Raw genomic sequence first — 56807 nt, 5'->3', positions numbered from 1 at the left:
TGCAAAAGCAGCGCGGCATCACCTACCTGTTCATCGCCCACGACCTTTCGGTGATGCGCTATATTTCCGACCGCATTGCCGTCATCCGCAAGGGCAATATCCTGGAGCTTGCGGACGCCGAGGAGCTGGTCACCCACCCGCTGCACCCCTACACCCGCAGCCTGCTTTCTGCCATCCCCATGCCGGACCCGCGCCGGGAGCGGGAGAAGCAGCTGCTGGTGTACGACCCCGCCATGCACGATTACACCGCAGCGCCGCCCGCGTGGCGCCAGCTGCGCCCGCAGCACTGGGTGCTGTGCAATGACGCAGAAGCGGCGCAGTGGCTCGCTGGAAGCGGGACGAACTGACAAAACAAAACCGGGCAGCCCGCGGGCTGTCCGGTTTTTGCATTTGTTTAACTTACTCTTCCGCTCTCTACCGAGAAACTGACATCTGCCGCAGCCATGGTGGACTTGCGGTGGGATACTAGCAGCACCGTGCGGTCCTTGCACTCGGCGCGGACGGCGCGCAGGATGATGCCCTCGTTCAGGCTGTCAAGGTTGGAGGTAGGCTCGTCCAGCAGCAGGAAAGGCGCATCGTGCAAAAATGCCCGCGCCACGCCGATGCGCTGCCGCTCGCCACCGGAAAGGGTGCCGCCCAGCTCGCCCACAGGGGTGTCGTAGCCCTTGGGCAGGCTGCGGATAAAGTCATCCAGCGCGGCCTTTTTGCAGGCGGCCTCCACCTCTTCCTGCGCAGCATCGCGCTTTGCGATGCGGATGTTGTTGCCGATGGTATCCGCAAACAGCTCGGTCTCCTGCGTCACAAGGCTTTCCTGTGCGCGCAGGGCGGCGGTGTTCACCCGCCGGATGTCCTCTGCGCCGAACCGGATGCTGCCGGTCTGCACGTCCCAGAAGCGCATCAACAGCCGCAGCAGGGTGCTTTTGCCGCTGCCGGAGCGTCCGGTGATGCCCACGATCTTTTTTTCCGGGATGGTCAGGCTGATCTCCCGCAGCACCTGCTCCCCCCCATAGCCAAAGCTGACGCCGCGCACCTCGGCACCCGCAAAGGGAGTGTTTTCGCCGTCGGTCACCTCGGGGGTCACCGGTGCTTCGTCCAGCAGCGCCAGCACACGGTCTGCGCTGGCAAATACCTGCGTCAGCCCTGCGCCAAGGTTCGCCAGCGCCACCACCGGCCCGAAGGAGCTCAGGGCGGTCAGGGTGCACACCAGCACCCCCTGCGCCGCCAGTTCACCGCGCTGGTACAGCCACAGGCTCACGCCCAGCACCGCCAGCGTGGTAAACAGGATCAGGGTGTTGGTCACGGCAACAATAAGCCCCTCGCGGTACTTCAGCGCCGTCTGCTTTGCGCCCAGCGTCTCGCTGTGGGCGGTGATGCCCACCGCCCGGGCGGCGGTGTCCTGATACTGCAGGGTATCCCGCAGGCCGCGCAGGCTTTCCAGCACATAGCTGTTGGTATCGGCCAGCGCCTGCCGGTATTCCCGGGCAACGGCCTGTCCGCGCTTTGCGCTCCACACCGGCAGCGCCGCGCCCACCAGCAGATAACCCGCCAGCAGCGCCAGCGCGGGCAGGATGTGCCAGTGCGCGGTAAAGGCGGCCATGCCCGCCGCCCAGAGCACGGCGATGCACACCGGCGAGATGGTGTGGGCGTAGAACACTTCCAGCGCTTCGATGTCGGCGGTGATCAGGGAGATCAGGTCGCCCCGGTCGCGGCCTTCCAGCTTTGCGGGGGTCAGGCGGCGCAGTGCGCCGAACACCTTATCCCGGATGAGCGCCAGCAGCCGGAAGGCGATATAGTGGTTGGACGCCTGCTCCGCATAGCGCAGCACGCCGCGCAGCAGGGCAAACACCAGAATGCACCCGAAGGCTGTGCCCACGGCGGGCAGCGGACTTTGCAGCCCGGCAGCGGTCAGGATGGCAAAGCCGCCGAAAATGGTGATGAAGGTAGCGCAGAAGTGCCCCGCCACGCCCATAACGATGGCTGCCACCATGATGGGCAGCATGGGCTTTACCAGCACGATCAGCCGCGCCACGATGGCGGCGGGGGTGCGGTGGTTCGTTGTTTTATGCATCAGGCATCCTCCTTTGCAAGGGTCTCCAGCTGCTTCTGGGCGGTGTACAGGCGGCAGTAAGCGCCCCCCTGCGCCAGCAGCTGCGGGTGGGTGCCGTGCTCGGCAATGCCGCCGTTTTCCAGCACATAGATGCAGTCGCTGTCCACCACGTTTGCCAGCCGGTGGGAGATCAGGATCACCGTCTTTTTCCCCGCCAGACCCCGGATGGCCGCCATGATGTCGTTCTCGCTCTCGGCGTCCACATTGGAGGTAGCTTCATCGAAGAGGTAGATGGGGGTATCGTGCAGCAAAGCGCGCGCCATGGCAAGGCGCTGCCGCTGCCCGCCGGAAAGGTTGCTGCCGCCCTCGTGCACGGCGGTCTGCAAGCCGTTCTGGCTGCGGCAGAAGTCCGCAAGGTTCACCTCTTCCAGCGCCGCCCAGAGCTCGCTCTCCGTCGCCTGCGGCTTTGCCATGCGCAGGTTGTTTTCCACCGTGCCCTTAAAGATGGTGGAATCATGGGGCACAACGGTCAGCGCGCGCTGCCGCGCAGCCCGCTGCAGCTGCTGTACCGGCACGCCGCCTATGGTCACCTGCCCGGTATACCCGGTGCAGCGCCCCGCCAGCAGGGCGGCGATGGTACTTTTGCCGCTGCCGGAAGCACCCACCAGCGAGACAAAGCTGCCCTGCGGCACGGTAAAGGATACGTCTTTCAGCACGGTGCGGCCGGTCTCGTAGCCAAAGGTCACTTTTTCCAGCGTCAGCGTGGTATCCGCCGGGGCGTTCTGTGCGCCGTCCTGCGGCTCCTCGGCTGCCAGCAGACGGAAAATTTTCTCCGCTGAAGCTGCGCCGTTCATGGCAATGTGGAAGTAGCTGCCCAGCAGCCGCAGCGGCAGGAAAAAGTCTGCCGCCAGCAGCAAAATGGTCAAGGTGGCGGTCAGTTCCAGCTGCCCAGCAGCAAAGGCTGCCACGGCGCTGATGATGCCCAGCCCTGCGCCGCCGTAGGCCATCAGGTCCATCAGGGTGACAGAGTTCAGCTGCATGGTCAGCACCCGCATGGTGATTTTGCGGAAGCGCTCGGCTTCGGCGTTCATCTGTTCGTGCTTCCAGCCGTCGGCCTGATAAATTTTCAGGGTGGTCAGTCCCTGAATATTCTCCAGAAAGCTGTCGCCCAGCGTGGTGTACTCGCTCCAGTAGCTTGCCAGCAGCTTTTTGGCAAACTTCTGCACCGCCACGATGGACATGGGGATCAGCGGCACACAGCACAGCAGAATGACCGCTGACCGCGCGTGCACCCCCACCAGCAGCGCAAACAGGGTGACGGGTGCCAGCAGGCTGTAAAACAGCTGCGGCAGATATTTTGCAAAGTAAGTGTCGATCTGCTCCACGCCCTCGCTGGCCAGCATGACCACCTCGCTGGTAGCCACCGTGCCGGTATAGCCGGGGCCAAGGCGGGTAAGTTTTTCATAAATTTTGCTGCGCAGGGTGCGCTTGACATCCCGCGAGGCCTGATCGCTCATGCCGGAGGCCAGCATGGTAAAGGCAAAGCGCAGCGGCACCGTGCCAAGGCAGAGCAAGATATTCTGCCGCAGTGCGGCAGCGGTCAGGCTGCCCGCAAAGGCTGCACCCACCAGCCGGGCAACCGCTCGGACAAAGATGATATTACACACCAGCCCCAGCCACTGGAACGCCACGTTTGCTCCCACATAGCGCAGCGCCGCCCGGTCGAAGGACAGCAGTTTTTTGTTTATCATGGGTGTTTCTCCTCTTCCCCTTCCACCATCCGCTCATAGTCGGCGGTAAAAAGGCGCTGGGGCAAAGCGCTGGTCATGGCAAGGGCGGCGTTCCACTTTTCCTCGCCTGTCAGCTCCCCGCTTACCGGCGGAAAGTGCGCCAGAATGGCGTCCAGCTCCTGCTGCACCCGCTTTGCCACCCAGATGCCGCGGTCGGTCAGGTAAATTTTACCGTAGTATTCCTTTACGATCATGCCCTGCTCCATGAGCAGGTTCAGAATGCGCACCACCGAGGGTTTTGTCACCCCCAGCTTTTCCGCAATGCTGCGGGAGCTGATGTCCAGATGGGTGCGGCTTACCTCGTAGATGGCCAGCAGATAGCGCAGATGCGCTGCGGTCAGCTGCATACCGGTCACTCTCCTTTTTACGCGCCGGGGCTTGCCCGGTGTTATCATAAGCTAACTTTATTTTACTTAAAAAAGGAGCGCGAGCCGAGAGTTTCAGCCCGCGCTCCTAAGGTGTATCTGAAAACAAAGAAAATGACGAATATTTCGCAAGCACAAGCGGGATTTAAGGCAAATAGCCGCAGGAATCCTTTGTGGATTTCAAGGCTGTTTAACGCAAAAGCCAGCTGTGCTTGTAGAAATAGACTAAATTTTCGACTTTTCAGATGCACCCTGGTTCAGTGCTCAGTGGCAGCCCTTGCAGTGGCTGCAATCGCCACCGCAGCTGCAGCCGCCGCCGTGCTTATGGGTGTGCCATACGACCCAGCCCAGCGCGCCGAATACCAGCGCTGCCACGATGATGGTGGGCAGATTAAAGTTTGTTGCAATAAATTCCATCATACAGCATACACCCTTTCGTTTCTATCAGATGCGGGAAGTATCCAGCTTTACTTCGTTGTTGTTTGCGTACTTGTTGGGGCGCACCATCAGGTAGATAAACGCTGCCAGCACCACAACAGCCACCACGGTGAACAGGCCAAAGTGCACCTCGCCGGTGATAAGGCCGCCCAGCTGATACACCACCAGCGCAGAGCAGTAGGCCAGAGCACACATGTAACCAATGGCGATGGCCGTCCACTTGCCGTTATTCATCTCGCGCTTGATGGCGCCCATAGCAGCGAAGCAGGGAGCGCACAGCAGGTTGAAGATCATGAAGGCGTAAGCGGACAGGGCGGTGTAGTCCTTCGCAACAGCAGCCCAGATCTCGTCGCCGTTCTCAGACAGCTCGCCGCCGAAGTGATACAGAACACCGAAGGTACCAACCACGTTCTCCTTTGCAATCAGGCCGGAGACGGAAGCGACGGTTGCACGCCAGTTGCCGAAGCCCAGAGGTGCAAAGATCCATGCGACCTTGGTAGCGATAGCAGCCAGCACGGAGTTGTCCTGATCCTCGACCATACCGAAGGCACCGTTCTCGAAGCCGAAGCCCTGCATAAACCACAGCACAACGGTAGCGAGCAAAATCACAGAGCCTGCGCGCTTGATGAAGGACCAGCCGCGCTCCCAGGTTGCCCGCAGCACGTTGCCCCATGCGGGCACATGGTAGGCGGGCAGCTCCATGACGAAGGGAGCGGGATCACCTGCGAAGAGCTTGGTCTTTTTCAGCATGATGCCGGAGCAGATGATGGCTGCCATGCCGATGAAGTAGGCAGACACTGCCACCAGCGAGGAGCCGCCGAACATTGCACCGGCGATCAGGCCGATGATGGGCATCTTTGCGCCGCAGGGGATAAAGCAGGTGGTCATGATGGTCATGCGGCGGTCACGCTCGTTCTCGATGGTACGGCTTGCCATAACGCCCGGCACGCCGCAGCCGGTGCCCACCAGCACCGGGATGAAGCTCTTGCCGGAAAGGCCGAACTTGCGGAAGATACGGTCCATGATAAAGGCCACGCGGGACATATAGCCCACGTCCTCCAGGATAGACAGCAGGAAGAACAGCACCAGCATCTGGGGCACAAAGCCCAGCACCGCGCCCACACCGGCCACGATGCCGTCCATGATCAGGCCGTACAGCCAGCCCGCCACGCCGATGCCTTCCAAAAAGCCGCCCAGCGCATTGGGAACGATCTCACCGAAGAGCACATCGTTGGTCCAGTCGGTGGCAAAGGTACCGATGGCCCAGCCGCCGTCCGCAATGGAGGTGCCCATGGACAGGGAGTACATCAGGTACATCACCACTGCAAAGATGGGCAGTGCCAGCACACGGTTGGTAACGATCCGGTCGATCTTATCGGAAACGGTCAGGTGCTCCACGCGGGCCTTCTTCTTGACAGCCTTGCCCACCACGGTGTTGATGTATGCATAGCGCTGGTTGGTGATGATGCTCTCGGCGTCATCGTCCATCTCTTTTTCGCAGTCCTGAATGTGCTCGTCGATGTGATCCATCAGGGTCTTGTCCAGCTTCAGCTCATCCTGCACCTTGTCGTCGCGCTCGAACAGCTTGACGGCGTACCAGCGCAGGAAGCGGTCATCCACCTTGCCCTGAATGGACTCTTCGATGTGGGCAATGGCGTGCTCCACGCTGCCGGTGAACACATGGGGCAGCTCGCCGGTCTTGGCGGCCTTGGCGGCGGCTACCGCAGCCTTTGCGGCTGCCTCGGTGCCCTCGCCCTTCAGGGCGCTGATCTCCACTGCCTGACAGCCCAGCTCTGCGCTCAGCTTCTTCAGGTCGATCTTATCGCCGTTCTTGCGCACCAGATCGATCATGTTCACAGCCATCACCACCGGGATGCCCAGCTCGATCAGCTGGGTGGTCAGGTAGAGGTTGCGCTCGATGTTGGTGCCGTCGATGATGTTCAGGATGGCGTCGGGCTTCTCCTTTACAAGGTAAGTACGGGAGACAACTTCCTCCAGCGTGTAGGGGGACAGCGAGTAGATGCCGGGCAGATCCTGAATGATTACGTCCTTATCGCCCTTGAGTTTGCCTTCCTTTTTTTCCACAGTAACGCCGGGCCAGTTGCCCACATACTGGTTGGAGCCGGTCAGGTTGTTGAACAGGGTCGTTTTGCCGCAGTTCGGGTTGCCGGCCAGTGCAATTTTAATGCTCATTGCGGATACCTTTCCTCCCTTTGGTCTTATCAGACCACTTCGATCATCTCAGCGTCGGCCTTGCGCACGCTCAGCTCGTAGTTGCGCACGGTCAGCTCCATGGGGTCGCCCAGCGGTGCCACCTTGCGCACATAGATCTGCACCCCCTTGGTGATGCCCATATCCATGATGCGGCGCTTCACCGGGCCTTCGCCGTGCAGCCGTGCCACGGTGGCGGTTTCGCCCACCTTTACGTCTTTCAGTGTTTTCATCGTACTCGTTCCTCCCTTGCAGTATTTCATGCAGCACCGGGAAGGCGCTGCTCAGGACACCATGATGCGGCTTGCCATGGTCTTATCCAGTGCCAGACGGCTCTGCTTGACCTGCACGATCAGGTTGCCCGCGATCTCGTTGACCACGGTCACCTCGCTGCCAACCACGAACCCCAGCTCGGCCAGATGCAGCCGCACCTCGTCCTTACCGCTGATCCTGCGGATGGTGACGGTCTCGCCTGCTTTTGTCATCGTCAAAGGCATCATCGCTGTGCTCCCCTTCCCTTGAAAAATATGTGATGCTGCGGTGGTTAGTCAGCCGTAACTATCAGCGTAGATAGTTTACCGCTGCTAACCAAGCTTGTCAATAGATTTTTCATATCTCATAGTTAGTTTATATGAACAAACAAATTTTATGCCGGCATCGCTCTGCATTTTTATCAAAATCATCAATGACTAACTTTATTTTTTGAAATAAAGTTAGCTAATGTTTACATTTTTAGGGAGTGTTTTGCAGTTTTATAGGGCAGGGTGACGGAGAAAACCCTCTCAGGCGCTAACGCGCTAAACTCCCCCAGTCACGGCTATCGCCGTGCCAGCCCCCTCTGGGATGGGGCCCTTGGCATAGCGGTACACTTCCCGGCTCAAGCGCAAAGTGTGCGGGCGTGCTCGCTCCCCCTTGGGGGAGCTGTCGCGCAGCGACTGAGGGGCTTTTAATGGAGAAGCGAAAAAAGCGTTAAAGCGATAGCGCCGACTGGCGCAGCGCTAGCTTTTTTGTGCTTCGACTTCTTCTTTAGGTTTGTCAAGGGCGAGCAGCCCTTGACCCGTTGCGGGGTGGGTGGAGTCCAGAGGTAGGGAGGGGGGAGTCGGAACACCCCTCCCTGCCTCTGGCCCAGCGGAGCGTCCCTGCACGCTGAAGGCAGGCAGAAACTTCCCCCGCGGAGCGCAGCGCATTCCCAATCGTCCCACCCCGCGCGGGAGCGCATTCCCCCAAACGCACGACTGCCCGGCGCAGGGGTCAAAACTGCACCGGGCGGTCATGTGTAAAAAGGAGGATCGCTCTCTCCTGTGTCGGAAGCATAGGAGAGTTGCCAGGATAAAAGAGAGTATTTGAAAAGAGAATATCAATTTTTCAGGCGGCGACTGCCAGCTTTAAAATGGGCGTGCCGCTGTGGAACAGCCGCAGATACACCGCTGTGCACTTGGCCAGCTGGTCAAAGTGCTGCTGGGCGGCGGCGGGGTCGCCGTAGGATTTCCAGCATCCGCAGCAGGTAAAGCACTTGCCCCGGTGCCGGATAAAGCCCACGACGTCCTCCAGCGGATAGCCCAGAAATACCCCGATCTCGTGGGGGAAATCCGCCGCCTCTGCCGCACAGCACAGACGCAGGCTGAGCTGGTCGAGCAAGGCACCGCAGTCCGCGGCATCTTCCGGCAGACGGTAGCCCTCCCGGGCTAAAAAGCCGCGCACGGCGGCATCTGCCAGCACCGTTTGCAGCTTGGCGGCGCGGTAGACGTACACCAGATACTGCCGGGTAGCGATGCACCCCCGCAGCACCCGCACCTGCAAGCCCTTAGGGTTCAGCTGGGCGTTCCAGCCCGCCACCCGCCGGGCAAGGTCGGCACGGTCGCGCGTTTCGTAGCGGAACAGCCCCGCAGGCTTCAGCCCCGCCAGTACCGGGGCACATTGTTCGATCATTACGGTCTCAAAATCACGCTCCATGGCGGTTCTCCTTTGGCGGCGGTGTCAGGGTCAGTGTGCCCCGGATGCCGGGCTGTTATGAGTAAGACATAGCTAACCAGCACTTCAAAAAAGAAGCAGCACGCTCGGGCTGCGGGCACTGCCGGTGGGGTCTTATGTGGTTAGTTATTTCTAACGTCAGTAGTGTACCACAGCACCACCGGCTGTGTCAAGCCTTTATGACAAAAAAGTTATTTATAACAAACCACACCCGCTCTACCCTTCCGGTGGCAGTCGTGGTATAATGGGGATATTCTCGGGTCTGCCCCTTGGGGCGCACCCTGCCAAGGAGGTTCACCCCCATGCCCACACCCATCACCGCGTCCACCCTGTCTGCGCTGCTGAGCGCCGCGCTGGCGCAAAAGCCCACCCGCCCGCTGGTGCTGGCGCTGGACGGCCGCTGCGGCAGCGGCAAGACCACCCTTGCCAACGGGCTGGCGGCGCAGCTGCCCGGCTGCACCCTGCTGCGCACGGATGATTTCTATCTGCCGCCCGCGCAGCGCATCCCGGACTGGGCGCACACCCCCTGCGCCAACATGGATCTTACCCGTCTGCGGGACGAAGCGCTGCGCCTGGCCTACGCGGGGCAGACGGTGGCCTACCGGGCGTACAGCTGCCGGGAGGGGGCTTATCTACCCCCGGTGCAGCTGCCCGCGCAGCCGCTGGTGATTTTAGAGGGCAGTTACAGCCACCACCCGCTGCTGCGCCCCTACGAGACGCTGCGGGTATTCGTGACCTGCGCAAAGCCCGAGCAGACCCGGCGCTTACAAGCGCGGGAGGGCGCACGCTACGCGGATTTTGCCGCCCGGTGGGTGCCGCTGGAGGAGGGTTATTTTGCGCAGTATGGCGTTGCCGAAAGCGCGGATTTTGTGGTGGACACCACCGCAGGCGGGACGATTTGAAATGCGCTCCGCTCCGCAGGGAAAGCAAGCGCTGTACTTGAACCAAAAACTCCCCCTGCACCGTGAGATGCAGGGGGAGTTTAAATTTACAGTCTGTTACTTATTCTTGTACATATCCTGATAGTAGTTCTGGTAGTCGCCGCTGGTGACGTGGTTCATCCACTCCTCGTGGTTCAGGTACCAGTCAATGGTCAGCACGATGCCCTTCTCAAAGGGAGTTTCGGGGTACCAGCCCAGATCGTTCTTAATCTTGGTGGGGTCGATGCCGTAGCGGCGGTCGTGACCCAGACGGTCGGCAACGTGCTTGATCAGCTCCTCGCTGATGCCCTCGTCCTGCAGACGGTCGTGGAGCTGAGCGATGATGGTCTTGACGATGAAGATGTTGGGGCGCTCGTTGTGGCCGCCCACGTTGTACACCTCGCCGATCTTGCCGCCGTTGGCCACCATATCAATGGCCTTGCAGTGATCCTCCACATACAGCCAGTCGCGGATCTGCATACCATCACCGTAGACAGGCAGCTGCTTGTGGTGCTTGACGTTGTTGATCATCAGGGGGATCAGCTTCTCCGGGAACTGGTAGGGGCCGTAGTTGTTGGAGCAGCGGGTGATGTTCACCGGCATCCCGTAGGTGTCGTGGAAGGCCATGACGAACATATCGGCGCTGGCCTTGGAGGAGGAGTAGGGGCTGTGGGGGCACAGGGGCGTGGTCTCCATAAAGAAGCCGTCTGCGCCCAGAGCGCCGTACACCTCATCGGTGGAGACCTGCAGGTACTTCTTGCCCTCTTTCCAAGTCTTGGCATCGGCGTCGTACCATGCCTCCTTGGCGCGCTGCAGCAGGTTGACGGTGCCCATCACGTTGCTCTGCACAAAGATCTCGGGGTTCTTGATGGAGCGGTCCACATGGCTCTCGGCGGCAAAGTTGATGACGTAGTCGAAATCGTACTTTGCAAACAGGCTCTCCACCAGCTCCTTATCGCAGATATCGCCCTGCACGAACACATGGCGGGGGTCGCCCTCCACGTCCTTCAGGTTTTCCAGATTGCCTGCGTAGGTCAGCTTATCCAGATTGACCAGCAGGATCTCCGGGTATTTTTTGAGCATATAGTGCACAAAGTTGGAACCGATAAAACCGGCGCAGCCGGTGATCAGATAGGTTTTCATAGGTCAGTATTCCCCTTTATTTATTTGTTGTTGTTCCCGGACTGCGGGCGGGCTGCGGCGCGGGCGCGTTCCTCCTCGGCGCAGCAGTACTTTGCCACAAGGTAGAGGTTCTTGTTCATGCTGTTCATGGTCTTGCCCATGGCCTTGGCGTATGCTTCCAGCCCTTTGTTCATGCTGTGGATTTCCTCATAGGTGGCTTGGGTGTACCGTGCCAGACCCTCGCTCATGTTGCTGAGCTCCTTGTGAGTCTCTTTGGTGTACTCCACCAGCTCCGCAAAGGCATACAGTGCCCATGCAAGGAACATCTGCAGCACCCACAGCACCACAGCGGCCACCAGCCCCACCACGATGGCTGAAAACTGGCTGAAGGGCTTCAGTGCTTCATGGATCGAACCGCACAGCATGGCCGCAAGCACAAAGGACAGCACACACTGCACCTTTGCAAAGATCTTTAATATCTTGACAGATCTGCTAAAAATCGCATCAAACATGATACATCCTCAGTTCTTCCGCAGGGGGTGTTGTTTTAAAAGCTGTTTTCGTAAGCGGTGCGCTTATGAAAACGGCTTCTTTACTTCATGCCGTTTTCGCCGTCCCAGTTGGCGAAGAAGCAGGCCAGTGCGTCCTTCCAGTCGCGGACATCGTTGCCCACAGTGCAGCGCAGCATCCGGTTGTCCAGTGCGCTCCACTTGGGGCGGTCGGCGCTGTCCGGGTGTTTTGCCTTGTACTCCTCGCTGGTGCAGGGGGCTACGGTAGCATCTACGCCGGAAAGGCGGATGATCTCGGCAGCAAAATCGTACCACGAGCAGATGCCCTCGCCGGTGCAGTGGTACAAGCCGTACTCGTGGGTCACGCACAGCTGCAGGATCTCGTGGGCAAGGTCGACTGCGTTGGTGGGGTTGCCGCACTGGTCGTTGACCACCTCCAGCTTACCGAACTTTTTGCCGGCATTCACGATGGTCTTGACAAAGTTTTTGCCGTAGTAGCTGTACAGCCATGCGGTACGCACGATGAAGTGGCGGTGGCAGAACTGCTCCACATACTTTTCACCCATGAGCTTGGTAGAGCCGTAGGCGCTGATGGGCCCGGGCAGGGTGGCTTCATCCTGCGGAATGCCGCCGTTTTCCCGGCCGGAAAACACATAGTCGGTGGAAACGTGCACCAACCGTGCGCCGGTCTTTTCGGCAGCCTGCGCCAGATTGCGGGGGCCAAGGGCGTTTGCCTTAAAGGCATCGTCGTGGTGCACTTCGCACCCGTCCACGTTGGTGTAGGCGGCGCAGTTGATGATGATATCCGGGCGGTTGCGCCGCACGAACTCGTCCACCATCTTGTAGTTGGAGATATCCAGCTCCGGCAGATCCACCGGGATCACCGTAGCGTTGAGCAGCTTTTCGGGGATGGGGCCCAGCTCGCTGCGGCCCTCCTGCAGCTGCTTGAGCAGCTCCGTGCCCAGCTGCCCTTTGCAGCCTGTGACAATGATTTTCATACCAATGTGCCTTTCCTTATGCTTAGTAGCGCAGCTTGCCTTCGGCCACGTTTTTCAGGTGCTGGCCGTAGGGGCTCTTGCCATAGCGCTGGGCGCTTTCCAGCAGGGTGTCGCGGTCGATCCAGCCGTACTTAAAGGCGATCTCCTCCGGTGCGCTGATCTTGATGCCCTGACGCTTTTCGATCATGTGCACAAAGTCGGCAGCCTCCACAAGGCTTTCCATCGTGCCGGTATCCAGCCATGCAAAGCCGCGGCCCAGCAGCTGCACATCCAGCTCGTCCTTCTTCAGGTACATATCGTTCAGGGTGGTGATCTCCAGCTCGCCGCGGGCAGAGGGCTTTACCTGCTTTGCCATCTCCACCACTTCCTTGTTGTAGAAGTACAGACCGGTGATGGCATAGTTGGACTTGGGATGCTGGGGCTTTTCCTCCACGCTGAGCACCTTGCCGTCCTTGTCGAACTCCACGATGCCAAAGCGCTCGGGATCCTGCACATAGTAGCCGAACACGGTGCAGCGACCCTTGTTCTCTGCATTGGCCGCAGCGCTCTTGAGCAGCTTGGAGAAGCCGTTGCCGTAGAAAATGTTATCGCCCAGGATCATGGCGCAGCAGTCATCGCCAATGAACTCTTCGCCCAGAATAAAGGCCTGTGCCAGACCGTCCGGGGAGGGCTGCACCTTATACTGCAGATGGATGCCGTACTGGCTGCCATCGCCCAGCAGCGCCTCAAAGCGGGGCGTATCGGTAGGGGTAGAGATGATCAGGATATCCTGAATGCCCGCCAGCATAAGGGTGGACAGCGGATAGTAGATCATCGGCTTGTCGTAGACCGGCAGCAGCTGTTTGCTGGTGACCATGGTCAAAGGATAGAGCCGTGTGCCGGCACCGCCGGCGAGAATAATGCCTTTCATACTTGTGCACTCCTTTTTTCTTATAAAAAGATGTGCAGCTTAATTCAAAGCGGAGCTGCGTCCGCTGTAAACAATTTTGGGTCTGCCGCGTCCGTATTTTTGCAAAAGACGATAGCAGTACACTTTATTTTACTATGAAAGCACGCAAAATGCAAGAGGGTGAAACGTCAGAAAGCGGCGTGCCGATGGCACGCCGCTTTCTGCGGATCAAAAACAATATTTTTCGTCCCCGCTCACCACGCAAAACCCCATTTGGAAAAGTAGCGCAGCAGGCTGCGCAGCTGCCACAGAAAAGGCTTCAGGCTGCGGTGCGCCGCGCGGTGCCATGCGTGGATGGCGGTGTACTGGGGCACCAGATATGCCTTGCCCTGCGTGCGCATTTTTTGGGTAAGATCGGCGTCCTCCACATACATAAAGTACCCCTCGTCAAAGCCGCCCACGGCCTTGAAGGCGGCAGTGTCCACCGCCGAAAAGCTGCCGGTGCAGAACTCGATCTCGGTAGGCTTTGTCAGATCCTTGTCTGCCATCAGGTAGCGGTCGTTGTACTTTGCCCAAAAGCGCAGACAGGGCAGCTGACGGTAGACCATAGCGCGCACATTGCACCGGCGCAGCGGCAGCTGCTGGGGTCTGCCGTCCGGGAAGGTCAGCCCAGGGCGGGTCATCACCACGCCGGGGTGCGCCGCCATCCAGTCGGCAAGGTCGCTCAGGGTATCTGCGGTCAGCTGGATATCCGGGTTCAGGATAAAGTGCACCCGGCTGTGCAGCAGCGAGAGCACCGTGTTGTGCCCGGTGCCGAAGCCGCCGTTCTCCAGCCGGCAGAGCACCTGCACGGTCTGCCCGGGGGCGGTGCGCAGAGTGCCGTCCTTTGCGGCAGCGGTCAGCCGCTTGCCGCTGTCGTCCGGGCTGGCGTTATCCACCAGATACAGCGTAAGCGGGTAGCGGCGGGTGCAGTCCAGCACGGTCTGCGCGGCCTTGATGGCTTCCTGTGCGCCGTTATACACCACGATGCAGGCCGAAAGCTCCATCTGCGTTTCCCCTTTCGTTTCAATTTGGGTCAAAGGCTCACTCCAGCGGCTTGATGTCAAAGCTGAAGTCCTCCTTCATCAGATCAAAGTTGGGGTTCATGCAGGGGTCGCCCGCAGCCAGCTGCTTTGCCCACCGCTTCTGGAAGCGCTCCACCTCGGAGACAAAGCGCTTGCGCTTGACCGGGCTCTCGTCCAAGCCGCGGCTCTTGCTCTCGTAGTGGTACAGCTGCGCAAAGGGGGTGAACACATTGGTGTAGCCTGCCTCCCGCACACGGACGCAGAAGTCCACGTCGTTGAAGGCCACGGCAAAGCTCTCGTCCAGCCCGCCCACCTGCTCGTACACATCCTTGCGCACCATCAGGCAGGCGGCGGTCACCGCGTACACGTCCTGCGCGTAGGAAAGCCGTCCCATATAGCCGGGGTGTCCCACAGGGAAGTTCTTGTGCATATGCGCCGCCAGCGTCCGGAAACCAAAGCCGATGCCTGCGTGCTGGATGGTGTTGTCCGGGTAGAGCAGCTTTGCGCCTACGCAGCCCACGCGATCCTGCTGGGCGTACATGACCATCTCTTCCATCCAGCGGGGAGAGATGACCTCGGTGTCGTTGTTGAGCAGCAGCAGATACTCGCCGGTGGCAGCCTTTGCGCCAAAGTTGTTCAGGGCGCTGTAATTGAAGCCGGTGCCCTGCCATGTGAGCAGATGCAGAGTGTCCTGGTACTCCTTTTGCAGCTGCTCGTAGCAGCGGAAGGTGGCAGGCTCCTTGCTGTTGTTCTCGATGATGATCACTTCAAAATCCGGGTAGGTGGTCTTGCGGTAGATGGACTCCACGCACACCCGCAGGTCGCCCGAATGGTCGCAGCTGGGGATCAGCACGCTGACCCGCCCGGGCTTTGTGATGGTGTAATCGGTCTTATAAAAGCCCGGGGTGTTGGGCACCATGGTCACTGCGTCCACCGGCACGCCCATGCGGTCGTAGTGGGCGCGCAGCGCCTTCATAGCTGCTTCCAGACAGTAGGTCTTGGCGGAGATGTTGCTGGCCACGCTTGCGGGGCTGGAACGCCAGTAGTACAGCAGATGCGGGATGTGCACGATCTTCTCTGCCTGCTCGGTCAGGCGCAGGTAGAGGTCGTAATCCTGACTGCCGTTGAACTCTGCCCGCTCGTCGCCGCCCACCTTTGCCAGCAGCGCCGCGCTGAACACGCTCAGGTGGCAGATATAGTTGTTGGAGCGCAGGTTATCCAGCATATAATCCGGCTTGAAGTGGTAGACCGTCAGGTGGTCGATGTCCCCTTCAAAGGTCACTTCGTCGGTGTACACAAAGTCCGCGCCCTGCTTGGCAATGGCTTCCGCCACATACCACAGTGCACAGGGGTGCAGGATGTCGTCATGGTCCAGCAGAGCGATATATTCACCCGTGGCAAGGGCAAAGCCCTGATTGGTGTTGCCCGCAATGCCCTCGTTGCTGTCCAGTTTCCGGTAGCGGATGCGGCTGTCGGTGCGGGCACGCTCCTGCACAAGGACACCCACGTCCGCGTCCTGTCCGGCATCCACCATGCACAGCTCCCAGTTGCGGTAGGTCTGGTTCTGCACCGAGTCCAGCAGCTCCACCAGAAAATCGTGGGGGGTGTTGTACAGCGGCACCACGATGCTGATGCACGGTGCAGCGGGCTGGTCTGCGGCCTGCTTTACCAGCAGTTCCACGTCCGCAAAGCGGTCGGCGGGCATGGCCTTGCCCGGGAACAGCTTTTTATACTCCCGCTTGGCCTTGGCCTGTGCCATTACGCCCGCAAAGCCCACCCGGCGCAGGGTGGCAAAAAAGACGAAGAGCGGGAAGCTGCGCCACAGTTGGCGGCACTTGCTTACCAGATACCGCAGCGGCCAGCTGGCCCTCCAGAAGGTGGAGTTGACCACACTGTTCAGGGTCTTTTCCAAGTCCTGCTCGTGGCTGCGGCTCAGGGAAAGGTCGCTGCGCAGCCGCTCCAGCTGGGCAGCCTGTTCGGCGGCGGTGCGCTCGGCCTGCGCAGTACGCTCCCGCAAAACGTCCAGCTGCTGCTCATAGCCCGTCTCCAGCTCCGGCAGCTCCGGGGCAGCCATGCGGCAGAACAGCGCCGTCAGCTGCTCCTTGCCGCTGTCCTTCCATGCAAACTCCCGGCAAAAGCCCTGTGCGGCAAGCTGCTTTGCGCAGTCTGCCATACCGGTGTACTCATCGCACACCAGCATCACCTTTTCGGCCTGCACGGCGGGCAGGGTGACCCACTGAGGGTCTGCCACCACCAGCAGCTCCGGGCTGCTTTGCACCACCGTGGTATTCATTTTGCCAAAAGCCTCTTCCAGCAGGCCGCTGTTCTCCAGCACCTGCACACTGCGGGGTGCCAGTTCCCGCACGATGCGCTGTGCCAGTGCACGGCAGCGCTCGGCGGCCTCCTGATTCTGCTTTTCCTGATCCAACTCCATGCTGATACTCCAATCCGTGCGTTTTTCTGCGCAGTTATGTTTCCCGTTCATTTTTCACAAACGGATATAGTATACCAAATCCTACGGCGTTTGAGAAGGTTTTTCCAAAATTTCAGTCAAATAGCCGCTCAGCGGAACAACCCCGTAAGCCAGCCGAACAGCCCGCCGCTGCGGGTAGTGCGGGTACGGATCTGCGCCCCGGTGTAGTAGTGCTGTAAGATCTGCTTGTAGTTCATGCCTTCCTCGGCGGCGTAGCCCACTGCGCCGCACTGGCTCATGCCCACGCCGTGACCATAGCCGTAATAGGTCATGCAGGGGGTGCCGCCGGCATCGGTGCCGAAATCGAAGCAGTAGCGGGAGGAAACGAACTGGTTGATGTACCGGTAGCTGCGCCCGTTGGACACCAGTGTGTTGTACTGTACAAAGCCGCCCAGATCCTTGTGGGTGGTGTCGGCGCTCTGGTAGGGCTCGCCGGTGCGGCTGTCGTTGTATTCTATATAGGTGTAGTCCTTGCCGATCACCCGGCGCAGCAGGTTGTGGTACTGCTCCTCGTAGGGGCTTTCCACGCTTTGCAGGTAGGGCACGTCCGTGCCCCATGCGTCCAGACTGGCGCAGGTGCCGTACACGCCGGTCTGGGTGTTGTAGCCCGCACTGGCCGACCATACCGCATCGCACACGCTGCCGTTGTACACCAGCACCTCATCCCTGACCGCCTGCACCGCCTTGCGGATGGCGCTGCGGGTGGAGGACGGGATCTGGCTGACCGGGGTGTAGATCAGCGCATTGGCGGACGAGCCGTACTGTTTGTGGTATTCCAGATAAGAGTGGATGGCCACCGCCTGCGCCTTCCACGCCTGCTGCGCAGCGCTGGCGCTGACATAGCTGCCAATGGAGCCAAGCTCGGTGTAGGTGATGCCCACCAGACAATCCACCAGATCCAGTGTGACATTGCGCTTGAGCCCCTGCCCCTTGATGTTCAGGTAGGGCATGGTGATCTTATCCTTGGAGCCAAACAGCCAGCTGAGACAGTTTTCGTCCTCTGCGGGGATCAGGGTGGTATCGGCCCCGCCGATGGTGGTGGCAGCCGAAGCCGCTGCCGCCGGGATGCAGACGCACAGCACCGCCGCCAGCAGAAAAGCCGCCGCACGGCGGGCAAAAGAATGCAGATGTTTCAAAGTCCGGTTCCCTCCTTGTGGGCATATTCTTGCAGTTTGATATGACCTTAGTGTAACACAGCCAGCGCCGCCGGGCAAGAACCGGAGTTATGTATTTTACAGTACCGTTTTGGGCAAGCGCTGCCGCACCCGCAAAAAAGCCGCCGCACGGTCAGGTGCAGCGGCTTTTTTCTTCACTTACCTTCTATGGAAAAACGCTTTTTACAGGGCAGCCACGGCAGCCTTCAGGGCATCCACGCGGTCGGTGTTCTCCCACTTCACGCCCAGATCCTCGCGGCCCATGTGGCCGTAGGCGGCCAGCTGGCGGTAGATGGGCTTGCGCAGATCCAGCTCGCGGATGATGGCGGCGGGGGTCAGGTCAAACACCTTCTCCACAGCCTGCTCGATCTTCTCGTCTGCCACAGTGCCGGTGCCGAAGGTATCCACCATGATGGACACGGGCTTTGCCACACCGATGGCGTAGGCCACCTGCACCTCGCACTGCTTTGCCAGACCCGCAGCCACGATGTTCTTTGCCACCCAGCGGGTAGCGTAGGCTGCGCTGCGGTCCACCTTGCTGGGGTCCTTGCCGGAGAAAGCGCCGCCGCCGTGGCGTGCATAGCCGCCGTAGGTGTCCACGATGATCTTACGGCCGGTCAGGCCGGTATCGCCCTGCGGGCCGCCCACAACAAAGCGGCCGGTGGGGTTGATGTAGTACTTGGTGTTCTCGTCCAGCAGCTCGGCGGGGATGGTGGCCTTGATGACCTTTTCCATCACGTCTGCCCGCAGCTGCTCCATGCTCACGCTCTCGCTGTGCTGGCTGGAGATGACCACGGCATCCACGCGCACGGGCTTGTTGTTCTCGTCGTACTCCACGGTCACCTGGCTCTTGCCGTCCGGGCGCAGGTAGTCCATCTCGCCGCTCTTGCGCACCTCAGTCAGGCGCTTTGCCAGCTTGTGGGCAAGGCTGATGGGCATGGGCATCAGCTCGGGGGTCTCGTCGCAGGCATAACCGAACATCATGCCCTGATCGCCTGCACCGCCCACCTGATCGTTGGTGCCCAGTGCAATATCGGGGCTCTGGCCGTCAATGTTGGAGATGACGGCGCAGGTGTCGGCGTCAAAGCCGAACTTTGCGCGGGTGTAGCCGATATCTGCCACCACCTCGCGGACGACCTTCTGGAAGTCCACATAGCAGCTGGTGGTGATCTCGCCCATGATGTGCACAAGGCCGGTGGATGCGCAGGTCTCGCAGGCCACGCGGGCATCAGGGTCGTGGGTCAGGATCTCGTCAAGGATCGCATCAGAGATCTGGTCGCAGATCTTGTCAGGATGTCCCTCGGTAACGGACTCCGAAGTAAACAGGTGTCTAGCCATTTTTTGCCTCCTAAATGTTGCAGTTGCTTGTATTTACCATTCCATCAAGTTTGTTCTGAAAAATAAAAGCGCCCAGAGCCGAAAGCTCTGAGCGTTGCACTCTTATCTTCCGGTTTCCCGCAGGATTTGGCACCTTACGCTCTCGCGCAGGTTGTCGGGCTTCACAGGGCCTGTCCCCTCAGCCGCTCTTGATAAGTCGGTATTCAATTGGTACGCTCCATATTCTATCATTGCAGCGTCAGATTGTCAAGATAAGTCTCACTTATTTTAGACATTCCTTTTAAATTGATGGAGCATTTCCCTGCTCCGGTGCTGCATGGCTATCCCGGGCGGCGTGGAAAGCGCGCTTTTCCGCGTACATCCGCTGATCCAGCTCCACCAGAAACTTCTCCACGCTGCCGCCCTCGTACTTTGCCACGCCGGTAGAGAAGGACAGCTGAAAGCTGCCCGCCGGAGCGGTTTCGTTATAGTGCTGCACCCGCCGCTCGATGGCGGCGCAGGTCTTATCCAAAAGCTCCTCCGAGCCATGACGGATCAGCACCATGAACTCGTCGCCGCTCATGCGGATGGCTACCGAGTTTGCTGCCAGCGCCCCGGACAGGATGTGCCCGATCTCCTGAATGGCGCGGTCGCCCTCGGCGTGACCGTAGGTATCATTGATCTCCTTGAAGCAGTTCACGTCCATCATGATGCCGTAAACGTCCTTCTCCTGCGTGGCGTGGATGCGGTCCAGACAGTAGTTCATGTACTTGCGCCCAAACAGGCCGGACAGTTCATCGGTATAGCCGCGCAGGCTGCGGGTCTGACTGTCCACAAGCACAAAAGCGATGGCTACTGACAGCCAGCCAAAGGCCATGCCGTAGAATGCGCCCTGCAGCAGCGTGCCCACCGCACAGGTAACCACGAAGTAGTACACCGGGAAAAACTCCACCGTAACGCCATCGCGCTTGGCCTTATGCACCTGCCACACGCTCTCGGCGTAATAGCTGAACAGCAGCAGATACAGCAAAATGTTCAGCGGGCCCCGATGGTAAGCGTTGTCCGCCGAGATGGCAAAGATCCACCCCGTGCCAAAAAGGTTTGCCACCAGCAGCACCAAAAGCGCCAGCAGCGGCGCGCCCAGCAGAAAGTGTCTTCTGCGCAGGCGTCCAATGCTGCGGTAAACCCGGAAGTCCACATACAAACACCACGCATAGCCCACGCTCACGGTAGCGCCGGTGCAGACGGTGTTGGTCAGGTACAGCCAGAACCGGCTTGCCGCGCCGGGCACGCCGTCCAACAGAAAGCTGATCGTCTCTGTTGCCTGTGCCAGCAGCGTCACCACCAGAATCCGGCAGAACAGCTCTGTTCCCACGCTGTTTTTGCTCTCGCCGCGCACCCGCAGCAAAAGCAGAAAGCTTACCAGCACCGCCCCTGTGCCATTGGCCACAAGGATCTCGGGTATATTCATTGCGTTTCCTCCTCTGCCCGCCTTACCCCATAAAGCGGGCAGCCTCCTGTTTTATACAGTATCTATTTTATTATACACCCTGCTGCACCCTGCTTGCAAGGCTTGGACGCAAAAAGGCCGCTGCACAGCAATTTGTGCAGCAGCCCTTGGGGGGATCATCCTTTGCAGTTCAGCCAAGCCCAGAGGCTTTGCCGAAATACATTTTTTTGCAGAAAACTTAATAGCCCTTTGCCTGCTCGCCGTTCAGGATCTTGACAGCGCGGGAGGTGCCCAGACGGTCAGCGCCCAGTGCAAGGAAGGTCTCCATATCCTCCACGGTGGAAATGCCGCCGGCAGCCTTGACCTTGCAGCGGCCACGCACGCCCTTGACCATCAGCTCTACATCATGGAAGTTGGCACCGGCGGTGGAGAAGCCGGTGCTGGTCTTGATATAGTCGGCACCGGCCTCGCAAACGATGTCGCACATCTTTTCCTTCTCTTCCTCGGTCAGCAGACAGGTCTCAATGATGACCTTCAAAATCTTATCGCCCACAGCCTGCTTCACGGCACGGATGTCCTCGCGGACAGCATCGTACTCCTTGTTCTTCAGGCGGCCGATGTTGATGACCATATCCACCTCGGCTGCGCCGTTCTCAATGGCAGTCTTGGCTTCAAAGGCCTTGCTGGCGGTATCCATAGCACCCAGAGGGAAGCCCACCACGCAGCACACGGGGATGCGGCCTGCCATATACTCCACAGCCTGCTTGACGTAGCAGGTGTTGATGCAGACAGATGCAGTGTGGTTTGCAATGGCTTCGTCACACAGCTGCTGGATCTGGGGCCAGGTAGCCTCCGGCTTCAGCAGGGTATGATCGACATGGGACAGGATCTCTTCGCGGTTCATGCTCGTTCCTCCGTTATTTTACTTGCTGGCACGGCGCACCTTTGCCATGCCCACAGCACTCAGTGCGATCGCAGTCACCGATGCCGTTGCACCAATGATGCCCAGCACCAGACCGGAAACCAGGAATGCGAACCCTTTCAGACCACGTTTCATAATACCGTACCTCCTGAAAATTATTGTTTCTTTTTAAAGATAATGAGCTTGCTGAACACATAGTTCAGCAAGATCACCAGTACATTGGAAAAGACCTTCACGGCAAGGCCCCACATTGCCTGAGCATCGTAGGCGCTGGTGACGAAGATGGCTGTGGGGCCGTCCGCCCCGCCGATGACGGCAATGGCAGCGGAGCCATCTGCCACGGCGGCATGGCTCCCGGCAAAGCTGTTTGCCATGTAGAGGGTAGTATCCGGACCCAGCCAGCCCGCCACGGCGCCCAGCAGACCCTGCATGGCGGTGTCCACCAGCGCCGCGCCCTGCGCGGCCAGCAAGTTGCCGCCCACGATCATGATGACGGCATCCAGCACCATAGTGCCCAGACGGCAGGTGACAAAGGTGCCGAACTCTTTCGCCATCGCTTTGCCGGTGGTCTTGCTGCGGAACACGAACGCCCGGTTGGTGCAGTAGGCAAACAGGATGCATAAAGCGTTATCCAGCACATTGCCCCAGCTGTTGGCGGCAGTATAGCCGAACAGCCGGCTGAACAGCGCGTACAGCAGGATGTTCAGCAGGGTGGTCAGCACGCCAAAGATCAGGTAACTGAGCACTTCCCAGTGCTTTTTTAAAAATTTCATCATGGCTTTGTTAACAAAAACAGCCCCGCCGCCGTTTTCCCGGCAACGGGGCTGCAGATCGCATTGTGTCAGAAGCTATGCTTTTGCACGATGGGCTGATTACTCAGCGTCGTCGTTCAGCAGAGCCTTCATGGACAGGCTGATGCGCTTCTTGTCGAAGTCAACATCCAGCAGCTTCACATCGACCATATCGCCGACCTTCAGTGCGTCGGAGACCTTCTCAACGCGGTCATTGCTGATCTCGCTGATGTGGACCAGACCGTCAACACCCGGCAGGATGCGGACGAATGCACCAAACTTGGTCAGAGAAACGACCGGAGCGTGGAAGGTGCTGCCGATGGGGTAGTTGTTCTTCAGCTGCTCCCAGGGGTTGTCCTCGGACTTCTTGTAGCCCAGAGAAACCTTGTGGTTCTCGGTGTCGATGTCCTTGACATACACTTCGATGGTGTCACCAACGGAGACGACCTCGGAGGGGTGCTTGATGCGGTTCCAGCTCAGCTCGCTGATGTGGCACAGGCCGTCAACACCACCGATGTCAACGAATGCACCATAAGAGGTCAGGCTCTTGACAACGCCGGTGTAGGTCTTGCCCACCTCAACGTTTGCCCAGAACTCCTCGCGCTTAGCCTTGTTCTGCTCAGCGGTCACCTTGTTGATGCTGCCCACGATCTTGCGGCCAGAGCACTCGGTGACGACCAGCTGAACGTGCTGGCCGACCAGAGCAGTGTAGTCCTCGTCGCGGCGCATAGTGGCCTGAGAACGGGGAACGAACACCTTGACGCCCTTGACGTTGACGACAACGCCGCCCTTATTGAACTCGGTAACATCGCCCTCGACGACTTCACCGGATTCTGCTGCCTTGGCGATCTCTTCCATGCCCTTGCGAGATGCGAGCTTCTTGCGGGAGAGCTGGATGACGCCATCCTGATCCATAACCTTCTCGACGATGAGGTCCAGCTCATCGCCAACCTTCACCAGGTCTTCGACCTTGGCGGAGGAATCATCGGTCAGCTCGCTCAGCTTGACAAAGCCGGTCTGCTTCGCACCGATATCCACCTGGATCTCGTTGGCAGAGATGCTGGTCACGATTCCTTTCACAATACTGCCTGCATGAACCCGCTTTTCTTCGGATGCGTTCAGCATCTCCTCAAAGCTCATGCTGTCATTGATTTCTGCGCTCATACTGTTAAGTACCTCCTCAATAATAGACGATGGCGTTGAAGCCCCGGCTGTCACGCCCGCCACTTTAACATCTGCAAACCATTCCGGCCGAAGTTCGCTCGCTGTCTCGACCGTTACGGCACGCGTGTGTTTTGCGGCGACCTGTACCAGCTTTTGGGTATTGGAAGAATGATGACCGCCAATGACAACAACAATGTCGCATTTTTGGCTGAGGTCTTCCGCTTCCTGTTGCCTCGCCCACGTCGCATTACATATTGTATCAAAAATTCGGGCGTTTGTATAGGCTTTTTTGAGAAACTCCGAACTTTCTTTCCATTTTGTTACCTGAAATGTGGTCTGTGCAACTGCAAAAAGGGGTTTTTGGGGGTCAGAAGGGCCGTTCCACGCCTCCAATTCGGCTAAATCGGCAAAAACGAACACCTCGCCCCGGGTGTGTCCCACGATGCCCTGCACCTCCGGGTGGGTCTTATCACCCGCCACCAGCAGCACTGCGCCCTCTTTTTCGGCCTGTGCGGCAATGCGCTGGATCTTCTGCACAAAGGGACAGGTGGCGTCGTGGTAAGGGATGCCGCGCGACTCCAGCTCGTCGTAGATGCTGCGGGGCACCCCGTGGCTGCGGATGACCACCTCGCACCCGGCAGGCACATCCTGCACGGTGTTTACCACCTGTGCACCCTTGCGCCGCATATCCTCCACCGCCTGTGGGTTGTGGATCAGCGGGCCCAGCGTTGCTACCCTGTGCCCCTCGTCCAGCAGCTTATAGGTCAGTTCCACGGCACGGTTCACGCCGAAGCAGAATCCCGCCGTTTTAGCCAAACGGATCTCCATTTTTTACGCTCCCATCTTTTCCCATGCTTCCAGCAATGCCTGCTTGTTGGCACGGAGTTTTTTGGTGTCCCGGCGGCTTTCCATGGCAAACTGTGCTGCGGGCATCGGCTCGCCGTAGATCACCCGCACCCTGCAGAACAGGTGCATTTTTCCGTCCGGGGTGTCGTAGAAGATGCGGCAGGGCACAACGTCCACCCCGGCTTCGGCGGCAATGACAAAAAGACCGCTCTTGGGGGGCAGCAGTTTGCCCTCCCTTTCGCGGGTGCCCTCCGGGAAGATGAGCAGTGTTCTGCCCTGCTTGCAGGCCTCCACCGTCTGGGAGATGACCGCCATCTCGTCCTTGGTGCCGCGGACGCACACGCCGCCGCAGCAGCGGAAGAACCATGTCAGAAAGGCGTTGATCTCGAACAGCTCCTTTTTGGCGAATACCACCATCCGCCTGCCCCACCGGGTGACAACGATGAACACCGGGTCGATAGCAGATACATGGGTGGGCGCAAGGATATAGCCCTTCGTCTGCACTTTTTTCAGGTTTTCGCGCCCCTCCACCCGGATGCGAAAGCCGATGTGCCACACAAGCCACGCAAGGGGCACCAGAATATAATATAGTACCATTTTCTATTCCTGTCCTGTTTGTTTTATCAGCCGATCTTCTTGGCAATGATCTGCTTCATGGCGTCAAGGCTCTGCTCAAAGTCCAGTTCCGAGGTATCCAGCAGCACGGCGTCCTCCGCCTGCTTCAGCGGGGCGGCGGCGCGGTGGGTGTCCTGATAGTCCCGCTGCTTCACGTCTGCCAGCACTTCCTCGTAGGGAGTGTCGATGCCCTTGGCCTGATACTCCTTCCAGCGGCGGGTGGCGCGTGCCTCCGGGCTGGCAGTCAGGAAGATCTTCACCGTAGCGTCCGGCAGCACCACCGTGCCGATGTCCCGGCCATCCATCAGCACATCCTGCTTTTTGGCCATGCTGCGCTGCAAGTCCAGCAGAAATGCCCGCACGGCGGGGTTTGCACCCACGGCAGAGGCTGCCATACCCGCCTGCTCGGTGCGGATGGCGGTGCTCACGTCCTCGTCCTTCAAGTAGATGTGCTGCTCGCCCGCAATGGAGGCCAGCCGCAGCTCAATTTCCGGCAGCAGAGCGTCCACCGCTGCGTTGTCCTTGGGGTCCTTGCCCGCGCGCAGGGCGTACAGGCCGATGGCGCGGTACATTGCACCGGTGTCCACATAGATATAGCCCAGCTCTGCCGCCAGACGGCGTGCCAGAGTGGATTTGCCCGCACCCGCAGGCCCATCAATTGCAACAGATACCATGATATGTTCTCCTTATTTATATATAGTACACAGCAGAATGGATGGTGCTGTTTTTTACAGGTTATTCGCAAAGCTTTGTGCGGTGCAGAAAGCAATTTGCAGATTGTAGCCGCCGGTGTAGGCGTCCACGTCCAGCACCTCGCCCGCAAAGTACAGCCCCAGTGCCTTTTTGCTCTGCATGGTTTTGGGGTCTACCTCCCGCACCGATACGCCGCCGCTGGTGATGACTGCGTGGGCAAGGTCGCCCCGGGCGTCAATGGACACCTGCCAGTGCTTGACCAGCTGCACCAGTTCCCGCTTCTGCTCCCGGGTGATCTGGTTTGCCTTGGTGGCGGGGTCGATGCCCCAGCGCGCCACCATCACCGGCTGCATACTGGAGGGCAGCAGCTTGACCAGCGCCCCCTGCGCTGCGTGGTTTGCCAGCAGGGCAAAGTCCCGGGTGATGCGGTCGTACAGCTGCTCCTCGCTCAGGGCGGGCTTCAGGTCGATCTCCGCGATGTACCTGTGCTTTTTCATGTCCCCCAGATGGCTGGACGCGCTCAGGGTCAGCGGCCCGCTGATGCCAAAGTGGGTAAACAGCATCTCGCCCTGCTCGTCAAAGATGGCCTTGCCGTCCTCCAGCAGGGTCAGGGTGACGTTTTTCAGTGCCAGACCCATCATCTTTTTGCAGTCCGGGTCCCGGCTGACAAGGCTGACCAGACTGGGCACCGGCTCCACAAGGGTGTGTCCTGCCTGCTGCGCCAGCTTATAGCCGTCACCGGTAGAGCCGGTGGTAGGGTAGCTCACGCCGCCGGTGGCCACCAGCACCGCGTCCGCCCGGTATTCCCTGCCGGAAGTGCCCCGCACGCCCACGCAGCGCAGCGCCGGGCCCGCCTTTTTCTTTTTGGGGTGACGCGGGTTTTCCGCTGCCGCCGGGGCGGGCTCTGCCTCGGGCACGATGTCCTCCAGCAGCAGCTTTTTTGCGCCGTCGTAGACGATGTCCGCATCCTGCGCATAGCGCAGCAGCGCCTGCCGGATCTCCTCGGCCTTATCTGATACCGGGAACACCCGGCGTCCGCGCTCCACCTTCAGCTCCACGCCCAAAGCTTCGAACAGCTCCATGGTCTTTGCCGGGGGAAACGCCCCCAGCGAGGAGTACAAAAAGCGCGGGTTCGTGCGCACATGGCGTAAAAACTCTTCTGCCGGGCAGTCGTTGGTCACGTTGCAGCGCCCCTTGCCTGTGACAAGGATCTTCTGCCCGGGCTTATCGGTATGCTCCAGCACCGTTACCTGATGTCCCTGCCGCACGGCGGCACCCGCCGCCATCAGTCCGGCTGCCCCGGCTCCCACGATCAAAACCCTTGCCATCTGTCATCCTCCCAAAATCGCCTGTTAATTCTATTGTATCATACCAGAAACCCCGCACAAAAGCAATGCAGCGCCGCAGGAAATGAATGGATTTTCGGTTCCATGCCCTCTTGACAAAGCCGCCGGGCTGCGGTATTCTTTTTACAGACCGTTAGTTTGTAAAAAAGGAGCATCTGCCATGCCGCGCAACAAATACCCGGAACAGACTGTGGAAAAGATCTTAGACGCCGCTGCCCTGCTCTTCACCCAGAAGGGCTACCAGAATACCACCCTGCAGGACATCATTGATGCCACAAAGCTTTCCAAAGGGGCAGTGTACCATCACTTCCGCTCCAAGGAGGAGATCGCGCAGCGCGTCGGTGACCGTTTGGGCGACCAGATGTGGGAGCCGCTGCGCCATATCCGGGACGACCCGTCCCTGACCGGGCTGCAAAAGCTGCAGGCGGTGTTTGCAGCATCCTTTGCCGGGCAGCGGCAGCAGCAGATCGCGCAGACCTTGCCGCACCTGTGCAGCAACCCGCAGTTCCTTGCCATGGAGCTGACCAACATTGAAGCGCATCTGGCCCCGGAATGTATTGCACCCATGATCCGGCAGGGCATGGCGGACGGCTCCATCCACACCGCCGATGCCAATGCGCTGGCGGAAGCGCTGTTCGTGCTGGCAGACATCTGGCTTTCCCCCCAGACGCGCCCCACCACGCCGGCCCAGCAGCGGGCGCGGAATCTCGTGTTTCAGCAAATGACCCATGCGCTTGGGCTGGATCTTTTGACGGATGCACAGGCTGCACAGCTGGTGCAGCTGTGCACACCGATCAAAGGCTGAATTTTCCGGGCGGAACGCTCCGCCCTTTTTTATACGCAGATACAGACCAACGGTTTGTAAACAAAAAAACAGGAGGTTCCCATGAACACATTTTTCCTCATCGTCCTCGGGCAGATCATCTCCCTGTTCGGCAATGCCGCCCTGCGGTTTGCGCTGCCGCTGTATCTGCTGCGGCAGACCGGTTCCGCTGCGCTGTACGGCGGCATCACCGCGCTGGCTATGCTGCCTGCTCTGGCCGGAATGCTGACCGGCGGCGCGCTGGCAGACCGTTGCCGTAAAGCCCGCCTGATGGCGCTGCTGGATCTGGTAACCGCCGGTATTTCGGCGGCAGCCGCTGCCGGGTTGCCGCATCTGCCCCTGCTTCCGCTGATCCTGACCGTGCTGGGCAGTCTGTACGCCATTCAGGGGCTTTACCAGCCTGTAGTACGCGCCTGTCTGCCCCTGCTGCTGAACGGCACCCAGCTGCTGCGCGGCAACGCGGTCATCCAGCTGATGGATACCGTGGACGAACTTCTCGGCCCCTTGCTGGGTGCTGTTCTGCTGGAGCACTTCGGCATCCGGGGTCTGCTGGCGCTCTGCGGCGGCTGCTTTGCATTTTCCGCCGGGATGGAGCTCTGCCTGCGCATCCCACAGGATGTCCCATCGGACACAAGGCTCTCCGTCCGTTCTCTGTGTACCGACCTGCGGGAAAGTGCGCGGTTCCTCACCGGGCAGGCTGCGGTGCTGCAATTAGCCGCCGCCATGGCGGCTGTAAACCTGCTGGAAGTCCCCGCCCTCACCGTGGGGGTTCCGGTGCTGGTGGTGCAGACTTTGCAGAAAAGTGATGCCTCCCTTGGTCTTGTGCAGGCGGTGCTGAGCGCAGGCGGCATTTTAGGCGGCGTGCTGGCGGGAACCGTCTTTGTCCGGCATCCCATCCGCAGCGGCACAGGTCTTTTGCTGGCGCTCAGCGGCGTGTGCGCCGCGCTGGGTCTTGCCCTCCGGGTGCCCACGCTCCAGTTCGGCAGCATTCTGGTGCTGGGAGCCGTGTTTATGGCCGTGGCGGCACTGTTCAACGTGTGGTTCTTTGCGCAGCTGCAAATGCTAGTACCGCAGGCACAGCTGGGCAAGACGACCGCGTGCATCTCCGTGCTGGCCTGCCTGACCCAGCCCATCGGGCAGGCAGCCTATGGCAGTGCCTTCCAGCACTGGGCTGCGCACCCGGCAGATGTACTGCTGGCAGCCGGGGTGCTTTCGGCGCTGGTTCTCTGGCTGCTGCAAACGCGCCGTACCGCCTGACGCAGCAAAAAAGGAGCCGCTATTGCAGCCCCTTTTATGGTTTGCTTACTCCGGCAGCTTTGCCGGGTCGAGGTAGCTTTCGCCCTGCTTTACCTCTACATGGATGTGGCTTTCCTCGGCGCACTCGCAGCCGACAGTGCCCACCGTGCCCAGCTTCTGCCCGGCGGTCACGGTCTCCCCGGCCTTTACGGCAGGGTCTGCCACGCCGCACAGCCGCCAAAGGCGACCAGCGGTATCCTCCAGCACCACCACGGTGCCCCAGTTTCCCTCTGCCCCGGCAGAGACCACCTTGCCCGCCACGGGTGCCGCTACCGCAGCGCCCTGCGTGCAGGCGTAGTCCACGCCGTTGTGGGTGCGCCAGTCCCCAAGTGTCTTGTTATACACCAGCTCATCGCCGCTGAAGGCGTTGAGCACGCGCCCCGGCACAGAGGGCGCGGCGGCAGGCTGCGCCGAACTGCTGGCAGGCGAGGATGCGCCTTGCAGTGCCGAGGGTTCGCGCAGCGAACCAGAGCCAGACTGCGCACCAGAGGACGCCCCAGAGGGCGTCTGCTGCGGCACATCTGCCTTGCTGTTTGCAACGTCGGTCACGGGCTGCTGCCATGTGGTGTCCTCCTGTGCGTCCCAGTCCGGTTCTGTTTCCGGGGTGGTCTGTTGGGTGGTGCCGGGGGCGTTCAGCCCATCCAGACTTTTTTGCAGTTCTGCCCGCAGGGCGCGCACCGCCCACACCCCCGCCGCAGCCGCAGCCAGCAGGCTTGCGGTCAGCAGCAGAGCAAAGCCCTTGCCGTGCAGAAATTTTTTGATCTGCTCCATGCTTGTTACTCCCATCTGTCCGTTTTGTGTACGGGGTCTTTTTCTGGGTTTAGTGTGGGACAGCGGCGGGCAGTTTATACAAAGGGATAAAAAAGACAGCGAAAAATAAATCAGCCAAGCCCGCGGGCTTGGCTGATTTACAGATCATAAAGTTCTTTCTGCGCTTAGTCGCGGCGGCGGCTGTTCAGACCCAGCAGACGAACCACATACAAGAAGATGTTGATGAAGTCCAGATACAGCGTCAGTGCACCGTAGATGGAAGCCTTTTCCGCCAGCTCGCTGTCCCCTGCGTAGTAGGAGTACATCTGGCTCAGCTTCTGGGTATCGTAGGCGGTCAGCAGCATGAACACCACCAGACCGATGCCGGAATACAGCACCGTGCTCATAAAGCCCATGCCGAACAGCACACCGACGAAACCGGTGATAAGCAGCGCAAACAGCGCCATCATCAGCTTGGGACCCCAGCCGGACAGATCCTTGTGGGTGGTGGTGCCGTAAACTGCCATCAGGCCGAAATACAGCGATGTGGCAAGGAAGGCCAGCACCAGCGTACCCAGATCAAAGGCAAGGAAATAATAGCTCAGCACCATGCCGTTGAGCAGGGCGTAGCCTAAAAATACTCCTCTTGCCGCGCCCACGGACATATTCTGCACCCGGGCGCTCAGCACGAACACCAGCGCCAGCTCGGCAATGGTGAACAGCAGGTACAGCGAGTTGACCACATAGAACAGCGGGGTGGTGGCGGTGACAAACGCCGCCGCAAAGGTGATCAGCAGTCCCAGCGCCATCCAGCGGTAGGTGCGGGTCATATAATCAGCCGAGGTCATTGTAGGCTCTGCATAGCCACGGTTGTAATTGTTGTAACTCATCTGGGTTCCTCCAGTCTATTCTGCAGGAGCATTTCTCTCTTGCTCCGGTCTACGGAATATAGTATACTGCATAGAAATGAACGTTTCATGAAAAAGGCTGTGATATTGTATGTCCCTTGGACTTTATCTGCATATTCCCTACTGCTTTTCCAAATGCCGGTACTGTGATTTTTATTCCCACCCCGGGGAGCGGGGCGTGCCGGATGCTTATGTGGACGCGCTTCTGCGGGAGCTGCACCGCTTTGCGCCAAACGCGCCCCTGCGGCCGGATACCGTTTATTTCGGCGGCGGCACGCCCAGCCTGCTCACCCCGGCGCAGGCAGAGCGGCTCATCCGGGCAGCAGAGCCTGTGCCTGGTGCAGAGATCACCTTGGAAGCAAACCCCGAGACCGTCACCGAGGAGAGCCTGCGGGGCTTCCGGGCGGCGGGGGTGAACCGCATCTCCTTCGGGGTGCAGTCTGCCCGGGACACCCAGCTGCGCACCCTTGGCCGTCCCCACAGCGCCAAGCAGGCGCGGGCAGCCTTTGCCGCCGCCCGGCGCGCCGGGTTCGAGAACATCAGCGGCGATATCATGCTGGCGCTGCCCCATTATACGCAGGCCGAGTTTGACGAGACATTGGAGCTGATCGAAAAAGGCGGTGCCACCCACATCTCGGCCTACCTTTTAAAGATAGAGCCGGACTCTGCCTTCGGCAAGCACCCGCCGGAGGGGCTGCCCACCGGCGATGAAGCCGCCGATTTCTACCTTTACGCCGTGGAGCAGCTGGAGCACCACGGCTACCGCCAGTACGAGATCTCCAACTTTGCAAAGCCGGGCTATGAGGGCAGGCACAACCTCATCTACTGGGACTGCGGCGACTATCTTGGCCTTGGCCCTGCGGCGCACTCCTGCATGGGCGGCAAGCGGTTCTGCTACGCACCGGACACCGCCGCCTTTCTGCAGGACGCCGCCGCGCCCATCATGGACGGCAATTGCGGCGCAGAGGACTACCTGATCTTACAGCTGCGGCTGCGCAAGGGGCTTGACCTTGCAGCCTACAAAGCCATATACGGCAAGCAGTTTTCCACCGCACAGCTGGCCTTTGTGCAAAACTGCGTCCGCGCCGGGTATGCCACCTTCGATGGCAGTACCCTCGCTCTGACCCCCGCCGGGCTTATTGTTCAGAACAGCATCCTTGCCCAGCTGCTGTAAGCCCTCTCAGGCTTTGGCTCTTGTCCCCAGCTTTTCCAGTTCCACCACCCGCCAGCCAAGGGCGCGGATAGCGCTTTCATCGTGGGTGGCCAGCAGCACCGGCTTGCCCGCGCAGCGCTGCCGCAGCAGTGCCGCTGCCCGCTGCAAGGTGTCCGGGTCCATGCCGGTAAAGGGCTCGTCCAATAGCAGGGTGTCGCTGGGTGCCCACAGCGCCCGCAGCAGCGCCACCCGCCGCTTTTGCCCGCCGGAAAGCCTGCGGGCAGGCAGCTGCAAGGCTGCAATGTCCATTCCAAGTTGTTGAAAATCGCTTATAATTTGCTCTTTGTACTGGTTTTCTGCCCCCGGAAGCACCAAGGTGACGTTCTGCACGGCGTTCAGCTGGGGACAAAGGCGGTCTTCCTGAAAGACCGCTGCCACCCGGCCCGCACCCTCCACACTGCCGGCGGTGGGGCGTTCCAGCCCCATCAGGATGCGCAGCAGGGTGGTCTTGCCCCAGCCGCTGGGTGCCCACAGCACCACAGGGGTGTTCACCTCCATGCACAGGTCGGTGAAGAGCGGCGCTGTGCCGAACCGCTTTGTCAGGTGTTGAAGCTTCAGCATTTTGTCCCCTCCTCTCCCAGCACTGCGCCAACGGCCTTATCCAATGCAAACAGGAACAGCTTTTCAAAGCCTGCGCTCAGCAGGATGATGACAAAGGTCCACGCAAACAACTCCCCGGTGGAAAGGGTGATCTTGGCGCGGTAGAGCGCATCGCCGATGCTGCCGTTGGGCAGGCCAATGACCTCGGCCGCCACGCCGCTTTTCCAGCAAATGCCCAGCGCTACGCTGCACCCCTGCCGGAATGCCGGCAGCACCGCAGGCAGCCAGATTGACCGCAGGCGGCGACCCGGCGGCAGACGGAATACCGCTGCCATCTCCAGCAGCTGCACGTCTGCCCCGGCAATGCCGGTGCGCACCGCGCCGTACAGCACCGGCAACACCATCAGAAAGCTGATGAGCACCGAAAGGGCACTGCCCCGCACCCAGACCAGCGCCAGAATGATAAAGCTTGCCACCGGCGTGGCCTTGACCAGCTGCATCACCGGAGCCAGCAGCGCATCGGCGGCGCTCCACCGGGCGGCGCACACCGCCAGCACCACGCTGACCACTGCGCCCAGCACAAAACCCAGCAAAATGCGCCCTGAGCTGAAGCCCACCCGCTGCCAGAAATCTGCCCTTGGCAGCAATTGCACCAAAGTGCGCAGCGCCTGCACCGGCGATACCAGAAACACCTCCTGCCCGATGGCCATGGCTGCGGCCTGCCAGACCGTCAGCCAGAACGCCACCGCCAGCAGACGGCGGAAAAACTGCTTGTTCTGCTTCATAAACTGCCCTCTTCCGCTTCCCATTATAAGGTATAGTATACCATACCGTCCCGCAAAGGGGAATGACCTGTGCACCACCTGCGGCGGGTCGGCTCGCTTTGTATATACTTTTATTCAACCGTCGTATGATTGACATGAATTTGCATCCAGTGTAAACTGGGTACAGTATACGGTGCATCTTTGCGCCGGCGCAGGAAAGAGAGGACGGTATTGACAAAAGCGCTCAAGGGCCGCAAGCTGCTGCTTGTCGGTTTTACGTTATTTTCCATGTTTTTCGGGGCGGGCAACCTGATCTTCCCACCCGATCTGGGTGCAAAGGCGGAGGTAAACTTCTGGCCCGCCTTTCTGGGGCTTGCCCTCAGTGCCGTGGGTCTGCCGGTTGCAGGGGTCATCGCGGTGGCACGGGCTGACGGTCTGGATAAGCTTGCCGGGCGGGTGCATCCGGTGTTCGCGCAGGTGTTCATGATTTTGATCTACCTGTCCATCGGGCCGTGTCTGGCCATTCCGCGCACCGCAAGCACCTCGTTTGCCATGCTCACCCCGCTGCTGGGCAGCAGCGCCAGGCTGCAGCTGGGGTACTCCGTGCTGTTCTTCGGCGCGGCCTTTCTGGTAGCGCTGCGCCCGGACAGGCTCACCCGCTGGCTGGGCAGGCTGCTCTGCCCCTGCCTGCTGGTTCTGATTTTGATCCTGTTCGGCGGCTGTTTGCTACACCCGCTGGCGGCGCAGTACGGTGCGCCCACCGATGCGTATAGTTCAGCGGTCATTTTACAAGGCGTATTGTACGGTTACCAGACCATGGACGCCCTTGCCGCACTGAACTTTGGCGCGGTCATCGCCATGAACATCCGGGCGCAGGGCGTTGCCCGGGAGCAGGACGTGCAGCGCAGTGCCATCCGTGCCGGTCTTGTGGCGGGCGGGCTGCTGCTGGCGGTCTATGCCATGCTGGGGCACGCCGGAGCGTTGACCGGTGCCGCCGTGCCCGGCCTTGCCACCGGTGCCGAGGTGCTGACCGTGCTGGCGGAGCGGCTGTTCGGTAAAGCGGGGCTGGTGCTGCTTGCGGCCATCTTTATGCTGGCCTGCTTCAACACCTGTGTGGGGCTGATCGCCTGTGTGGGAGAGTATTTCCACACCCTGCTGCCCCGCATCCCCTACCCTGCTCTTGCCGCCTTTTTTGCCGTTGCCAGTATGCTGATCGCAAATCTGGGGCTGGCAGAGATCCTGCGTCTGTCCGTCCCGGTGCTCAACGCGCTGTACCCGGTAGCCATTGTGCTGATTGCGCTTTCCTTCGTGCCCGGGCTGGAGCAGCGCCGCCGGGTCTACCCGCTGTGCATTGGCTGCACCGCCGTGCAGAGCATTGCCGCTGCGCTGCCGCTTGGCGCACTTTCTGCCCTTGCCAACGCCCTGCCACTAGCGGCACTGGGCTTTGGCTGGGTGCTCCCGGCTGCCGCCGGGCTGCTGGCAGGCATTCTTTTAAGCAGAACTAAAAAATAATAGGAGATTTTACTATGATCCAGCCCATCATGCACGACCCGCTGTTTCTGGCGCAGAAGTCCGCCCCTGCCACCCCGGAGGATGCCCCTGTTGCGCTGGACTTACTGGACACCCTGACCGCCCACGCCGACGGCTGTGTGGGCATGGCTGCCAACATGATCGGCGTGCGCAAGCGCATCATCGCGGTGGAAGCTGAGGACGGGTATTTAGTGCTGTTCAACCCGGTCATCCTGAAAAAGTCCGGCCAGTACGAAGCCGAAGAGGGCTGTCTTTCGCTGGAAGGTGTGCGGAAAACAAAGCGCTGGCAGAGCATCAAGGTGCAGTACCAGACCTTGGACGGCAAGCTGCGCATCAAGACCTTTACCGGCTGGACAGCGCAGATCATCCAGCACGAGATCGACCATTGCGATGGGATCTTGATTTGACCCCATCGCACACTCCCCCGCGTGGGACGATTTTGAATGGCTTCCGCTATCGGGTTGCGGCACCCAGCATCCGCATCGTGCCTTGGGCGGCACTCGCGTCTTGCTGGCCGCTGCCCCAACAACTCCTCCCTGTTTCCACCGCTGGTGGCGGTCGTCGTTGTTGCACTCTAGCCATTTTCAGCGGAAAATTATTTTTAATTCGGGATTCAGAAACGCCTGCGGGCGTTTCTGAATCCCCTTTTCACGGGTGGGGCGTGAAGGGCAGCAGCATTTGCAGCACCGCTTTCTGTGAAAGCGCGGCGCTGCGGGGATACCCCTTCCGTCATCGCCTGCGGCGATGCCACCTTCCCCAAGGGGACGGCTTTTGGCAGTGGCGGGAAAGTTTTCGGCATAGCGCAAAGGCGTCCCCTTGGGGGAGCTCGCGAACGTAGTGAGCCTGAGGGGGTGGCCTTTGGCATGGCGGGAAAGTTTCCGGCTACGTCCCTCTCTTGAAAAAGCAACTCTGGAAAATCCGCAGATTTTCCAGAGTTGCAAACATAAAAATATTCTTTCCGCTATTTATGCGCAAAGCGAACGCGGAGCGCATTCCAAATCGTTTTTTCTTCAACTTACGCACAAAGCCCCCGAGGGTGTGACCCCCGGGGGCTTTGCTATGCTGTAACAGAGAAATGAAGGTGTTATTGTTCGCTTAAAACCTCTTGCGGTGCCCTGCATCCGCTTCGACCCTTGGGCGGGTCTCGCGTCTTGCAGACCGCTGCGCCAAAAATTGCTCCCTGTTTCCGCCGCAGGCGGCGGTCGCAATTTTAGCCTTTAACGCCGCCAAGAGCAACGCCGCGGACGATGAACTTGGACAGCAGCAGGTAGACGATGATGACCGGCAGAATGGCGATGGCCACCATCATGTACACCTTGCCCATATCGAACTTCAGGAAGTCCGCGCTGCGCAGCTGGGCGATGAGGATAGGCAGGGTCTTTTTGTCGGCGGTGTCCAGCACCAGAGCCGGGATGAAGTAGTTGTTCCAGCTTGCCACGAAGGAGAAGATGGCCTGCACAGCCAGAGCCGGCTTCATGATGGGCAGCACGATCTTATTAAAGGTATAGAACTCGCCTGCGCCGTCAATGCGGGCGGCTTCCACGATCTCCATGGGAAGGGAGGCGTCCAGATACTGCTTCATGAAGAAGAACACAGTGGGGGCCGCAATGCTGGGGACGATCAGCGGGATGAAGCTGTTTTTCAAGCCCATCTTGGAGATTAACTGCAGAAAGCCCAGTGCGGACACCTGTGTGGGCATGGTCATGATGAGCAGGATCAGGGCAAAGGCAGCCTTTTTGAATTTGAAGTTATAGGCGTAGATGCCGTAGGCCGTCAGTGCCGAGAAGTAAACGCTGAGCGCTGCCGAGCAGGCAGACACCAGCAGGCTGTTGCGGATGCCGCTTACCACAGGGATGTTGGCGTCCGTAAGCACATTGCGGAAGTTTGTGATGATGGACTTGCCCGGCATCAGCGAGAAGCCCTTCTGGATTTCGAAGTGGGTGCGGGTGGAGTTGATGATCAGCACATAGAAGAAGAACAGGCACAGAAAGCTGATCAGCACCAGCACCAGATAGCACCACGCACGGCGGGCGGTCAGAATCGCCTTTTCGGACTGGTTTTTAGGCGTATGTGCCATACTTATTTCCCTCCTTTGGCAGCAGCCTTTTTGGCCGCTTTCAGTTCCTTGCGCTGGGCCTTGGTCAGGCCGTCATCTTCCTTGGTCAGCGAGAAGTACACGACGACGCACAGCACTGCACACACAAGGAACAGCACCACAGATACTGCACCGGCCATGCCGTAGTTCTTGCTGAACAGGTGGTTGTTCAGGTACATGATCATGGTGGTGGAGGTACGGTCGGGGCCGCCCTTGCCGTTGGTCAGGATCTGCGGCACATCGAACATTTGCAGGCCGCCGATCATGGAGGTGATCATCACATAGACCAGAATGGGACGGATCAGGGGCAGGGTGATCTTCCAGAACATCTGGTTCGGGGTGCAGCCGTCCAGCTCCGCAGCCTCGTATAGGGTGGGATCTACGCCCATAATGGCTGCCATCAGCATGATGGTGGTGTTGCCGAACCACATCAGGAAGTTCATCAGGCCCACAAGGCCACGGTTGCCCCACACGGTATTCAAAAAGCTGATGGGGGTCTTGATCCAGCCCATGCTCAGCAGCACTGCGTTCACCGGGCCGTTATCCGAGAACAGGGCGAAGAACAGCATTGCGAAGGCCGAGGCCATGATCAGGTTGGGCATATAGATGACCGTCTTGAAGAAGGTCTGTCCCTTCAGCTTCAGCCGCAGGTCGGTGAACCATGCCGCCAGCAGCAGCGAGACGACGATCTGCGGGATAAAACCGATGATCCACAGGATCAGCGTGTTGCTGAAATACTTGGGTAGATCGGTCGCGAACAGGGTGATGTAGTTTTTCAGACCCACAAAGTTGGGTCCGATGATCTTCAGACCGCTGCGGTAATACTCAAAAAAGCTGTAATAGATGGTGGATGCCAGAGGGATCAGCTGGAATACCGCGAAGATGATAAAGAACGGTGCAATGAAGATATAACCCCATTTCGCGTAGCTGATCGACCCTTTCTTTTTTGTTTTTTCTCCCATGAGATCTCCCTCCTGCCGGGTCACAGCAAAACCAAAGGGGCGGGCGAGATACGCCGCCCGCCCCTTTGCTTCAATTTTCAGTTCGGAGTAAAACCGCTTATGCGGGCCAGACCACATCGGTCAGCTCGGGGTACTTCTCCTTGATGGCGGTCTCGAAGTTTGCCTTGGCGGCATCCTCCTCCACGTTGCCGGTGAAGTAATCCTTGAAAGCGTTCTGGAAGCTCTCGTTCAGGCCCTGATCGTACGGGCCGGCGTTGGACATATCGATCTTGGTTGCAGCCTCTGCAAACAGAGCGATGTGGTTCTGGCCGCCGAGGAAGTCGGACTTGTAATCGCTGCTGGCGATCTCGTTCATGGCCTTCTCGTTGTTGGTGTAATCCTGCGTATCCATGGTGATCTGCTTCATGATGGCTTCATCGCAGGTCAGCTTCAGCATAACGTCCTTGATGGTCTCAAGGTTGTCGCTGCCGGCTGCGCCGCAGATCCAGGTGCCGCCCCAGTAGTAGGGCTGAGGGCCTTCGCACACAGCGTAGTCGCCGTAGATGCCGTTGCCAACCTCTTCCTTGCCGCCCTCAGCGGTAGGAGTTGCCAGAGAGTTGCCCAGCAGGGTGAAGTTGATGCCCCAAGTGGAGTAGAAGAAGCCGAACACCTTACCGGTGGGGCCCTGATCGGAAGCCCACTGGCTGTCCCACAGGCTGGACTTGTTGTTGTAGCCCTTGTCGGTGTACTCCTTGGTCTGATCCACCCACTTCATCAGGTTCTCGTCCACGGTAACGGTGGTGCCGGTGACCCAGGGTGCGGAGACGTTGTTGGAGAAGGTGCGGTATGCATCGTCAAAGCCGGACAGCATCTTGTAGCCCTTGGCAGCAGCCTTGGCAGCTACATCGTTGAACTTATCCCAGTCGGACAGGTAGGTCTGCACTTCGGCGGGGTCATCGGTGCCCAGCACCTCCTTGGCAATGCTGCGGCGGTATGCGAACAGACCCGGGGTAGCCTGCCAGGTGGTGCCGCGCTGGCTGCCGTCCACAGAAACGATATCCTTGGTGTACTGGTACTGGCCGGCCAGATCGGAATCGGTTAGGCCGATATCCTTCTTGACATCCAGAACATAGTCGGAATCCACATACTTCAGAGCGTAGTCAGCCTCGATCAGGAAGATGTCGATCTTGTCATCATCGGCAGCGGAGTCCTGATTCAGCAGAGCCTCGTCCAGCTTGTTCTGGTAGTTGTTGTTCTCGTTGGCGTTGATGGTCCACTTCACGGTGGTGCCGTCCTTCAGGGTGGTGGTGGACTTGTCGGCTGCGATCTCCTTGACCTCGGGATAGTAGTCGTTGAAGCGGCTCTGGAACTCATCATTCCAGCACCAGATGTTCAGCACCTTGCCCTCGGCAGCAGCCGGAGCAGAAGCAGCAGCGGAGGATGCGGGAGCCGCAGAGGAAGCAGCAGTGCTGCTGGAAGAGCCGCCGCCGCAGGCTGCCAGAGCAGCACCAATCGTCACGACACCGGAAGCGAGCAGGAAATTACGACGAGAGATCTTTTTCATAAGGGTAAACCTCCTTCATGGTTTTCCAATTAAAAAATTCATACTCAAAAACTCCGCGCCGGGAGTTGTGGGCCTTTGTTAAAGGATGCGGACGGAGCCGCCGTCCAGCAGTTTGCCGGACACCCGGATCTGCTCCGGCAGGGTCACACGCGGATGCTCGATCAGCTCGATCAGCTTATCCGCTGCCAGCCTACCAAGGGATTTTGTGTTCTGCTGGTAGGTCACCAGCGAGGGCTTGACCACCCGGGAGAGATAGATGCCATCGTATCCCATCACCGAGATGTCCTCCGGGATGCTCAGACCCGCTTCGCTCAGGGCGTTGTAGCCGCCCAGTGCGGAAAAGTCATCCGGGAAGATGATGCAGGTGGGCCGCTGCGGCAGTGCCAGCAGCGCCCGGGTCTCCTCTGCGCAGCGATCCACATCGTGGTACACACCGCAGCGGACGTACTCCTCCGGCACCTTCAGCCCCAGTTCCTCGCAGGCCTGATAGAAGCCTGCCAAGCGGTTCTCGGTAACGGCGGTCTTTTCGCCGTGGATGAAGGCGATGCGCCGGTGTCCGCAGGCCCATGCCTGCTGTACCAGAGCCTTTGTGCCAACCACGTTGTCTGAAAGGATCGCCATCCGGTTGTTGAACACATGGTCGATGGTCACCACCGGCACATCGCCGTTGACCAGCTCCACCACCTGCGGATCGTAAAAGTTCACGCAGGCGATCACCACGCCGTCCACACCCCGGTAGTGGCAATGTTCCAGATAGCTCATGGACTTGCCGCTGATGTTGTGGTTGATGAAGGTGATATCATAGCCGCGCTTTTCTGCTTCTACCTTGAAGCTGTCCAGCACTGCGGAGAAGTATTCGTGGGTCAGGCCGCTCTGCTTTTCATCTACGAACAGAACGCCAAGGTTGTAAGTACGGTTGGTTTTCAGCGCCCGGGCTGCTGCGTTGGGCAGATACCCTACGCGGCGAGCCGCTGCACGGATGCGTTCCCGCGTGGCCGGTGCGATGTCCGGCTGGTTGTTCAGCGCCTTACTGACAGTTGCGACGGATACGCCGCACTCTTTTGCCAGATCCTTCAGGGACGGCATCTTATGGCCTCCTTCCAAGGAAAGGAGCTGCGGAATGTTTCTCGCGAGTTCCTTAATCGTTTTCGCAATCTCAATATATCGCATTCTGCACCAAAAATCAAGCGAAAACGTAAAAGTTTTAGCTCAGCTGCATCACTTTTGGCATTTCGTTTCAATTCCACCTGTAATAATTGTGCACTTCGATTCGCTTTCGTTACATTTCGATTAAAATAGAAAAATTTTCGTTGCAGTTTCGTTATGGTTTTCGGTGTCAAAGGCCGTATGTATATATTACTTTTAAAATGGGGTTTCGGGTCCTTCGTTCTGTCTTTCACCGGTATGCGCAGCACCGAAAGCCGTCGAAAACCGCCGGGGCTGCGCAGATTATTTTAAAATTTCCGCCGAGATTTTTGCAAAAAGCTCTTGCATTTTTTGGTGGGATACGGTATGCTTAGCGTGATGAGATTGCTTCTTTCGCAGTGCCTTAATCGTTTTCGCCCATCGACGCACTGCCCGCCCGACAAGGCGCAGTTTTAAGGAGGAAGCATTATGAAGTTCGGATATTTTGATGACCAGAATAAGGAATATGTCATCACCACCCCGCAGACCCCCCTGCCCTGGATCAACTACCTTGGCAGCGAGGACTTCTTCAGTCTGGTCTCCAACACGGCGGGCGGTTACAGCTTTTACCGGGACGCCCGGATGCGCCGCCTGACCCGTTACCGCTACAACAACTCCCCGCTGGACATGGACGGCCACCGGATCTACATCAAGGACGGCGACACCGTGTGGAACCCGGGCTGGCAGCCCACCAAGACCCCGCTGGACAGTTACAGCTGCCGCCACGGTCTGGGCTACACTATTTTGGAGGGCAAAAAGGACGGCGTGACCGCTCGGCAGGAACTGTTCGTCCCCAAGGGCGATGCCTGTGAGCTGGACCGGGTGACGGTGTGCAACGGCAGCACCATCGTCAAGGAGCTGGATCTGTTCAGCTATGTGGAGTTCTGCCTGTGGGATGCTGTGGACGACGGCTCCAACTTCCAGCGCAACTTCTCCACCGGTGAGGTGGAGGTAGAGGGCAGCGTCATCTACCACAAGACCGAGTACCGCGAGCGCCGCGACCACTACGCCGTGTTCTGGGCAAACTGCCCGGTGGACAGCTTTGACACCACCCGGGATGCCTTCTGCGGCGTGTACGGCGGCCCGGCAGACCCGCAGGCCGTCCGCGCCGGACACTGCTCCGGCAGCATTACCCACGGCTGGGCACCGGTGGGCGCACTGCACATCCACCTGACCCTCGCCCCCGGCGAGAGCCGCAGCGTCCTGTTCGGTCTGGGCTACATTGAGAACCCGCAGCAGGAAAAGTTCATTGCACCGGGCGTCATCAACAAGACCCGCGCCCATGCCATGATGGAGCGCTACGCTACGGATACACAGGTCGATGCCGCCCGCGCCGCCCTGCGCACCCACTGGGAGCAGCTGCTGTCCACCTACCATCTGGACTCCGGCGAGGAAAAGCTGAACCGCATGGTCAACATCTGGCACCAGTACCAGTGCATGGTCACCTTTAATATGAGCCGCTCTGCCAGCTACTTTGAAAGCGGTACCGGGCGCGGCATGGGCTTCCGGGACAGCTGTCAGGATCTGCTGGGCTTTGTGCACATCATCCCCTCCCGCGCCCGGGAGCGCATTCTGGATATCGCCGCCACCCAGTTTGAGGACGGCAGCGCCTACCACCAGTACCAGCCCCTGACCAAAAAGGGCAACCGGGATATCGGCACCGGCTTCAACGATGACCCGCTGTGGCTCATTGCCGGTACCGCCGCCTACCTGCGGGAGACCGGCGACTGGTCCATTCTGGAAGAGCAGGTGCCCTTTGACAATGACGCCACCAAGGCACAGACCCTGATGGAGCACCTGCGCCGCAGCTTCAACTTTACCTGCACCCATCTGGGTCCCCACGGCCTGCCGCTGATCGGCCGCGCCGACTGGAACGACTGCCTGAACCTGAACTGCTTCTCCGAGCACCCGGGCGAGAGCTTCCAGATCACCGGCCCCAGCGAGGGTCCCGTGGCCGAAAGCGTATTCATTGCCGGTATGTTCGTCAAGTACGGCCACGAATACGCCCAACTGTGCGACCATCTGAATCTGACCGAGGAGGCCGCTGCCGCCCGCAAGCACATTGATGCCGTGGAGCAGGCCACCCTGACCGCCGGTTGGGACGGCGCATGGTTCCGCCGTGCCTACGATGCTTTCGGCAAGCCCGTCGGCAGCAAGGAGTGCACCGAGGGTCAGATCTTTATTGAGCCGCAGGGTATGTGCGTCATGGCGGGCATCGGCAAGGAGAGCGGACAGGCCGCGCAAGCGCTTGCCAGCGTGGAGGAGCGTCTGGACACCAAATACGGTGTGGTGCTGTTGCAGCCCGCCTACACCAGCTATCAGCTGAATCTGGGCGAGATCTCCAGCTATCCTCCGGGATACAAGGAGAACGCCGGTATCTTCTGCCACAACAACCCGTGGATCAGCTGCGCCGAGGCAACGCTCGGTCACGGCGACCGCGCCTTTGCGGTGTACCGCAAGACCTGCCCCGCCTATATCGAGGACATCTCCGAGATCCACCGCACCGAGCCCTACGTTTACAGCCAGATGGTAGCCGGTAAGGACGCTCCCACCTTCGGCGAAGCCAAAAACAGCTGGCTGACCGGCACGGCGGCATGGACCTTCTTCAATATCAGTCAGTACATTCTGGGCATCCAACCCACCTTGGACGGCCTGAAGGTAGACCCCTGCATCCCCCACACCCTGTCCGGCTTCACCGTGACCCGCCGCTTCCGCGGTGCGGTGTACCACATTATGGTGGACAACACCGCCGGGGTGCAGCACGGCATCAAGGCCGTTACTGTGGACGGCAAGACCATCTCCGGCAATGTACTACCGCTGGCTGCCGCTGGTACTGAGGTAACGGTGCAGGTGACCATGGGTTAAACCGACTTTCTCTGCTTTTTCATATTATTCTCCTTTCTGTGACCAAAGCCGCCGCGCAGACCTCTGCACGGCGGCTTTGGTTTATAATGGAACAGTTTAACGATTGAAAATGCGCTCCGCGTTGCTCTGCGCATCTTCAGCGGAAAGGTTATTTTAATATTTCGCGTTTGTCGCGCTCTGCGGAGCGCTCCAAACGCATTTTTACAAGTGGGGCTGCAATGGTTAATGGGCGGTCTGAATCACAAATGCAGTTGACCACTACGACCCCTCCTGTGAAAAAAGCATTTCAGCCAAGCCCGCGTTTGCGCAGCAATGAAAGCCCCAGTGGGGCTTTTAAGCGGCAGAGCGGTCTGCCGTTAGCAGATGGAGGGGCTTTGCCCCGACAAGCTCCGCAGGCTTGGCTGAAATGCAAATTAAAATCATAATTCTGCTATCTATGCGCAGAGCAACGCGGAGCGCATTCCAAATCCTTTCGCCTCCCCGCGGAGGCCATTCCAAATCGTCCCCTTCCCTCTTGCATTTTTGGGGAAAGAGGTGTAGAATACAGTCACAATCAAACACAGGGGAGCTCGTGCAGCGGGCTGAGAGGAAGTATAGCAAGCTTCGACCCTTTTACCTGATGCGGATAATGCCGCCGTAGGAAGTCATATCCTTTATGATTTTTTGCAGGAGGAGCCGCGCCGGGTTCCTCCTGTTTTTTTGTACCTCTGCGGAGGTTCCGCAGCCGGCTGAGGGGGAGCGCCCTGAGCCTTGGATGAATGCAGCGATGGGAAGCCGTGTTCCGGCGTGAGAGGAAACCAGTAAGTTTCGACCGCACCTTCCGTACCTGTTCCCGCCTTGTGGCGGGCACGGGCTGTTTTGTTGCGGGAGCGCCGGTGTTCGTCCTGCGTTGCCGCAGATGGTTGAAAAGGAGCCAATTTATCATGAAGAATCTCTCTGTCAAAAAGCTTGCCCTTGCCGGTATGTTCTGTGCCCTGTGCGTGGTGGGCAGTGTGTTCAGCTTTCCCATGTTCGGCAGCAAGTGCGCCCCGGTGCAGCACATGGTCAATGTGCTGTGCGCCGTTCTGCTGGGGCCGTGGTGGGGCGTCGGTGTAGCCTTTGTGGCTTCCCTGCTGCGCAATCTGCTGGGTCTGGGCAGCCTGATGGCTTTCCCGGGCAGTATGTTCGGTGCGCTGCTGTGCGGCCTTGCATACCACAAGACCAAAAACCTGATCGCCACCGTGGTGGGTGAGGTGTTCGGCACCAGCATTCTGGGCGGCCTGTGCGCATGGCCCGTAGCCATCTTCCTGATGGGCAAGAGTGCTGCGGATATCGCCTTCTACGCCTACATCGTGCCCTTCCTCATCTCCACCGCCGTGGGTGCGGTGATTGCCGGTGCTGTGGTGTTCAGCCTGCAGCGCTCCGGCGCTCTGCGCTCCATGCAGAACAGCCTTTCCTGAGCGGAGGTGCCGGGAATGCTCAAAACCGCCTTTGAGAACCTGCGCAGCCGCAGCCCTCTCATCCACAACATCACCAACTACGTCACCGTGAACGACTGCGCCAACATGGTGCTGGCCTGCGGTGCCTCCCCCATCATGGCCGATGATGCCGCCGAGGTGGAGGAGATCACCGCCATCTGTGGCGGACTGAATATCAACATCGGCACGCTGAACAGCCGCACCGTCACCAGTATGCTGCTGGCGGGCAAAAAGGCCAATCAGCTGGGGCATCCGGTGGTACTGGACCCGGTGGGTGCCGGCGCTTCCCGTCTGCGCACCGACACCGCCTTCCGCCTGCTGCGGGAGGTGCAGTTCACAGTGATCCGGGGCAACATCTCGGAGATCAAGACCCTTGCCTCCGGCGCAGGCACCACCAAGGGCGTGGATGCGGACGTAGCCGACAAGGTGACCGAGGAGAACTTGGACAGCGCCGTAGCCTTTGCCAAGGCCTTTGCCGCCCGCACCGGCGCAGTGGTTGCCATTACCGGTGCTATCGACATCGTGGCCGATGCACAAAAAGCCTACTGCATCCGCAACGGCAACGCCATGATGAGCAGCATCACCGGCACAGGCTGTCAGCTTTCTGCCCTGACGGCGGCTTTTGTCACCGCCAACCCCGGCCACCCGCTGGAAGCTGCCGCTGCGGCGGTATGCGCCATGGGTCTGGCGGGCGAGGTCGCCCACCAGCGGCTCACTCCGCAGGATGGCAACGCTACCTACCGCAATTACATTATTGATGCCATTTACAACATGACCCCCGAACAGCTGGAGAAAGGCGCAAACTATGAAGTGCGATAAACACACTATGCTCCTGTATGCGGTGACCGACCGTGCATGGGTGGGCGAACAGACGTTGTATCAGCAGGTGGAAAGCGCCCTGAAGGGCGGTGCCACCTGTGTGCAGCTGCGGGAAAAGCAGCTGGGCGACGCAGATTTTTTACAGGAAGCCATCCAGATCCACGCTCTGTGCCAGCAATACGGTGTGCCGCTGTTCATCAACGATAACGTGGAGGTGGCCTTGCAGTGCCACGCCGAGGGCATCCATGTGGGGCAGGACGATATGGCCGCCGCACAGGTGCGCCAGCGCGTGGGCGAGGGCGTGATGATCGGCGTATCCGCCCACACGGTACAGGAAGCGCTGGACGCTGTGGCACACGGCGCGGACTACCTTGGCGTGGGTGCGGTATTTGCCACCCACACCAAGACGGACGTGAGCGAGATGACCCGGCAGACCCTGCTGGACATCTGCAACGCCGTGGATGTGCCGGTGGTGGCCATTGGCGGCATCCACAAGGAGAACATCCTGCAGCTCAAGGGCACCGGCGTGGACGGTGTGGCATTGGTAAGCGCCATCTTTGCCGCAAAGGACATCGAGGCCGAGTGCCGGGAGCTGCGCGCCCTTTCGGAGCAGATCATAAAGTAAGCTATCATCCCGCGGCAAACCGGGGGCACCACCTTGGGCCGCGTTACAAAATTCATGGAGAAAACCAACATGAAAAGCGTATTTTGCGCAGGTGCCGGCATCCAGAGCGTACTGTTTTTTCTGAATGACGGCTACCTGTCTGCCACCCTTGCCTGCGGGTCGGGAGTTTCTCCGAGGACCGTCCGCTGGGGTGGGACCCTGCTGCCGCAGGCAGTAGGGCGGGCGATGGAATGGCCCGCAACAGCAACGACCGCCGCCAGTGGCGGAAACAGGAAGTTGCTGTTGGGGCAGCGGCCAGCAGGATGCGAGTGCTGCTCAATGCACGAAGCATCCGCTGGGTGCCGCAACCCGTACTCGTGTTCGAGGAGAAAGCTCCCGGCACACAGGCTGCCCCGTATCACTGCATGACCAGCACCCTGCTGTTCAGAGATAAACTGTCATTTGGAGGAACACAGCGTATGCAGACTTATACCACCCAGATGGATGCCGCCCGCAAGGGCATCATCACCCCGGAGATGGAGATCGTAGCCAAAAAGGAATACCGCACCACCGAGGAGATCCGCCAGTGGGTCGCCGAGGGCAAGGTAGCCATCCCCGCCAACAAGCACCACAAGTGCCTGAACCCCGAGGGCGTAGGCTCCATGCTGCGCACCAAGATCAACGTGAACCTTGGCGTCTCCCGCGACTGCAAGGACTACAACATCGAGATGCAGAAGGTGATGAGCGCCGTGAACATGGGCGCAGAAGCCATTATGGATCTGTCCAGCCACGGCAACACCCAGCCCTTCCGCCAGAAGCTGACCCACGAGTGCCCGGTGATGATCGGCACTGTGCCGGTGTATGATTCGGTCATCCACTACCAGCGGGATCTGGCTGAGCTGACTGCACAGGACTTCATCGATGTGGTACGCCTGCACGCAGAGGACGGCGTGGACTTTGTTACCCTGCACTGCGGCATCACCCGCAAGACCATCGAGCAGATCCGCAAGCACAAGCGCAAGATGAACATCGTGAGCCGCGGCGGCTCTCTGGTGTTTGCGTGGATGAGCATGACCGGCAACGAGAACCCCTTCTACGAGCACTTTGACGAGATCTGCGAGATCTGCGCCGAGCATGATGTGACCATCTCCCTGGGCGACGCCTGCCGTCCCGGCTGTCTGGCTGACGCCACCGACGTATGCCAGATCGAAGAGCTGGTGCGTCTGGGCGAGCTGACCAAGCGCGCATGGGCACACAACGTGCAGGTAATGGTGGAGGGTCCCGGCCATGTGCCCCTGAATCAGGTCGCCGCCAACATGGAGGTGCAGAAGAGCATCTGCATGGGCGCACCCTTCTATGTGCTGGGACCTCTGGTCACCGATATCGCCCCCGGCTACGACCACATCACCGCTGCCATCGGCGGCGCAGTGGCAGCCGCCAGCGGTGCAGCCTTCCTGTGCTATGTGACCCCTGCCGAGCATCTGGCACTGCCCAATGTGGAGGACGTAAAGCAGGGCATCGTGGCCTCCAAGATCGCCGCTCACGCCGCCGACATTGCCAAGGGCATCCCCCACGCCCGGGACATTGACGACAAGATGGGCGATGCCCGCCGCGTACTGGACTGGGATGCACAGTTTGCCTGTGCGCTGGACCCCGAGACCGCCAAGGCCATCCGCGACGCCCGCCTGCCCGAGGACGACCACAGCGACACCTGCAGTATGTGCGGCAAGTTCTGCGCCGTGCGCAGCATGAACAAGGCGCTGGCCGGTGAATACATCGACATTCTGTAAGCTTTTCCCGCGCTGAAAGGCGTTTCTTCCTCCGCCGCCCGGCATAACCGGGCGGCTTTTATGTTGATAACAAAAAAGATTGACCGCCCCACAGTTCCCCAACTCGAGCGGTCAATCTTTTGACATACAGGATGGAAAGCTGACCCTTGCAGTCAGCGCCCCTTCTGTTTGTAGAATAATCGAAGCTATGTGATTTGTCGAGTCATCCCGTTCTATCGATTCTTTCTATCAATATTTTAGATTTTACAATTCTTCTGTGCTGTACTATAATAAAGTAGCAACTTTATTACTCAAAAGTACAGGAGGCTGTTTTCTTGATAGTTGATCTGATCGAAGCGCTTTACCGCCTGCTGTGGGGCGATTTATTCACCCTGCCAGTGGCGGGCGGCATTGGCATCTCCTTCATGGTGGTGCTTCTGTTTGCAGCCGGTATCGGCTTTACCCTGCGCACAAGGCTGCTGCCGGTGCGCCTGTTCCGGGATATGATCGGCGCGGTGTGCGAAAAAAAGCAGGCTGCGGGCGGGCTTTCCTCCTTCCAGACACTGGTCATCTCCACCGCCACCCGGGTAGGCATGGGCAACCTTGTGGGCGTGGTGGCCGCTGTTTCGGCGGGCGGTGCGGGCGCGGTGTTCTGGATGTGGGTCACCGCCCTGCTGGGTGCTTCCACCTCCTTTGTGGAGTCCACTCTGGCGCAGAAGTACCGCGTGCCGGACCCGCTGTACGGCGGCTGGCGGGGCGGCCCGGCCTACTACCTTCATGTGCTGGCAGAGCGCAAGCGGGGCAAAAAGCTCAAGCGCTCGGTGTGCGCAGCGCTGTTTGCAGTGTCCGGTCTGATCTGCTGGTGCGGCATCAGTCAGGTGATTTCCAACTCGGTCAGTTCTGCCTTTGAAAACGCCTTTCACGTCCCGCCGCTGGCCACTACCGTGGTGCTTACCCTGCTGGCGGCGCTGATCGTGCTGCGCAAAAACGCCACCGTAAAAAGCCTTGACTTTATCGTGCCGGTCATGGCGGTGTGCTACTTTGTCATCACGGTGGGCATCGTGGTGCTGAATCTCCGGCAGCTGCCCGCCGTGCTGGCACGCATCTTTGCCGAAGCCTTCGGCCTGCGTCAGGTGGCCGCAGGCGGCTTTGGCGCGGTGCTGATGAACGGTGTCAAGCGCGGGCTGTTCTCCAACGAAGCGGGCAGCGGCTCTGCCCCCTGCGCCGCTGCCGCTGCGGAGTGTGACGACCCGGTAAAGATGGGTCTTGTACAGGCGCTGGGCGTATTGATTGACACGGTGGTCATCTGCAGCTGCACCGCCTTTCTGATGCTGCTGGTGCCGCAGGACATCACCGCCGGGCTGACCGGCATGAACCTTTTACAGACTGCCATGCAGTACCATCTGGGCAGCTTTGGCATCGTGTTCATTGCGGTGATCTTAGCGCTGTTCAGCTTCTCCACCTTTCTGGGGGTGCTGTACTACGCCCGGGGCAATGTGGCCTACCTGTGCGGCGACAACTGGTGGAGCCAGACCGCCTACAAGCTGCTGGCGCTGGCCATGCTGCTGGTGGGCGGCACACAGGCCTACACCGTGGTGTGGGATCTGGGCGATGTGGGCATCGGACTGATGACCATCTTCAATATGCTGGCGCTCGTTCCCCTTTCCGGCGAGGCGCTGACCGCCCTAAACGACTACGAAAAGCGCAAAAAAATAAAATAAGACCACAAAAACGGGCTGCTGCACAAGGTTCTGTGCAACAGCCCGTTTTATATTCGCTCCTAAATCCAGAAAGTCAGCATTTATTTACAGATACTTTTACTTTAGCTTGCTCGCCCTCTCCGTCTTTGCTTCGCAAATCCACCTCTCCCAAAGGGAGAGGCCTTGGCAAAGAGATGAAGTTTGCGTGGACTGCCAAAGGCTCTCCCTTTGGGAGAGCTGGCGCGTTAGCGCCTGAGAGGGCGAGGTCGCTGACCATGTGCAACAGCCCGTTTTGTAATATGCTAAAACTTTCAGCTATGCTGCTTCAGGGCGCAGACAGCAATGCTCAAGGCGCTCCATGCGGCCTGATACATCAGCACCGTGGCGATGGACAGCTGCCAGATGCTGCCCGCATAGGTCAGCAGCACCGCAATGAACACCGAGAAGCACACCGACACCAGCTGCACCGTTGTGGCGCTGGTCTCGGCATTCTGTGCCTGATCTGCGGCCTGCAAGCCGCCAGTCAGGCTGGCAAAGCCCCTGTGGTGGTACAGGCAGCACTTGGGCTTTGCCGGGGCTGCATCGGCGGCTTCAATAGCCTGACACTGGTCGCCGTCCAGTACCGTGACCATGCCCTCCGGCAGGTGGTAGGCCTCGGTGATGTGCCGTGCCGTCAGGCTGGGGTCCTTGCTGGTGACCAGCAGACGGATGTTCTCCCTTTGCAGAGAAGCAAGACTGCGTGCCACATTGCGGCCGCCCACATAGCGCAGCACAAACATGGCGTGCAGGTTGCCGGACACTGCCAGATACAAAATTTGCAGCTCGCCATTTTTGGAGTGGCTGTCCTCGTAATCCTGCTCCGGCAGGGTAACACCCTCCTGCTCCATGTAGCGGCGGGTGCCGATGAGGATGCGGTTATTGTCGCACCATGCCGAGAAGCCCAGCCCGGTGTGCTGCTCCAGATCCTTGACCGGGAACAGGATATCGGTGCGATCCTCGATGATCTGGCGGAACAGCCCGCGCAGGGTGTCGCAGCTCTCGTTCAGTACACTTGCCGCATACAGGATGGCGCGGTCGATGCGGCCGCCCTTGAAGATGCGAATATCCTCCAGCGTCACGCTGTCAGCGGTAAACAGGTCGTCGGCATCCAGCTCAATGGTGTCGATGCCGCCCAGCTCCTCAATGGCTGCCCAGCCGGGCACCACAGCGCCCACAGCGGCGGCAGCTCTTTGCAGCCGCAGCGCCGCCAGACCCGGCACCAGCACCGAGGAAAGGGGTGCGCCCATGCACAGCACGGCAGCAGCCGCAGCCACAGCGCAGTTGATGCCGCCGCCGAACAGCAGGAAGGCTACGCCGCTGAGCACTGCTGCCGCCAGCAGAACACAGGCCACCTTGCGGGCGCGGCGCTCGCTGGCGCGCTCGCTGAGACTCTGCTCCACAAAGTCATCGCTGGCAGTCTGCACCGGGCGGCTCAGCAGCACCCACGGATCCTTCTGCTCCAGATCCCGGGCGAGGGCGCGGATCAGGTCTTTATCGCGGGTACGGTAAGCACCCCGCAGTTCGCCGCCCTCTGCCGCCAGCGCGTAGCCGCCCTGCACGGCAGACAACATCACCCGGCTGCCCACCAGCGCCAGAAACAGTCCCAGTGCCGCCATACCGGTCAGCAGACCGATGCCCTCGGTGCTGCGGTAGGCGTTGGCATTCAGCATGGCCACCACTGCCTGCAGCAGCGCTGCCACAGCAGCCAGCGCGGGCATGGTGTCTGCACTGGGACGGCCGCGCAAGCCGGTCAGACCGTCCCGCAGCACCGGGTAGCCCACAAACAGGCTGGCGGCAAACAGCAGCAGATTGGCGGCATAGAACGCCGCCGGGGCTGCGTCCGGGTCCAGCACCGAAAGCGGCGGCAGCAGACGCTCTGCCGTCAGCCCAAGGTGCAGCAGCACCACAGCCAGAATGCCCGCCAGCACACAGCGCAAGGTCAGCTCTGCGGCCATGTGGTGCAGTTTATCAGTAGTGGATTCCGGCACAGCTTCCTCAGCAGGAACAGCTGCTTCCGGCGCGGTCTCCGGCTGTGCCGGGGCGGCGGGGGCAGCATCTGCCGGTGCGGGAGCCGGTTCAGCAGGAGCGCCGTCCTGCTCCAGCGGGAGCAGCGGCAGGCTCATGGTATCCTCTTTTTCCGGCTTGTGGGCAGCGGGCTTTTCGTCCTCTGCCGTGCCGAACATCTGGAAAATCGACTTTTTCTCAGGCTTTTTCGGCAGCGTTTCCGGGTCTGCCGGAGCGCTGGCAAACACCACCGGCGGCAGTTCCTCGGCGGCCTTTTGTGCAGCCTTTGCCGGGGCTTTTTCCGGCTCTGCCGCAGGCTGTGCAGGCGCGGGCTGCACCTTGGGCTGCGGCACTGCCTGCACGGGCTTTGCCGGCTGCGGGGCAGGCTTTGCCTTGCCGCTCATGCCGTTGAGCATATCCTTCAGCTGCTGCATCTCCCGCTGCTCCAGCTCCTCCTGTGGCAGCAGTATCTCCGGGGCGTTCTTCGCCTTGGGCTGCTTTTGGGGCGCTGCAGCGGGCTGCGGCTCCGGCTGGGATGCAGACTTTTTCGGCTGTGGCTTCACGGCAGCAGCCGCCTTGGGTGCAGGCACAGGCTCTGCCGGGACGGCCTTGACAGGCTCCGGGTGGGCGGGCTGCATCGGCATTACCGGAACAGGGTCTGCGGTGCGCAGCTCCAGCGCCATGTCCTCCTGCTCCGGCTGCACCGGCTTTGCATCTGCCCCCAGCAGGATCTCGCCGGTGGGGATCTCCAGCACCGGCTGTGCCGCGGCGGGCGTTTCTTCTTTATCGTGGCCGAACAGCTTGCCCAGCAGCCCGGCTTTGGGCTTTTCCTCCACCGGGGCAGGCTCGTCCCGGTGGGTCATCTCCTCGGGCAGATCGATCACACTGGTGCTGAAAAAGTTGCGGAACCGCTCTTCAGCCGAGAGCTCTCCCGTCTGCTTGCCCTTGCGTTCATTTTTATTGTTCGGCATCCTTGTCCCTCCCACTGTTCTGGATGGAGTTTACCGCTTGTTTTATTCTTCTACGGCGCGCTGCGACTGGATCTCGTACAGAATGATGCCTGCCGCCACCGAAACGTTATAACTGTCCACGCCGGTACCGGGTGCAGCCATATCCAGCCGCACCACACCGTCGCACAGCTTCTTTACCAGCTGGGATACCCCGCTGCCCTCGCTGCCCAGTACCAGCGCGATGGGGCCGGTCAGGTTATTTTTGCGCAGGGACACACCGTCCATGTCGGCGCAGTAGACGAACACGCCCTGCTCCTTCAGGCGGCGGATGGTCTCGCCGATGTTGGCCACACGCGCCACCGGCAGACGCTCGGCAGCGCCTGCGCTGGACTTGATCACGGTGGGGGTAACGGATGCGCCGCCACGCTTGGGGATGACGATGCCGTGGGCACCGCATAGCAGGGCACTGCGCATGACTGCGCCCAGATTGTGGGGATCCTCAATGCCGTCGCTCAGCACCAAAAAGGGCGGCTCGCCCTTGGCTTTGGCTGCTGCCAGCAGATCCTCCACGGTCGCGTACTCGATCTCGCTTGCAAAGGCCGCCACGCCCTGATGGCTCTCGGTGCCGGTCATCAGGCGCAGCTTGTTGGGGTGCACCCGCTTGACCGTTGCACCGGCCTCTTTGGCCAGCGCTGTATAGTATGCCGCCACTGCCGGAGCCATCCCCTCGGCAATAAGCACGGTATCCACACCGGAGCCGCTCTTGAGCAGCTCGGTCACAGGGTTTTTGCCGTAGATCAGGCTCTCGCTTTTCTGCTGCGGCTGCTCTGCATCGCGGCGCGGACGGCGCGGCTGGTTACGTTCTTCCATCTTTTTATGCTCCTTCCGTTCCGGGCGGGCGGTGCCGCGCCGGAGCGTTTTATTCTGTTTATGATAATCCAAGATAAAGTATACCATATCTCGCCCGGCTTCGCCACAAATTGCAGAGATTTTATTGCCCGGCGCTAAAATTTTTTCGGTAAAAAGCGTTCCTTCCTGCCGGTTTCGGCAGCTGTAAAAATGTTTTGCCCGCTGCCCGGTCGGCGGGGTGCAATTCCGCCGTTTTGCCAAGGTCAAAAGTTTTCCACAAAAAACGTCTATACATTCCGTAAACGCTCTGTAGTTTTTCCACAAGTTGAAAACTCGGTGGAAAGTGTGTAAAAGTCCAGTCATAGCGCCCGTTTTCCGGGCGGAATTAAACAGTTTCCACCGGGTTTTCAACAGCAGGTTCCTCCACATCTTGGCAAAAGCCTTACAATTTGTAAAATTCAAGTCGGAATTATGACAATTTTTTGAACCGGAAATTGTCCGCTTTTGCAATTTTCTCCAACATCATTTTGACGAATGTTAAAATGTGTTGAAAACCCGCGTCATCGATGCACAAGGCAGATGTTGCGGCATATATGGATTTTTGTCTCTAAACATGATAAGTTTCTGATGCAGCCGCTGGAGCCGCTTTGTGCCGTGCCTGTTCCGCAGCAGCTCTATGCAAGAAAAAGCGCCTGTTCGGATTGATTTTAGGCGCAGTTTGGGGTATACTAACCATGTGGGCTCGTTAAACCATGCACAATGCGGTGTGTGGCAGAGCCGGAACCCCGATAATTTTTGGAGGTAATGAATAATGTTGGTAAATGCAACCGAAATGCTGCTCAAGGCACGCGATGGCCACTACGGTGTGCCGCAGTTCAACATCAATAATCTGGAGTGGACCAAGGCAGTCCTGACCGCCTGCGAGGAAATGAAGAGCCCCGTCATTCTGGGTGTTTCCGAGGGTGCAGGTAAGTACATGACCGGCTTCAAGACTGTTGCCGCTATGGTCAGCGCTATGGTCGATTCCATGGGCATCACTGTTCCCGTTGCTCTGCATCTGGATCACGGCACCTACGAGGGCTGCAAGGCCTGCGTTGAGGCCGGCTTCTCTTCCATCATGTTCGATGGCAGCCACTACTCCATCGAGGAGAACGTGGAAAAAACCAAGGAGCTGGTCGCTCTGGCACACGCTCACGGCATGAGCATCGAAGCCGAGGTTGGCTCCATCGGCGGCGTTGAGGACGGCGTTGTAGGCGCTGGCGAGATCGCTGATCCCGAGGAGTGCGCAAAGATCACCGCTCTGGGCATCGACTTCCTGGCTGCCGGCATCGGCAACATCCACGGCGTCTACCCCGCAAACTGGAAGGGTCTGGACTTCGAGGCTCTGGACCGCATCCATAAGGCCACCAACAACATTCCTCTGGTTCTGCACGGCGGCACCGGCATCCCCGATGAGATGATCGCAAAGGCTATCAGCCTGGGCGTTTCCAAGATCAACATCAACACCGAGTGCCAGCTGGTGTTTGCTGAGGCCACCCGCAAGTACATCGAAGAGGGCAAGGATCAGCAGGGCAAGGGCTTCGACCCCCGCAAGCTGCTGGCTCCCGGCGCAAAGGCCATCGAGGCCAAGTGCAAGGAGAAGATCGAGCTGTTCGGCTGCGCAGGCAAGGGCTAAGCAAAAGCTCGTATCCTAACCGGTACACCACCCAATAAAGTATGCGGCCCCGCCGCACTGTTATGCACAGTGCAGCGGAGCCGCTTTTTGTTTTATATGCGAGCACTCAGCCGTGGGTCGTTTCCATATCGCCAGAAATGGATTGCATACAGTCCCGCACCCAGAAGCAGACAAAAGATTGAATAGCTAAGAATCGGAAGCCGCAGCAACACGAGATTGCCCGCGATCTGGGTAAAGAACCAGCCCGTTCCATACAAAATTACGATATAAAGCACCAGCCATGCAGCATATTTCAGCCAATGCTCTCGCGGCGGAAAGCCCACCTGCTCCATCATCCGGCGGAACAGTATGCAAAACGCCGCCACTGCAACAACAAGCTGCATCAGATAGCCTACCGAAAGCTCAAAAACCCAATTTCCAATAATCGGATAGAGCAGCAACCCTTCAATGCCCCACCCAAAAAAGAAATACAGAGGTGCAACATACCAGAAGTAATCCCCGGCTCTCAGTGTTTTCAAGCTGGGCTTGACCTCTTCCACAAAGGTCTTTGCGTCCGAAATCGAATGAAACAGTTCCTGATTTTCCGTGTTGACTTGGATGGCAATATCAAGCAAATCGCTGCGCACCAGTTCGATGCCACAGAAGTCCCAGCTGACCCGGCGAAGATAGCGAATTACTTCTTTAAGCTGTGCCTGACTTTCTTCGGTAAGCAGCTTAGTACGCATCCGGTTTGTTTTTCGCAATGCAAAATACTTATTCATCTGGCTCCTCCTTAAAAATTTTTTTCACCAGCTGGCAAAGTTGGCTCCAATCCTGCCGAAACTCAAGAAGCGCCAGCCGTCCTTCTTCCGTTACAATGTAGTATTTTCGGCTCGGTCCCTTGGGAGAAGGTCTGCGTTCTACCGTAACCTTTCCCTGCTGCTCCAAGCGCAATAGCAACGGATAGAGTGTACTTTCACTCAAGTCAGAAAATCCGACCTGTTTCAGATGCATCACGATCTCATAGCCATAGGTCGGCTCTTGCGCAATCAATTTCAGTACACAGTATTCCAGAACACCCTTTAAAAGTTGTGCATTGTTTTCCATAAGTCCTCCTCTCTGCTAGTATGTAATGCGTAGTAGCTTATCTACATTGTATTACATAGTAGTGTTTCTGTCAAGTCCTGGCCTATTGGCATTACAACCAAAAATCATGCCATATTTTTATGCAACAAAAAAGCCCTGAGATTTCTCTCAGAGCTCTTTATTAAGTCGGCGACTACCTATTTTCACAAGCCGTTTCCAGCTAACTATCTTCGGCACAAGTAAGCTTAACTTCTGTGTTCGGAATGGGAACAGGTGGAACCTTACCGTCATCGACACCGACCAATTT

51 protein-coding genes, 1 rRNA gene and 2 riboswitches (1 of these 54 running past the window's edge) are annotated in these 56807 nt (G+C 59.3%); of the genes, 15 read left to right on the top strand and 37 right to left on the bottom strand.

Features of this window, described 5'->3' with window-relative positions:
* Positions 1-347 carry the 3' portion of an ATP-binding cassette domain-containing protein gene (locus tag C4N24_RS05295; RefSeq protein ID WP_112090595.1) on the top strand. 586 nt of this gene lie to the left of the window's left edge, so 347 of the gene's 933 nt are visible here — the last part of the coding sequence; its start codon lies off the left edge, out of view; the stop codon is at positions 345-347.
* 47 nt (positions 348-394) lie between these two features.
* Here C4N24_RS05295 and C4N24_RS05290 read toward each other — a convergent pair whose 3' ends face one another.
* The 8 genes from C4N24_RS05290 to C4N24_RS05250 form a co-directional block, all read right to left on the bottom strand.
* Positions 395-2068, bottom strand: a complete 1674-nt coding sequence (locus C4N24_RS05290) for an amino acid ABC transporter ATP-binding/permease protein (RefSeq protein WP_112090594.1) — start codon at positions 2066-2068, stop codon at positions 395-397.
* Complete coding sequence (locus tag C4N24_RS05285; protein WP_112090593.1) at positions 2068-3798, bottom strand: ABC transporter ATP-binding protein/permease; 1731 nt, start codon at positions 3796-3798, stop codon at positions 2068-2070. Before C4N24_RS05285 ends, C4N24_RS05290 begins: the two co-directional genes overlap by 1 nt.
* Complete coding sequence (locus C4N24_RS05280; protein ID WP_112090592.1) at positions 3795-4184, bottom strand: metal-dependent transcriptional regulator; 390 nt, start codon at positions 4182-4184, stop codon at positions 3795-3797. Before C4N24_RS05280 ends, C4N24_RS05285 begins: the two co-directional genes overlap by 4 nt.
* 282 nt (positions 4185-4466) lie before the next feature.
* A complete protein-coding gene (locus C4N24_RS05275) occupies positions 4467-4622 on the bottom strand; it encodes a FeoB-associated Cys-rich membrane protein (RefSeq protein WP_005927399.1) in 156 nt (51 codons plus the stop codon).
* Positions 4623-4646: 24 nt separating this feature from the next.
* Positions 4647-6833 carry a ferrous iron transport protein B gene (feoB, locus tag C4N24_RS05270; protein ID WP_112090591.1) on the bottom strand — a complete coding sequence of 729 codons (2187 nt, stop codon included), beginning with the start codon at positions 6831-6833 and terminating at the stop codon, positions 4647-4649.
* Positions 6834-6862: 29 nt separating this feature from the next.
* Positions 6863-7084, bottom strand: a complete 222-nt coding sequence (locus C4N24_RS05265) for a FeoA family protein (protein WP_005927392.1) — start codon at positions 7082-7084, stop codon at positions 6863-6865.
* A gap of 51 nt (positions 7085-7135) precedes the next feature.
* Positions 7136-7351, bottom strand: coding sequence for a FeoA family protein (locus C4N24_RS05260; protein ID WP_112090590.1), 216 nt, complete (start codon positions 7349-7351; stop codon positions 7136-7138).
* A gap of 865 nt (positions 7352-8216) precedes the next feature.
* Positions 8217-8804, bottom strand: coding sequence for a DUF3793 family protein (locus C4N24_RS05250; RefSeq protein ID WP_112090589.1), 588 nt, complete (start codon positions 8802-8804; stop codon positions 8217-8219).
* Positions 8805-9124: 320 nt separating this feature from the next.
* On the opposite strand from C4N24_RS05250, the gene C4N24_RS05245 reads away from it, so the two are divergent.
* A complete protein-coding gene (locus C4N24_RS05245; protein ID WP_112090588.1) occupies positions 9125-9724 on the top strand; it encodes a uridine kinase family protein in 600 nt (199 codons plus the stop codon).
* A gap of 96 nt (positions 9725-9820) precedes the next feature.
* Here C4N24_RS05245 and rfbB read toward each other — a convergent pair whose 3' ends face one another.
* From rfbB to C4N24_RS05170, 16 genes are all read right to left on the bottom strand, one after another.
* On the bottom strand, positions 9821-10885 hold the full coding sequence (gene rfbB / locus C4N24_RS05240; protein WP_112090587.1) for a dTDP-glucose 4,6-dehydratase: 1065 nt from the start codon (positions 10883-10885) through the stop codon (positions 9821-9823).
* Positions 10886-10905: 20 nt separating this feature from the next.
* The gene (locus C4N24_RS05235) at positions 10906-11376 is read right to left on the bottom strand and encodes a hypothetical protein (RefSeq protein WP_112090586.1); all 471 of its coding nucleotides are present in this window, start codon (positions 11374-11376) and stop codon (positions 10906-10908) included.
* 80 nt (positions 11377-11456) lie between these two features.
* Positions 11457-12371 carry a dTDP-4-dehydrorhamnose reductase gene (gene rfbD / locus C4N24_RS05230; RefSeq protein ID WP_112090585.1) on the bottom strand — a complete coding sequence of 305 codons (915 nt, stop codon included), beginning with the start codon at positions 12369-12371 and terminating at the stop codon, positions 11457-11459.
* A gap of 22 nt (positions 12372-12393) precedes the next feature.
* Positions 12394-13281: a glucose-1-phosphate thymidylyltransferase RfbA gene (gene rfbA, locus C4N24_RS05225; RefSeq protein WP_112090584.1), complete on the bottom strand. Its 888-nt coding sequence runs from the start codon at positions 13279-13281 to the stop codon at positions 12394-12396.
* 233 nt (positions 13282-13514) lie between these two features.
* Positions 13515-14339, bottom strand: coding sequence for a glycosyltransferase (locus C4N24_RS05220; protein WP_242983186.1), 825 nt, complete (start codon positions 14337-14339; stop codon positions 13515-13517).
* 4 nt (positions 14340-14343) lie between these two features.
* Positions 14344-16758, bottom strand: a complete 2415-nt coding sequence (locus C4N24_RS05215; protein WP_112090582.1) for a glycosyltransferase family 2 protein — start codon at positions 16756-16758, stop codon at positions 14344-14346.
* A gap of 128 nt (positions 16759-16886) precedes the next feature.
* Complete coding sequence (locus tag C4N24_RS05210; RefSeq protein WP_112090581.1) at positions 16887-17933, bottom strand: SpoIID/LytB domain-containing protein; 1047 nt, start codon at positions 17931-17933, stop codon at positions 16887-16889.
* Positions 17934-18134: 201 nt separating this feature from the next.
* Entirely contained in the window at positions 18135-19289 is a 1155-nt protein-coding gene (metK, locus tag C4N24_RS05205) for a methionine adenosyltransferase (protein ID WP_112090580.1), read from the bottom strand.
* Between the two features lie 99 nt (positions 19290-19388).
* Positions 19389-19487, bottom strand: a riboswitch (SAM riboswitch).
* 82 nt (positions 19488-19569) lie between these two features.
* Positions 19570-20739 carry a GGDEF domain-containing protein gene (locus tag C4N24_RS05200; protein ID WP_112090579.1) on the bottom strand — a complete coding sequence of 390 codons (1170 nt, stop codon included), beginning with the start codon at positions 20737-20739 and terminating at the stop codon, positions 19570-19572.
* 217 nt (positions 20740-20956) lie between these two features.
* A complete protein-coding gene (deoC, locus tag C4N24_RS05195; RefSeq protein ID WP_097782685.1) occupies positions 20957-21622 on the bottom strand; it encodes a deoxyribose-phosphate aldolase in 666 nt (221 codons plus the stop codon).
* Between the two features lie 18 nt (positions 21623-21640).
* Positions 21641-21775 (bottom strand): hypothetical protein, encoded by a 135-nt coding sequence (locus C4N24_RS15760; RefSeq protein ID WP_005927141.1) that lies wholly within the window; start codon positions 21773-21775, stop codon positions 21641-21643.
* Between the two features lie 20 nt (positions 21776-21795).
* Positions 21796-22416, bottom strand: coding sequence for a GtrA family protein (locus C4N24_RS05190; RefSeq protein ID WP_112090578.1), 621 nt, complete (start codon positions 22414-22416; stop codon positions 21796-21798).
* A 96-nt stretch (positions 22417-22512) separates the two neighbouring features.
* Positions 22513-24423 (bottom strand): bifunctional 4-hydroxy-3-methylbut-2-enyl diphosphate reductase/30S ribosomal protein S1, encoded by a 1911-nt coding sequence (locus C4N24_RS05185; protein ID WP_112090577.1) that lies wholly within the window; start codon positions 24421-24423, stop codon positions 22513-22515.
* 3 nt (positions 24424-24426) lie between these two features.
* The gene (locus C4N24_RS05180) at positions 24427-25038 is read right to left on the bottom strand and encodes a lysophospholipid acyltransferase family protein (protein ID WP_112090576.1); all 612 of its coding nucleotides are present in this window, start codon (positions 25036-25038) and stop codon (positions 24427-24429) included.
* Between the two features lie 26 nt (positions 25039-25064).
* Positions 25065-25730, bottom strand: a complete 666-nt coding sequence (gene cmk, locus C4N24_RS05175) for a (d)CMP kinase (RefSeq protein WP_112090575.1) — start codon at positions 25728-25730, stop codon at positions 25065-25067.
* A gap of 54 nt (positions 25731-25784) precedes the next feature.
* Positions 25785-27077 (bottom strand): NAD(P)/FAD-dependent oxidoreductase, encoded by a 1293-nt coding sequence (locus tag C4N24_RS05170; protein ID WP_112090574.1) that lies wholly within the window; start codon positions 27075-27077, stop codon positions 25785-25787.
* A 178-nt stretch (positions 27078-27255) separates the two neighbouring features.
* Here C4N24_RS05170 and C4N24_RS05165 point away from each other — a divergent pair, with 178 nt between their 5' ends.
* On the top strand, positions 27256-27900 hold the full coding sequence (locus C4N24_RS05165) for a TetR/AcrR family transcriptional regulator (RefSeq protein ID WP_112090573.1): 645 nt from the start codon (positions 27256-27258) through the stop codon (positions 27898-27900).
* Positions 27901-27981: 81 nt separating this feature from the next.
* Entirely contained in the window at positions 27982-29175 is a 1194-nt protein-coding gene (locus C4N24_RS05160) for an MFS transporter (RefSeq protein ID WP_112090572.1), read from the top strand.
* A 45-nt stretch (positions 29176-29220) separates the two neighbouring features.
* Here the strand turns inward: C4N24_RS05160 and C4N24_RS05155 are convergent, their stop codons facing one another.
* Positions 29221-29985, bottom strand: a complete 765-nt coding sequence (locus C4N24_RS05155; protein ID WP_112090571.1) for a M23 family metallopeptidase — start codon at positions 29983-29985, stop codon at positions 29221-29223.
* A 164-nt stretch (positions 29986-30149) separates the two neighbouring features.
* Entirely contained in the window at positions 30150-30854 is a 705-nt protein-coding gene (locus tag C4N24_RS05150) for a Bax inhibitor-1/YccA family protein (RefSeq protein ID WP_112090570.1), read from the bottom strand.
* 109 nt (positions 30855-30963) lie between these two features.
* Here C4N24_RS05150 and hemW point away from each other — a divergent pair, with 109 nt between their 5' ends.
* Positions 30964-32046, top strand: coding sequence for a radical SAM family heme chaperone HemW (gene hemW / locus C4N24_RS05145; protein ID WP_112090569.1), 1083 nt, complete (start codon positions 30964-30966; stop codon positions 32044-32046).
* A 6-nt stretch (positions 32047-32052) separates the two neighbouring features.
* On the opposite strand, the gene C4N24_RS05140 is transcribed toward hemW, so the two are convergent.
* Both C4N24_RS05140 and C4N24_RS05135 read right to left on the bottom strand, forming a co-directional pair.
* Entirely contained in the window at positions 32053-32646 is a 594-nt protein-coding gene (locus C4N24_RS05140; protein ID WP_112090568.1) for an ABC transporter ATP-binding protein, read from the bottom strand.
* Positions 32640-33410, bottom strand: a complete 771-nt coding sequence (locus C4N24_RS05135; protein ID WP_112090567.1) for an ABC transporter permease — start codon at positions 33408-33410, stop codon at positions 32640-32642. The genes C4N24_RS05140 and C4N24_RS05135 overlap by 7 nt, the downstream gene beginning before the upstream one ends.
* Positions 33411-33620: 210 nt before the next feature.
* Between C4N24_RS05135 and brnQ the strand changes: the two genes are divergently transcribed.
* The 3 genes from brnQ (at position 33621) to C4N24_RS15320 (ending at position 35987) form a co-directional block, all read left to right on the top strand.
* On the top strand, positions 33621-34901 hold the full coding sequence (gene brnQ, locus C4N24_RS05130) for a branched-chain amino acid transport system II carrier protein (protein ID WP_278320363.1): 1281 nt from the start codon (positions 33621-33623) through the stop codon (positions 34899-34901).
* A 14-nt stretch (positions 34902-34915) separates the two neighbouring features.
* The gene (locus tag C4N24_RS05125) at positions 34916-35326 is read left to right on the top strand and encodes a peptide deformylase (RefSeq protein ID WP_112090565.1); all 411 of its coding nucleotides are present in this window, start codon (positions 34916-34918) and stop codon (positions 35324-35326) included.
* Positions 35327-35777: 451 nt separating this feature from the next.
* Positions 35778-35987: a hypothetical protein gene (locus C4N24_RS15320; RefSeq protein ID WP_181573054.1), complete on the top strand. Its 210-nt coding sequence runs from the start codon at positions 35778-35780 to the stop codon at positions 35985-35987.
* 142 nt (positions 35988-36129) lie between these two features.
* On the opposite strand, the gene C4N24_RS05120 is transcribed toward C4N24_RS15320, so the two are convergent.
* The 4 genes from C4N24_RS05120 to C4N24_RS05105 all read right to left on the bottom strand — a co-directional run bounded on the left by C4N24_RS05120 (position 36130) and on the right by C4N24_RS05105 (position 40605).
* Positions 36130-36996 carry a carbohydrate ABC transporter permease gene (locus C4N24_RS05120; RefSeq protein ID WP_005920400.1) on the bottom strand — a complete coding sequence of 289 codons (867 nt, stop codon included), beginning with the start codon at positions 36994-36996 and terminating at the stop codon, positions 36130-36132.
* 2 nt (positions 36997-36998) lie between these two features.
* Positions 36999-37976: a carbohydrate ABC transporter permease gene (locus C4N24_RS05115; protein WP_097778849.1), complete on the bottom strand. Its 978-nt coding sequence runs from the start codon at positions 37974-37976 to the stop codon at positions 36999-37001.
* Positions 37977-38073: 97 nt separating this feature from the next.
* Positions 38074-39519, bottom strand: coding sequence for a twin-arginine translocation signal domain-containing protein (locus C4N24_RS05110; RefSeq protein WP_112090564.1), 1446 nt, complete (start codon positions 39517-39519; stop codon positions 38074-38076).
* A gap of 78 nt (positions 39520-39597) precedes the next feature.
* The gene (locus C4N24_RS05105) at positions 39598-40605 is read right to left on the bottom strand and encodes a LacI family DNA-binding transcriptional regulator (protein WP_112090563.1); all 1008 of its coding nucleotides are present in this window, start codon (positions 40603-40605) and stop codon (positions 39598-39600) included.
* 528 nt (positions 40606-41133) lie between these two features.
* On the opposite strand from C4N24_RS05105, the gene C4N24_RS05100 reads away from it, so the two are divergent.
* From C4N24_RS05100 to C4N24_RS05070, 6 genes are all read left to right on the top strand, one after another.
* Complete coding sequence (locus C4N24_RS05100; RefSeq protein ID WP_112090562.1) at positions 41134-43569, top strand: GH36-type glycosyl hydrolase domain-containing protein; 2436 nt, start codon at positions 41134-41136, stop codon at positions 43567-43569.
* Positions 43570-44120: 551 nt separating this feature from the next.
* A riboswitch (TPP riboswitch) is annotated at positions 44121-44229 on the top strand.
* Positions 44230-44492: 263 nt separating this feature from the next.
* Entirely contained in the window at positions 44493-45008 is a 516-nt protein-coding gene (gene thiW, locus C4N24_RS05095) for an energy coupling factor transporter S component ThiW (protein WP_015536868.1), read from the top strand.
* A 15-nt stretch (positions 45009-45023) separates the two neighbouring features.
* Positions 45024-45845, top strand: a complete 822-nt coding sequence (thiM, locus tag C4N24_RS05090; protein WP_112090561.1) for a hydroxyethylthiazole kinase — start codon at positions 45024-45026, stop codon at positions 45843-45845.
* A complete protein-coding gene (gene thiE, locus C4N24_RS05085; RefSeq protein ID WP_112090560.1) occupies positions 45832-46470 on the top strand; it encodes a thiamine phosphate synthase in 639 nt (212 codons plus the stop codon). Before thiM ends, thiE begins: the two co-directional genes overlap by 14 nt.
* Before the next feature lie 458 nt (positions 46471-46928).
* Positions 46929-48239: a phosphomethylpyrimidine synthase ThiC gene (gene thiC, locus C4N24_RS05075; protein WP_044959529.1), complete on the top strand. Its 1311-nt coding sequence runs from the start codon at positions 46929-46931 to the stop codon at positions 48237-48239.
* A gap of 314 nt (positions 48240-48553) precedes the next feature.
* The gene (locus tag C4N24_RS05070; protein ID WP_112090558.1) at positions 48554-49939 is read left to right on the top strand and encodes an alanine/glycine:cation symporter family protein; all 1386 of its coding nucleotides are present in this window, start codon (positions 48554-48556) and stop codon (positions 49937-49939) included.
* Between the two features lie 290 nt (positions 49940-50229).
* Here C4N24_RS05070 and C4N24_RS05065 read toward each other — a convergent pair whose 3' ends face one another.
* Complete coding sequence (locus C4N24_RS05065) at positions 50230-52932, bottom strand: cell envelope biogenesis protein OmpA (RefSeq protein ID WP_112090557.1); 2703 nt, start codon at positions 52930-52932, stop codon at positions 50230-50232.
* Between the two features lie 42 nt (positions 52933-52974).
* On the bottom strand, positions 52975-53868 hold the full coding sequence (rlmB, locus tag C4N24_RS05060) for a 23S rRNA (guanosine(2251)-2'-O)-methyltransferase RlmB (protein ID WP_055186112.1): 894 nt from the start codon (positions 53866-53868) through the stop codon (positions 52975-52977).
* Positions 53869-54571: 703 nt separating this feature from the next.
* Between rlmB and fba the strand changes: the two genes are divergently transcribed.
* Positions 54572-55435 (top strand): class II fructose-1,6-bisphosphate aldolase, encoded by an 864-nt coding sequence (fba, locus tag C4N24_RS05055; RefSeq protein ID WP_005920439.1) that lies wholly within the window; start codon positions 54572-54574, stop codon positions 55433-55435.
* A gap of 92 nt (positions 55436-55527) precedes the next feature.
* On the opposite strand, the gene C4N24_RS05050 is transcribed toward fba, so the two are convergent.
* The 3 genes from C4N24_RS05050 to rrf all read right to left on the bottom strand — a co-directional run bounded on the left by C4N24_RS05050 (position 55528) and on the right by rrf (position 56801).
* Complete coding sequence (locus tag C4N24_RS05050) at positions 55528-56196, bottom strand: hypothetical protein (RefSeq protein ID WP_112090556.1); 669 nt, start codon at positions 56194-56196, stop codon at positions 55528-55530.
* Complete coding sequence (locus C4N24_RS05045; protein ID WP_112090555.1) at positions 56189-56521, bottom strand: PadR family transcriptional regulator; 333 nt, start codon at positions 56519-56521, stop codon at positions 56189-56191. Before C4N24_RS05045 ends, C4N24_RS05050 begins: the two co-directional genes overlap by 8 nt.
* 163 nt (positions 56522-56684) lie before the next feature.
* A 5S ribosomal RNA gene (rrf, locus tag C4N24_RS05040) occupies positions 56685-56801 on the bottom strand.
* Positions 56802-56807 lie beyond the last annotated feature (6 nt).

Source organism: Faecalibacterium prausnitzii (genome assembly GCF_003287405.1).
GTDB classification, from domain to species: domain Bacteria; phylum Bacillota; class Clostridia; order Oscillospirales; family Ruminococcaceae; genus Faecalibacterium; species Faecalibacterium intestinale.
Note: the sequence above shows the minus strand (reverse complement) of the source record. Positions and strands in the feature narration are given on the sequence as shown.

Excerpts from the sequence above, each read along its gene's own strand:
- C4N24_RS05290 (WP_112090594.1), bottom strand. The coding sequence starts at position 2,068 with ATGCATAAAACAACGAACCACCGCACCCCCGCCGCCATCGTGGCGCGG.
- C4N24_RS05285 (WP_112090593.1), bottom strand. The coding sequence starts at position 3,798 with ATGATAAACAAAAAACTGCTGTCCTTCGACCGGGCGGCGCTGCGCTAT.
- C4N24_RS05280 (WP_112090592.1), bottom strand. The coding sequence starts at position 4,184 with ATGCAGCTGACCGCAGCGCATCTGCGCTATCTGCTGGCCATCTACGAG.
- C4N24_RS05275 (WP_005927399.1), bottom strand. The coding sequence starts at position 4,622 with ATGATGGAATTTATTGCAACAAACTTTAATCTGCCCACCATCATCGTG.
- feoB (WP_112090591.1), bottom strand. The coding sequence starts at position 6,833 with ATGAGCATTAAAATTGCACTGGCCGGCAACCCGAACTGCGGCAAAACG.
- C4N24_RS05265 (WP_005927392.1), bottom strand. The coding sequence starts at position 7,084 with ATGAAAACACTGAAAGACGTAAAGGTGGGCGAAACCGCCACCGTGGCA.
- C4N24_RS05260 (WP_112090590.1), bottom strand. The coding sequence starts at position 7,351 with ATGATGCCTTTGACGATGACAAAAGCAGGCGAGACCGTCACCATCCGC.
- C4N24_RS05250 (WP_112090589.1), bottom strand. The coding sequence starts at position 8,804 with ATGGAGCGTGATTTTGAGACCGTAATGATCGAACAATGTGCCCCGGTA.
- C4N24_RS05245 (WP_112090588.1), top strand. The coding sequence starts at position 9,125 with ATGCCCACACCCATCACCGCGTCCACCCTGTCTGCGCTGCTGAGCGCC.
- rfbB (WP_112090587.1), bottom strand. The coding sequence starts at position 10,885 with ATGAAAACCTATCTGATCACCGGCTGCGCCGGTTTTATCGGTTCCAAC.
- C4N24_RS05235 (WP_112090586.1), bottom strand. The coding sequence starts at position 11,376 with ATGTTTGATGCGATTTTTAGCAGATCTGTCAAGATATTAAAGATCTTT.
- rfbD (WP_112090585.1), bottom strand. The coding sequence starts at position 12,371 with ATGAAAATCATTGTCACAGGCTGCAAAGGGCAGCTGGGCACGGAGCTG.
- rfbA (WP_112090584.1), bottom strand. The coding sequence starts at position 13,281 with ATGAAAGGCATTATTCTCGCCGGCGGTGCCGGCACACGGCTCTATCCT.
- C4N24_RS05215 (WP_112090582.1), bottom strand. The coding sequence starts at position 16,758 with ATGGAGTTGGATCAGGAAAAGCAGAATCAGGAGGCCGCCGAGCGCTGC.
- metK (WP_112090580.1), bottom strand. The coding sequence starts at position 19,289 with ATGGCTAGACACCTGTTTACTTCGGAGTCCGTTACCGAGGGACATCCT.
- C4N24_RS05200 (WP_112090579.1), bottom strand. The coding sequence starts at position 20,739 with ATGAATATACCCGAGATCCTTGTGGCCAATGGCACAGGGGCGGTGCTG.
- deoC (WP_097782685.1), bottom strand. The coding sequence starts at position 21,622 with ATGAACCGCGAAGAGATCCTGTCCCATGTCGATCATACCCTGCTGAAG.
- C4N24_RS15760 (WP_005927141.1), bottom strand. The coding sequence starts at position 21,775 with ATGAAACGTGGTCTGAAAGGGTTCGCATTCCTGGTTTCCGGTCTGGTG.
- C4N24_RS05190 (WP_112090578.1), bottom strand. The coding sequence starts at position 22,416 with ATGATGAAATTTTTAAAAAAGCACTGGGAAGTGCTCAGTTACCTGATC.
- C4N24_RS05185 (WP_112090577.1), bottom strand. The coding sequence starts at position 24,423 with ATGGAGATCCGTTTGGCTAAAACGGCGGGATTCTGCTTCGGCGTGAAC.
- C4N24_RS05180 (WP_112090576.1), bottom strand. The coding sequence starts at position 25,038 with ATGGTACTATATTATATTCTGGTGCCCCTTGCGTGGCTTGTGTGGCAC.
- cmk (WP_112090575.1), bottom strand. The coding sequence starts at position 25,730 with ATGGTATCTGTTGCAATTGATGGGCCTGCGGGTGCGGGCAAATCCACT.
- C4N24_RS05170 (WP_112090574.1), bottom strand. The coding sequence starts at position 27,077 with ATGGCAAGGGTTTTGATCGTGGGAGCCGGGGCAGCCGGACTGATGGCG.
- C4N24_RS05165 (WP_112090573.1), top strand. The coding sequence starts at position 27,256 with ATGCCGCGCAACAAATACCCGGAACAGACTGTGGAAAAGATCTTAGAC.
- C4N24_RS05160 (WP_112090572.1), top strand. The coding sequence starts at position 27,982 with ATGAACACATTTTTCCTCATCGTCCTCGGGCAGATCATCTCCCTGTTC.
- C4N24_RS05155 (WP_112090571.1), bottom strand. The coding sequence starts at position 29,985 with ATGGAGCAGATCAAAAAATTTCTGCACGGCAAGGGCTTTGCTCTGCTG.
- C4N24_RS05150 (WP_112090570.1), bottom strand. The coding sequence starts at position 30,854 with ATGAGTTACAACAATTACAACCGTGGCTATGCAGAGCCTACAATGACC.
- hemW (WP_112090569.1), top strand. The coding sequence starts at position 30,964 with ATGTCCCTTGGACTTTATCTGCATATTCCCTACTGCTTTTCCAAATGC.
- C4N24_RS05140 (WP_112090568.1), bottom strand. The coding sequence starts at position 32,646 with ATGCTGAAGCTTCAACACCTGACAAAGCGGTTCGGCACAGCGCCGCTC.
- C4N24_RS05135 (WP_112090567.1), bottom strand. The coding sequence starts at position 33,410 with ATGAAGCAGAACAAGCAGTTTTTCCGCCGTCTGCTGGCGGTGGCGTTC.
- C4N24_RS05125 (WP_112090565.1), top strand. The coding sequence starts at position 34,916 with ATGATCCAGCCCATCATGCACGACCCGCTGTTTCTGGCGCAGAAGTCC.
- C4N24_RS05120 (WP_005920400.1), bottom strand. The coding sequence starts at position 36,996 with ATGGCACATACGCCTAAAAACCAGTCCGAAAAGGCGATTCTGACCGCC.
- C4N24_RS05115 (WP_097778849.1), bottom strand. The coding sequence starts at position 37,976 with ATGGGAGAAAAAACAAAAAAGAAAGGGTCGATCAGCTACGCGAAATGG.
- C4N24_RS05110 (WP_112090564.1), bottom strand. The coding sequence starts at position 39,519 with ATGAAAAAGATCTCTCGTCGTAATTTCCTGCTCGCTTCCGGTGTCGTG.
- C4N24_RS05105 (WP_112090563.1), bottom strand. The coding sequence starts at position 40,605 with ATGCCGTCCCTGAAGGATCTGGCAAAAGAGTGCGGCGTATCCGTCGCA.
- C4N24_RS05100 (WP_112090562.1), top strand. The coding sequence starts at position 41,134 with ATGAAGTTCGGATATTTTGATGACCAGAATAAGGAATATGTCATCACC.
- thiW (WP_015536868.1), top strand. The coding sequence starts at position 44,493 with ATGAAGAATCTCTCTGTCAAAAAGCTTGCCCTTGCCGGTATGTTCTGT.
- thiM (WP_112090561.1), top strand. The coding sequence starts at position 45,024 with ATGCTCAAAACCGCCTTTGAGAACCTGCGCAGCCGCAGCCCTCTCATC.
- thiE (WP_112090560.1), top strand. The coding sequence starts at position 45,832 with ATGAAGTGCGATAAACACACTATGCTCCTGTATGCGGTGACCGACCGT.
- thiC (WP_044959529.1), top strand. The coding sequence starts at position 46,929 with ATGCAGACTTATACCACCCAGATGGATGCCGCCCGCAAGGGCATCATC.
- C4N24_RS05065 (WP_112090557.1), bottom strand. The coding sequence starts at position 52,932 with ATGCCGAACAATAAAAATGAACGCAAGGGCAAGCAGACGGGAGAGCTC.
- rlmB (WP_055186112.1), bottom strand. The coding sequence starts at position 53,868 with ATGGTATACTTTATCTTGGATTATCATAAACAGAATAAAACGCTCCGG.
- fba (WP_005920439.1), top strand. The coding sequence starts at position 54,572 with ATGTTGGTAAATGCAACCGAAATGCTGCTCAAGGCACGCGATGGCCAC.
- C4N24_RS05050 (WP_112090556.1), bottom strand. The coding sequence starts at position 56,196 with ATGAATAAGTATTTTGCATTGCGAAAAACAAACCGGATGCGTACTAAG.
- C4N24_RS05045 (WP_112090555.1), bottom strand. The coding sequence starts at position 56,521 with ATGGAAAACAATGCACAACTTTTAAAGGGTGTTCTGGAATACTGTGTA.